Annotated in this window: 52 protein-coding genes (2 of these 52 cut by a window edge); 38 read left to right on the top strand and 14 right to left on the bottom strand. The window is 71.6% G+C overall.

Annotated elements, in window-relative coordinates:
* On the top strand, positions 1–80 hold the final stretch of the coding sequence (locus ACMXN5_RS14590) for a DUF3180 domain-containing protein (RefSeq protein ID WP_078976563.1). 385 nt of this gene lie to the left of the window's left edge; 80 of the gene's 465 nt are visible here — the last part of the coding sequence; its start codon lies beyond the left edge, outside the window; the stop codon is at positions 78–80.
* Between the two features lie 51 nt (positions 81–131).
* Here ACMXN5_RS14590 and ACMXN5_RS14585 read toward each other — a convergent pair whose 3' ends face one another.
* Positions 132–1,280, bottom strand: a complete 1,149-nt coding sequence (locus ACMXN5_RS14585; protein ID WP_439675618.1) for an ABC transporter ATP-binding protein — start codon at positions 1,278–1,280, stop codon at positions 132–134.
* 168 nt (positions 1,281–1,448) lie between these two features.
* Here ACMXN5_RS14585 and ACMXN5_RS14580 point away from each other — a divergent pair, with 168 nt between their 5' ends.
* The 4 genes from ACMXN5_RS14580 (at position 1,449) to ACMXN5_RS14565 (ending at position 5,766) form a co-directional block, all read left to right on the top strand.
* Positions 1,449–2,189, top strand: coding sequence for an ABC transporter permease (locus ACMXN5_RS14580; protein ID WP_439678009.1), 741 nt, complete (start codon positions 1,449–1,451; stop codon positions 2,187–2,189).
* A complete protein-coding gene (locus tag ACMXN5_RS14575; RefSeq protein WP_379999013.1) occupies positions 2,186–2,860 on the top strand; it encodes an ABC transporter permease in 675 nt (224 codons plus the stop codon). Before ACMXN5_RS14580 ends, ACMXN5_RS14575 begins: the two co-directional genes overlap by 4 nt.
* Before the next feature lie 50 nt (positions 2,861–2,910).
* The gene (locus ACMXN5_RS14570; RefSeq protein WP_439675617.1) at positions 2,911–3,807 is read left to right on the top strand and encodes an ABC transporter substrate-binding protein; all 897 of its coding nucleotides are present in this window, start codon (positions 2,911–2,913) and stop codon (positions 3,805–3,807) included.
* A 177-nt stretch (positions 3,808–3,984) separates the two neighbouring features.
* Positions 3,985–5,766, top strand: a complete 1,782-nt coding sequence (locus ACMXN5_RS14565) for a hypothetical protein (protein WP_439675616.1) — start codon at positions 3,985–3,987, stop codon at positions 5,764–5,766.
* Positions 5,767–5,796: 30 nt separating this feature from the next.
* On the opposite strand, the gene ACMXN5_RS14560 is transcribed toward ACMXN5_RS14565, so the two are convergent.
* Entirely contained in the window at positions 5,797–6,948 is a 1,152-nt protein-coding gene (locus ACMXN5_RS14560; protein WP_379999021.1) for an NADH-quinone oxidoreductase subunit D, read from the bottom strand.
* 70 nt (positions 6,949–7,018) lie between these two features.
* Between ACMXN5_RS14560 and ACMXN5_RS14555 the strand changes: the two genes are divergently transcribed.
* Genes ACMXN5_RS14555 through ACMXN5_RS14545 form a run of 3 tightly spaced genes read left to right on the top strand, consistent with a single transcriptional unit; the run spans position 7,019 to position 10,218 of the window.
* Positions 7,019–7,516 carry a PH domain-containing protein gene (locus ACMXN5_RS14555; protein ID WP_439675615.1) on the top strand — a complete coding sequence of 166 codons (498 nt, stop codon included), beginning with the start codon at positions 7,019–7,021 and terminating at the stop codon, positions 7,514–7,516.
* On the top strand, positions 7,513–8,928 hold the full coding sequence (locus ACMXN5_RS14550; RefSeq protein ID WP_439675614.1) for a PH domain-containing protein: 1,416 nt from the start codon (positions 7,513–7,515) through the stop codon (positions 8,926–8,928). The genes ACMXN5_RS14555 and ACMXN5_RS14550 overlap by 4 nt, the downstream gene beginning before the upstream one ends.
* A 36-nt stretch (positions 8,929–8,964) precedes the next feature.
* Positions 8,965–10,218 (top strand): CaiB/BaiF CoA transferase family protein, encoded by a 1,254-nt coding sequence (locus ACMXN5_RS14545; protein ID WP_395793801.1) that lies wholly within the window; start codon positions 8,965–8,967, stop codon positions 10,216–10,218.
* A gap of 698 nt (positions 10,219–10,916) precedes the next feature.
* Here the strand turns inward: ACMXN5_RS14545 and ACMXN5_RS14540 are convergent.
* A complete protein-coding gene (locus ACMXN5_RS14540; RefSeq protein WP_439675613.1) occupies positions 10,917–11,870 on the bottom strand; it encodes an SAM-dependent methyltransferase in 954 nt (317 codons plus the stop codon).
* A gap of 107 nt (positions 11,871–11,977) precedes the next feature.
* Here ACMXN5_RS14540 and ACMXN5_RS14535 point away from each other — a divergent pair, with 107 nt between their 5' ends.
* From ACMXN5_RS14535 to ACMXN5_RS14525, 3 genes are all read left to right on the top strand, one after another.
* On the top strand, positions 11,978–13,156 hold the full coding sequence (locus ACMXN5_RS14535) for a sensor histidine kinase (protein WP_439675612.1): 1,179 nt from the start codon (positions 11,978–11,980) through the stop codon (positions 13,154–13,156).
* 118 nt (positions 13,157–13,274) lie between these two features.
* Entirely contained in the window at positions 13,275–14,507 is a 1,233-nt protein-coding gene (locus ACMXN5_RS14530) for a sensor histidine kinase (protein ID WP_439675611.1), read from the top strand.
* Positions 14,504–15,202, top strand: a complete 699-nt coding sequence (locus ACMXN5_RS14525; protein WP_078976573.1) for a response regulator — start codon at positions 14,504–14,506, stop codon at positions 15,200–15,202. Before ACMXN5_RS14530 ends, ACMXN5_RS14525 begins: the two co-directional genes overlap by 4 nt.
* A 65-nt stretch (positions 15,203–15,267) precedes the next feature.
* On the opposite strand, the gene ACMXN5_RS14520 is transcribed toward ACMXN5_RS14525, so the two are convergent.
* Positions 15,268–16,077, bottom strand: coding sequence for an SDR family NAD(P)-dependent oxidoreductase (locus ACMXN5_RS14520; RefSeq protein WP_160161536.1), 810 nt, complete (start codon positions 16,075–16,077; stop codon positions 15,268–15,270).
* 210 nt (positions 16,078–16,287) lie between these two features.
* Between ACMXN5_RS14520 and ACMXN5_RS14515 the strand changes: the two genes are divergently transcribed.
* The 13 genes from ACMXN5_RS14515 (at position 16,288) to ACMXN5_RS14455 (ending at position 29,974) form a co-directional block, all read left to right on the top strand.
* The gene (locus ACMXN5_RS14515; protein WP_395793811.1) at positions 16,288–16,746 is read left to right on the top strand and encodes a 2,4'-dihydroxyacetophenone dioxygenase family protein; all 459 of its coding nucleotides are present in this window, start codon (positions 16,288–16,290) and stop codon (positions 16,744–16,746) included.
* Positions 16,747–16,780: 34 nt separating this feature from the next.
* Positions 16,781–17,962, top strand: a complete 1,182-nt coding sequence (locus ACMXN5_RS14510; RefSeq protein WP_439675610.1) for a cytochrome P450 — start codon at positions 16,781–16,783, stop codon at positions 17,960–17,962.
* A 218-nt stretch (positions 17,963–18,180) separates the two neighbouring features.
* A complete protein-coding gene (locus ACMXN5_RS14505) occupies positions 18,181–18,618 on the top strand; it encodes a hypothetical protein (RefSeq protein ID WP_439675609.1) in 438 nt (145 codons plus the stop codon).
* Between the two features lie 64 nt (positions 18,619–18,682).
* On the top strand, positions 18,683–19,621 hold the full coding sequence (locus ACMXN5_RS14500) for a Rossmann-like and DUF2520 domain-containing protein (protein WP_379999043.1): 939 nt from the start codon (positions 18,683–18,685) through the stop codon (positions 19,619–19,621).
* A complete protein-coding gene (gene panC / locus ACMXN5_RS14495) occupies positions 19,618–20,478 on the top strand; it encodes a pantoate--beta-alanine ligase (RefSeq protein WP_395793819.1) in 861 nt (286 codons plus the stop codon). Before ACMXN5_RS14500 ends, panC begins: the two co-directional genes overlap by 4 nt.
* Positions 20,475–20,906, top strand: a complete 432-nt coding sequence (gene panD, locus ACMXN5_RS14490; protein ID WP_439675608.1) for an aspartate 1-decarboxylase — start codon at positions 20,475–20,477, stop codon at positions 20,904–20,906. The genes panC and panD overlap by 4 nt, the downstream gene beginning before the upstream one ends.
* On the top strand, positions 20,903–22,549 hold the full coding sequence (locus ACMXN5_RS14485) for an L-aspartate oxidase (RefSeq protein ID WP_439675607.1): 1,647 nt from the start codon (positions 20,903–20,905) through the stop codon (positions 22,547–22,549). The genes panD and ACMXN5_RS14485 overlap by 4 nt, the downstream gene beginning before the upstream one ends.
* Positions 22,546–23,436 (top strand): carboxylating nicotinate-nucleotide diphosphorylase, encoded by an 891-nt coding sequence (gene nadC, locus ACMXN5_RS14480; protein ID WP_439675606.1) that lies wholly within the window; start codon positions 22,546–22,548, stop codon positions 23,434–23,436. Before ACMXN5_RS14485 ends, nadC begins: the two co-directional genes overlap by 4 nt.
* 104 nt (positions 23,437–23,540) lie before the next feature.
* Positions 23,541–24,329: a type III pantothenate kinase gene (locus ACMXN5_RS14475; RefSeq protein ID WP_380033046.1), complete on the top strand. Its 789-nt coding sequence runs from the start codon at positions 23,541–23,543 to the stop codon at positions 24,327–24,329.
* 92 nt (positions 24,330–24,421) lie between these two features.
* Complete coding sequence (locus tag ACMXN5_RS14470; RefSeq protein WP_439675605.1) at positions 24,422–25,393, top strand: hypothetical protein; 972 nt, start codon at positions 24,422–24,424, stop codon at positions 25,391–25,393.
* A gap of 557 nt (positions 25,394–25,950) precedes the next feature.
* The gene (locus ACMXN5_RS14465; protein WP_439675604.1) at positions 25,951–27,612 is read left to right on the top strand and encodes an LAETG motif-containing sortase-dependent surface protein; all 1,662 of its coding nucleotides are present in this window, start codon (positions 25,951–25,953) and stop codon (positions 27,610–27,612) included.
* 118 nt (positions 27,613–27,730) lie between these two features.
* The gene (gene lysX, locus ACMXN5_RS14460) at positions 27,731–29,239 is read left to right on the top strand and encodes a bifunctional lysylphosphatidylglycerol synthetase/lysine--tRNA ligase LysX (protein ID WP_439675603.1); all 1,509 of its coding nucleotides are present in this window, start codon (positions 27,731–27,733) and stop codon (positions 29,237–29,239) included.
* A gap of 102 nt (positions 29,240–29,341) precedes the next feature.
* Positions 29,342–29,974 carry a GDSL-type esterase/lipase family protein gene (locus ACMXN5_RS14455; RefSeq protein WP_379999061.1) on the top strand — a complete coding sequence of 211 codons (633 nt, stop codon included), beginning with the start codon at positions 29,342–29,344 and terminating at the stop codon, positions 29,972–29,974.
* Between the two features lie 34 nt (positions 29,975–30,008).
* Here the strand turns inward: ACMXN5_RS14455 and ACMXN5_RS14450 are convergent, their stop codons facing one another.
* Positions 30,009–30,863 carry a M23 family metallopeptidase gene (locus tag ACMXN5_RS14450; protein ID WP_439675602.1) on the bottom strand — a complete coding sequence of 285 codons (855 nt, stop codon included), beginning with the start codon at positions 30,861–30,863 and terminating at the stop codon, positions 30,009–30,011.
* Positions 30,864–31,126: 263 nt separating this feature from the next.
* Here ACMXN5_RS14450 and ACMXN5_RS14445 point away from each other — a divergent pair, with 263 nt between their 5' ends.
* The 4 genes from ACMXN5_RS14445 (at position 31,127) to ACMXN5_RS14430 (ending at position 33,960) form a co-directional block, all read left to right on the top strand.
* On the top strand, positions 31,127–31,483 hold the full coding sequence (locus ACMXN5_RS14445) for a BlaI/MecI/CopY family transcriptional regulator (RefSeq protein WP_439675601.1): 357 nt from the start codon (positions 31,127–31,129) through the stop codon (positions 31,481–31,483).
* 177 nt (positions 31,484–31,660) lie between these two features.
* On the top strand, positions 31,661–32,644 hold the full coding sequence (locus tag ACMXN5_RS14440) for a DUF11 domain-containing protein (RefSeq protein WP_439675600.1): 984 nt from the start codon (positions 31,661–31,663) through the stop codon (positions 32,642–32,644).
* Between the two features lie 231 nt (positions 32,645–32,875).
* Positions 32,876–33,385, top strand: a complete 510-nt coding sequence (locus ACMXN5_RS14435) for an amino-acid N-acetyltransferase (protein WP_439675599.1) — start codon at positions 32,876–32,878, stop codon at positions 33,383–33,385.
* Between the two features lie 233 nt (positions 33,386–33,618).
* Positions 33,619–33,960 carry a histone-like nucleoid-structuring protein Lsr2 gene (locus ACMXN5_RS14430; RefSeq protein ID WP_379999071.1) on the top strand — a complete coding sequence of 114 codons (342 nt, stop codon included), beginning with the start codon at positions 33,619–33,621 and terminating at the stop codon, positions 33,958–33,960.
* 81 nt (positions 33,961–34,041) lie between these two features.
* Here the strand turns inward: ACMXN5_RS14430 and ACMXN5_RS14425 are convergent, their stop codons facing one another.
* Positions 34,042–34,755 (bottom strand): SCO3374 family protein, encoded by a 714-nt coding sequence (locus tag ACMXN5_RS14425; RefSeq protein ID WP_439675598.1) that lies wholly within the window; start codon positions 34,753–34,755, stop codon positions 34,042–34,044.
* 478 nt (positions 34,756–35,233) lie between these two features.
* On the opposite strand from ACMXN5_RS14425, the gene ACMXN5_RS14420 reads away from it, so the two are divergent.
* Positions 35,234–37,756 carry an ATP-dependent Clp protease ATP-binding subunit gene (locus ACMXN5_RS14420; protein WP_126639262.1) on the top strand — a complete coding sequence of 841 codons (2,523 nt, stop codon included), beginning with the start codon at positions 35,234–35,236 and terminating at the stop codon, positions 37,754–37,756.
* A 156-nt stretch (positions 37,757–37,912) separates the two neighbouring features.
* Here ACMXN5_RS14420 and ACMXN5_RS14415 read toward each other — a convergent pair whose 3' ends face one another.
* A complete protein-coding gene (locus tag ACMXN5_RS14415; protein WP_439678008.1) occupies positions 37,913–40,093 on the bottom strand; it encodes an MMPL family transporter in 2,181 nt (726 codons plus the stop codon).
* A 144-nt stretch (positions 40,094–40,237) separates the two neighbouring features.
* Between ACMXN5_RS14415 and ACMXN5_RS14410 the strand changes: the two genes are divergently transcribed.
* The 4 genes from ACMXN5_RS14410 to ACMXN5_RS14395 all read left to right on the top strand — a co-directional run bounded on the left by ACMXN5_RS14410 (position 40,238) and on the right by ACMXN5_RS14395 (position 43,373).
* A complete protein-coding gene (locus ACMXN5_RS14410) occupies positions 40,238–40,924 on the top strand; it encodes a TetR/AcrR family transcriptional regulator (RefSeq protein WP_439675597.1) in 687 nt (228 codons plus the stop codon).
* Positions 40,925–40,995: 71 nt separating this feature from the next.
* Positions 40,996–41,748, top strand: a complete 753-nt coding sequence (locus ACMXN5_RS14405) for an SDR family NAD(P)-dependent oxidoreductase (RefSeq protein ID WP_379999077.1) — start codon at positions 40,996–40,998, stop codon at positions 41,746–41,748.
* 143 nt (positions 41,749–41,891) lie between these two features.
* Positions 41,892–42,932 carry an NAD(P)-dependent alcohol dehydrogenase gene (locus tag ACMXN5_RS14400; RefSeq protein WP_439675596.1) on the top strand — a complete coding sequence of 347 codons (1,041 nt, stop codon included), beginning with the start codon at positions 41,892–41,894 and terminating at the stop codon, positions 42,930–42,932.
* A 51-nt stretch (positions 42,933–42,983) separates the two neighbouring features.
* Positions 42,984–43,373: a tetratricopeptide repeat protein gene (locus ACMXN5_RS14395; protein ID WP_439675595.1), complete on the top strand. Its 390-nt coding sequence runs from the start codon at positions 42,984–42,986 to the stop codon at positions 43,371–43,373.
* Between the two features lie 9 nt (positions 43,374–43,382).
* Here the strand turns inward: ACMXN5_RS14395 and ACMXN5_RS14390 are convergent, their stop codons facing one another.
* From ACMXN5_RS14390 to ACMXN5_RS14380, 3 genes are all read right to left on the bottom strand, one after another.
* Positions 43,383–44,063 (bottom strand): lysoplasmalogenase, encoded by a 681-nt coding sequence (locus tag ACMXN5_RS14390; protein WP_439675594.1) that lies wholly within the window; start codon positions 44,061–44,063, stop codon positions 43,383–43,385.
* Positions 44,060–44,926 carry a sterol desaturase family protein gene (locus ACMXN5_RS14385; protein ID WP_395793853.1) on the bottom strand — a complete coding sequence of 289 codons (867 nt, stop codon included), beginning with the start codon at positions 44,924–44,926 and terminating at the stop codon, positions 44,060–44,062. Before ACMXN5_RS14385 ends, ACMXN5_RS14390 begins: the two co-directional genes overlap by 4 nt.
* Before the next feature lie 155 nt (positions 44,927–45,081).
* Positions 45,082–46,173, bottom strand: coding sequence for a DUF2382 domain-containing protein (locus ACMXN5_RS14380; RefSeq protein WP_439675593.1), 1,092 nt, complete (start codon positions 46,171–46,173; stop codon positions 45,082–45,084).
* A gap of 296 nt (positions 46,174–46,469) precedes the next feature.
* On the opposite strand from ACMXN5_RS14380, the gene ACMXN5_RS14375 reads away from it, so the two are divergent.
* On the top strand, positions 46,470–47,204 hold the full coding sequence (locus ACMXN5_RS14375) for a GNAT family N-acetyltransferase (protein ID WP_439678007.1): 735 nt from the start codon (positions 46,470–46,472) through the stop codon (positions 47,202–47,204).
* Between the two features lie 82 nt (positions 47,205–47,286).
* Complete coding sequence (locus ACMXN5_RS14370; protein WP_439675592.1) at positions 47,287–47,754, top strand: GNAT family N-acetyltransferase; 468 nt, start codon at positions 47,287–47,289, stop codon at positions 47,752–47,754.
* A gap of 17 nt (positions 47,755–47,771) precedes the next feature.
* On the opposite strand, the gene ACMXN5_RS14365 is transcribed toward ACMXN5_RS14370, so the two are convergent.
* Positions 47,772–48,008, bottom strand: a complete 237-nt coding sequence (locus ACMXN5_RS14365; protein ID WP_439675591.1) for a hypothetical protein — start codon at positions 48,006–48,008, stop codon at positions 47,772–47,774.
* A gap of 418 nt (positions 48,009–48,426) precedes the next feature.
* Between ACMXN5_RS14365 and ACMXN5_RS14360 the strand changes: the two genes are divergently transcribed.
* Positions 48,427–50,265: a hypothetical protein gene (locus ACMXN5_RS14360; RefSeq protein ID WP_439675590.1), complete on the top strand. Its 1,839-nt coding sequence runs from the start codon at positions 48,427–48,429 to the stop codon at positions 50,263–50,265.
* Here the strand turns inward: ACMXN5_RS14360 and ACMXN5_RS14355 are convergent.
* Complete coding sequence (locus ACMXN5_RS14355) at positions 50,189–51,142, bottom strand: A/G-specific adenine glycosylase (RefSeq protein ID WP_439675589.1); 954 nt, start codon at positions 51,140–51,142, stop codon at positions 50,189–50,191. The genes ACMXN5_RS14360 and ACMXN5_RS14355 overlap by 77 nt on opposite strands.
* A 181-nt stretch (positions 51,143–51,323) precedes the next feature.
* Between ACMXN5_RS14355 and ACMXN5_RS14350 the strand changes: the two genes are divergently transcribed.
* On the top strand, positions 51,324–52,187 hold the full coding sequence (locus tag ACMXN5_RS14350) for a hypothetical protein (RefSeq protein ID WP_439675588.1): 864 nt from the start codon (positions 51,324–51,326) through the stop codon (positions 52,185–52,187).
* A gap of 98 nt (positions 52,188–52,285) precedes the next feature.
* Here ACMXN5_RS14350 and disA read toward each other — a convergent pair whose 3' ends face one another.
* Both disA and radA read right to left on the bottom strand, forming a co-directional pair.
* Positions 52,286–53,395 carry a DNA integrity scanning diadenylate cyclase DisA gene (gene disA / locus ACMXN5_RS14345; protein WP_395793863.1) on the bottom strand — a complete coding sequence of 370 codons (1,110 nt, stop codon included), beginning with the start codon at positions 53,393–53,395 and terminating at the stop codon, positions 52,286–52,288.
* Between the two features lie 350 nt (positions 53,396–53,745).
* Positions 53,746–55,137 (bottom strand): DNA repair protein RadA, encoded by a 1,392-nt coding sequence (gene radA / locus ACMXN5_RS14340; RefSeq protein ID WP_395793865.1) that lies wholly within the window; start codon positions 55,135–55,137, stop codon positions 53,746–53,748.
* A 133-nt stretch (positions 55,138–55,270) separates the two neighbouring features.
* Between radA and ACMXN5_RS14335 the strand changes: the two genes are divergently transcribed.
* Positions 55,271–56,478, top strand: the 5' portion of a protein-coding gene (locus ACMXN5_RS14335) for a BACON domain-containing protein (protein WP_439675587.1). 325 nt of this gene lie beyond the right edge of the window; 1,208 of the gene's 1,533 nt are visible here — the first part of the coding sequence; its start codon is at positions 55,271–55,273; its stop codon lies beyond the right edge, outside the window.

The following is a 56,478-nucleotide window of genomic DNA, read 5'->3' as shown; positions in this document are numbered from 1 at the left end:
GCGCGGGCGTGCTCCTGGTCGGCGGGTGCCTGTTCCTGGAGCGCATACTGCGCGTGCCCGAGGATCCCGAGGACAAGTGAACCGGGGGCCGGTCCCCACCATCCGGTAGGCGGTCCGGGCTGCCGGCCGGCTCATCCCTCGATGGTGTCCAGGACGACCTCGGCCGGCGGGATGTCCCGCTCCTCGGCGCCGATCGACCGCCGCAGCGCCTCGTGCAGCCGCGCCGGGGTCAGCACCCCCACGAACCGATCGCCGTCCACCACCGCGATCCAGCCGGCGTCGTGCTGCAACATCTCGCCGAACGCCTGCTTGAGCGAGGCGTGCACGGGCACCCACGCCTCCATCCGCCGGGCCCGGTCGCGCACCGTGCCGGTGGCCACCCGGTCGTCCACCCAGCCGTGCAGATCGCCCGCGTCGTCGAGCACCACCGCCCAGCGCGAGCCGGCCGCGCGCAGCTTCGCCAGCGCCTCCGGCATCGGGTCGTCCAGGCGCACGATCGGCGGCAGTTCGAGGTCGTCGGGGGTGATCTCGGTCACCGACAGCCGCTTGAGCCCGCGGTCGGCGCCGACGAAATCGGCGACGTAGTCGTTGGCGGGCGCGCCGAGCACGCTGGAGGGCGTGTCGAACTGCTCGATGCGACCGCCCATCGAGAACACCGCCATACGATCACCGAGCCGCACCGCCTCCTCGATGTCGTGGGTGACGAACAGGATCGTCTTGCGCAACTCCTGCTGCAGGCGCAGGAACTCGGTCTGCAGGTGCTCGCGCACCACCGGGTCCACCGCGCCGAACGGCTCGTCCATCAGCAGCACCGGCGGGTCGGCCGCGAGCGCGCGGGCCACGCCGACCCGCTGGCGCTGACCGCCGGAGAGCTGGTGCGGGTAGCGGTCGCCGAGTTTCGCCGGGTCCAGGCCGACCAGTTCCAGGAGTTCGACGCCGCGTGCCTTGGCCTTCCTCCGGTCCCAGCCCAGCAGGCTCGGCACGGTGACGGTGTTCTCCAGCACGGTGCGGTGCGGGAACAGGCCGCCGGACTGGATCACGTAGCCCATCCGTCGGCGCAGCTTGACCGGATCGGCCCGGGTGATGTCCTCGTCGTCCAGGAAGATCCGCCCGGACGTGGGCTCGATCAGCCGGTTGACCATCTTCATCGTGGTGGTCTTGCCGCAGCCGGACGGGCCGACCAGGGTGACCAGCTCGCCCGTGGCGACGTCCAGGGACAGGTCCGCCACCGCGTCGGTGCCGTCGGGGTACCGCTTGGTGACGCGGTCCAGCCGGATCATGGAGGCCCTCCGGGGCATGGCAGGCGGTCGTGGCAGGTGTCCGGAGACCCGAGTGCTTCCCGACCCCCAGGGGAGGCAACGTACCCGGGTGCCCCTGCCCGCACACCGGGTGTGTCCGCCGTCACGGGCATGCGTGTCCGAGCGCCGGGGTACTGTCCGCCCGTGATTGTGGCCTCCGGTGACTGCCTGAAGCGCAACTCGTGGATCTGCGGGAAGTACTTCGACGAGTACTCCGGGGAGATCACCACGGCGTTGCGCGAACACATCTATCTGACCGTCGTCTCGGTGGCGATCGGCGTGCTCGTCGCGTTCCCGATGGCCCTCGCGGCCCGGCGGTGGCGCCCGGCGGGCAGCGTGCTGCTCGGCTCCACCACGATCCTGTACACGATCCCCTCGCTGGCGATGTTCGCGATTTTGCAGCCGTTCACCGGGTTGACCGAGACCACTGTGATCATCGGTCTGGTGCTGTACTCGCTGACCATCCTGGTCCGGAACATGCTGGCCGGTCTGCGGGCGGTGCCGCCCGATGTGGTCGAGGCGGCGAAGGGGATGGGCTACGGGCCGGGGCGACTGCTCTTCCAGGTCGAACTGCCGCTCGCGCTGCCCGCGATCATGGCGGGCGTGCGGGTCGCCACGGTCTCCACCGTCGCGCTCACCACGGTCGGCGCGATCGTCGGCTCGGGCGGTCTCGGCAATCTCATCTACTCGGGCATCGACACGCTGTTCAGGGCGCAGGTGCTCACCGCGTCGGTGTTGTGTGTGGCGCTGGCGATCGTGGCGGATCTGCTGTTGCTGGGCGTACAGCGGTTGTTGACGCCGTGGGAGCGGGCGGGCGGCCGCACGCGGCGGTTGCCGCTCGTGTCCGCGCCGACCGCCGAGGTCGACACACGAGCGGGGGCGGCGGCGTGACCGTACTGGGAGACGCCTGGGACTGGTTGGCCGACGGCGCGAACTGGAGCGGCGAGAGCGGGGTGTGGAACCGGCTCACGGAGCATGTCCTGCTGACCGTGGTGTGCGTGCTGATCTCGGTCGCCATCGCGTTGCCGATCGCGCTGTGGCTGGGTCATCTGGGCCGGGGCGGCGCGCTCGCGATCAACATCTCCAACATCGGCCGGGCCATCCCCACGTTCGCGGTGCTGGTGCTGCTCGGGCTCAGTCCGATCGGCATGGGCGACACCGCGACGATCATCGCGCTGGTGCTGTTCGCGATCCCGCCGGTGCTCACCAACGCCTACGTCGGCATGCGCGGAGTGGACCGGGACGTGGTCGAGGCGTCGCGCGGCATGGGCATGACCGGCGGGCAGATGTTGCTGCGCGTCGAGCTCCCGCTCGCGCTTCCGTTGATCATGACGGGAATTCGTACGTGTGCCGTTCAGGTTGTTGCCACGGCAACACTCGCGGCACTGGTCGCGGGGGGCGGTCTCGGGCGCATCGTCACGGCCGGTTTCGACCTGCAGGACAACGGCCAAGTAGTCGCGGGGGCCTTCCTCGTGGCCGCGTTGGCTCTGGTGGTGGAGGGCCTGTTCGCGCTCGTGCAGCGGTTCACGGCCCGGACACCGCGTGGCGGTGTGACCTCGTGAGAACGGAAAGGGCGGTGCATCGCATGCCGAAGCGGCGCGGTGGAACGGGTATGACGGTCGGTGTGGCGGCGGGACTCTCGCTGGTCTTCCTGGTGGGCGCGACGGGGTGTTCGTCCTCGGACGACGACAAGACGACGGTCGGTTCGGCCGGCTTCACCGAGTCCGAGATCCTGGCGCAGATGTACAAACAGCTGCTCGACAAGGGCGGGGTGAAGGCGAGCATCAAGACGGTGAAGAACCGTGAGCTCTACGAACCCGAGCTGGAGAAGGGCAAGATCGCGGTCGTGCCGGAATACGCGGCGACCATGGCGGAATTCCTGAACCGCAAGAAGAACGGCCCCGACGCGGCTCCGGTCGCCTCGCCCGATGTGACGGCCACCGTCGCCGCGTTGAACACGCTCGCGGGTCCGGCCGGGCTCAAGAGCGGCGAACCTTCGCAGGCGGTGGACCAGAACGCGTTCGCGGTGACCAAGGACTTCGCCGCGAAGTACAACCTCAAGACGCTGTCGGACCTCGGCAGGGCCGGCGTCGACGTGAAGATCGCGGCGGGCGAGGAGTGCAAGACGCGGCCGTTCTGCGCACCGGGCCTGGAGAAGACGTACGGCATCAAGGTCTCCGGCGTGGACCCGCTCGGCGTCGGTACCACCGCCGCCAAGCAGGCGGTCAAGAACGGCAGCGACCAGCTGGTCCTGACCACCTCCACCGACGCCACCCTGGACCAGTTCGGCCTCGTCGTGCTCACCGACGACAAGAAGCTGCAGAATGCCGACAACGTGCTTCCGGTGGTCAACTCGGGCAAGGCGGACAAGATCCTGCCGCTGGTGAACAAGCTTGCCCCGGTGCTCACCACCGAGGACCTGACCGCGCTGAACAAGCAGGTCGACGAGGACCGCAAGAAGCCGGCCGATGTGGCGAAGGCATACCTGAAGTCGAAGAACCTGATCTGATTTTTCGGTAAAACCTCGCCACCGGCAAATACCCCGACGCCGACCGGAGTTGCATATGGCCGGTCGGCGTTCGGGGCCGTCCCGAGCGGAGTTGCGGGTGGCGAGGGCGGAAAACGACACGCGCGGACGACAGCCCCCGCACCGAGCCGAACACCGTGTGCGCGCTAACGTCTCCATATGCCCCGTGGACGCCATCGCTCGGTCTCGACCGCCACACGCATATCCCTGCTTGCCGCCATATGCGCACCGGCGCTGGTCGCCGTCGTGCTGGCGGTCGTCGCGGGGGGTGCGAACACCCTTCGAATCGCCGTGCTGCTCGGTGTGTCGTCCGCCGTCGGCGCGGTCGCGTGGGTGGTTCGCGGGAGCACCGCGCACCAGCGGCGCCTGGCCGAGGAGAGCATCGCGCGGCGTCGCGAGCGCGAGCGCATGGCCGGGGAACTGCGGCTGGCCGTCGAGCGGGCCGAGGAACACGGGCTCGTTCTGGACGTGGCCGCCGAGCATCTGACCTCGCGTCCGCAGCAGTTGACCCCCGATCTGTTCGCGCGGGCCTCGGCCGTGCTCGATCTGCTGGACCGCCGCGGTGGTGGGGCCCGGCCCACGGCGCCGTCCATCGTGCCGGCCGTGCGGCGGCCTCCGGTGTCCTCGCCGGACCTGGTTCGGGCCTACGCCGCCTCGGTGTTCGGCCCGGGTGCGCGGTCGGGCGCACGGCCTCCGGTCGCGCCGGCGGCCGCGGTCGCGGCGGCTGCGAACGAGGCGGTGCGGGGCGACGAGCGGCGCGTCGCGCCCGCGGCGGGCGTGCGGGCGATGCCGGAGGCGGGTGCCGCGCCTCGGGCGGCCGGTACGCCCCGGGCGGGCTCAGCGTCCGAATCCGCGGCTGCGACCGCGCCCGGGTCGACGGCCGCGTCGACGCCGGCGTCCGGGACCGCCCGTGCGACTGCGTCCGAGTCTGTGCCTGCGACTGCGTCGACGCCAGGGTTCGGGAGCGCACGCGCGGCCGGGCCCGCGACCGAGCCCGAAGCCGTGCCTGTGACCGCGTCGACGCCCGCGTTCGGGGCCGCGCGCGTGGCTGAGAGCGCGCCCGAGTCCGATGCCGTGCCGGCGTCGACGCCCGGGTTCGGGAAGGCGGGTGTGCCTGTGGCGGCGGTTGATGCCGAGTCCGGGCCCGAGGCTGCGGCAATGCCTGTGGCCGGGACCGTACGTGGGTCCGAGGTTGCGTCCGAGCCCGTGCCGGCCGTTGTGGCCGCGCATCCTGCGGCGCCGATCGCGCCGCCCACCGAACTCACCCGGTACACCGAGGCCGTTCGCGTCGCCGAACAGCAGCCCGCCGGCGCCGGGACCACGCCAGAGGCGGCTGCGCCCGTCGCGGAACCGCGTGCCGCCGAGGCGCCGGCCGATGTCCCGGTCACCGAGGATCCCGCGGATGTACCCGCCGCGACCGAAGCCGCAGCGCACGCGCCTGGCGTCGGGAGCCCCGCGAGCGTGCCTGTCGCCGCCGAGACCGCCGAGGTGACCCGGATGGTGCGGGACAAGGTGCTCGAGGTGACCCGTCGGGTGGCCGGCGCCGGTGCGTCCGGTCGGTTCGACTTCTTCGCTCCGCGTGCGCCCCTGGCCGAGCCGGAGGCCACCGGCTTCCTCACCGACGAACTGTTCGGCTCCGACGCGCGCTACGACGCGCTCATCGCCGGCCGCCCGCACGTGGACCCGGTCGAGCTGGCCGACGTCCCGTCCGAGACCGACGACATCGAGGCCGACCGGATCGCCGACCCGGTGCACGCCGAGGCCGAGGCCCCGGCCGCACAGCCCGCGCCGGTACACCGCGGCCAGGGTGTGCGCTTCGCCCCCACCGAGCCCGGCGGGACCCCCACCGGAGCCACGCAGCGCAAGCCGCTCCCGGTGGACCTCACCGCGCACGACGACACCGAGGAAATCCCCCGCATCGACATCCGCAAGCACGCCTGAGGCCCCGTAGGCGGACCCCGACGGGTCCGCCTACTTGTCGATGTCGCCGACGACGAAGAACAGCGAGCCCAGGATCGCCACCATGTCCGCGATCAGGCAGCCCGGCAGCACCTCGCCGAGCACCTGCACGTTGTTGTACGACGCCGAGCGCAGCTTGAGCCGCCACGGGGTCTTCTCGCCCCGGGACACCAGGTAGTAGCCGTTCAGGCCGAGCGGGTTCTCGGTCCACGCGTACGTATGACCCTCGGGCGCCTTGAGCACCTTCGGCAGCCGCAGGTTCACCGGCCCCTGCGGGAGGCCGTCGAGCCGGTCGCAACACGCGTCGGCGAGGTCCAGGCTCACGTGCACCTGCTCCAGCAGGCATTCGAAGCGGGCCAGGCAGTCGCCCTCTTCGCGGGTGACCACGCGTAGTACGTCGGTCAGCTCGCCGTAGGCCAGGTACGGCTCGTCCCGGCGCAGGTCGAAGTCGACCCCCGAGGCGCGCGCGATCGGCCCGCTGACCCCGTACGCCGCCACGACGGCCGGCGTCAGGACGCCCACCCCCCGGGTGCGGGCGCGGAAGATCTCGTTGTCGGAGACCAGGTCGTCGAGCCGGGCCAGCCGGGTGCGCACCGTCGCCACCGCGTGCCGCACCCGCCCGGTCCAGCCCGCCGGCAGGTCCTCCTTGAGGCCGCCGACCCGGTTGAACATGAAGTGCATACGGCCGCCGGAGATCTCCTCCATCACCGCCTGGATCTCCTCGCGCTCGCGGAACGCGTGGAAGATCGGAGTGATCGCGCCCAGCTCCAGCGGATACGAGCCGAGGAACATCAGGTGGTTGAGCACCCGGTTCAGCTCGGCGAGCAGGGTTCGCGCCCACACCGCGCGCTGCGGCACCTCCATGCCCAGCATGCGTTCCACCGCGAGCACCACGCCCAGCTCGTTCGCGAACGCGCTCAACCAGTCGTGCCGGTTGGCGAGCATCACGATCTGCCGGTAGTCGCGGACCTCGAACAACTTCTCCGCGCCCCGGTGCATGTAGCCGACGATCGGCTCGGCGGAGACGATCCGCTCGCCGTCGAGCACGAGTCGCAACCTCAACACGCCGTGCGTGGAGGGGTGCTGGGGCCCGATGTTGAGCACCATGTCGGTCGTGTCGAGCTGGTCGGCGCCGATACCCACGCCCACGGTCCTGGCGGTCATGGACCCTGAGTCTGCCAGTAGTCACGGCCTCCTTCGCACCCTTGTGTGCCCACCTGGGAAGGTTGCCCCTATGAAACCGGCCGACGACGCCCTGGCACCCCCCGACCTCGACTGGCGTTCCGTTTCGGAACAGCTGTACCGGATGCGTCGGGCGCTGCTGTTCGGCGTGTGCATCCTGTTCGCGATACTCGGCGGCGGCCTGCTCGGGTGGCTGGTCGTGTGGTGGGCGGGCGCGGTGTTCGTGGTGGGCGTGGCCGGCTTCGGGGCCTGGGCGCTTCCGCTGGTCCGGCGCAACCAGCGCTCGTGGCGCTACGCGGAGCGGGCCGACGACCTCCTGATCGAACACGGCGTGCTGCTGCGCAGGCTCGTGGTGGTGCCGTACGGGCGGATGCAGTTCGTGGACGTCGCGGCGGGTCCGCTGGAGCGGCACTTCGGGATCGCCACGGTGACCCTGCACACCGCGTCGGCCTCCTCCGACGCACGGGTGCGCGGCCTGCCGCCCGCCGAGGCCGCGCGGTTGCGCGACCGGCTCGCGGCGCTGGGCGAAGCCCGATCGGCGGGGCTGTGACCGGCGACGAGCGACCGGTGGAGCCGTCGGTCGAGCAGCCGGGCGAGCGGTCGGGCGATCGCTCGGGTGTGCCGACGGTCGAGCCGCGTCGGCTGCACCCGCTGACCCCGCCCGCGCGCGGCTGGGTGGTCATCGCGGCCTGCCTCGGCGTGGTCGTGCACAACGTCAACTCCGGCTGGGCGACCCCGAGTCGGCTGATCATCGGGCTCGGCGTGCTGGTGCCGCTCGCGCTCGCCTACGGCTATCTGTCGTGGTGGTTCACCACGTTCCGGATCGAGGGCGACGACCTGCGGATCGATTCCGGGATGGTGTTCCGCCGGACCCGGCACGTGCGTCTGTCCCGGCTCCAGGCGGTCGACGTGGTGCGTCCGCTGGCGGCCCGGCTGTTCGGGCTGGCGGAGTTGCAGTTGCAGGTGGCGGGCGGGGACAAGGCCGAGGCGAGTCTGTCCTATCTGGGCGAGGCCGACGCGCAGCGATTGCGGGCCGAACTGCTCGCGCGCGCCGCCGGGGTGCGGCCGGACGCGGGGGAGGCGCCCGAGCAGCCGCTGGTGGCGGTGCCGCTGTCGGCGGTGGTCGGCTCGGTACTGCTGTCGGTGGGTACGTGGGCTGCGTTGGCGCCGAGTGTGGCGATCCTGATCTTGGCCTTCGTGCTGCACGAACTCGCCTTCGTGTTCGGCACGTTGCCGTTGTTCCTGGCCGCGTGGCAGTTCACCGCGGGCCGGGTGATCCGCAACTTCGACTTCACCGTGGCGCGCTCGCCGGACGGGTTGCGGCTGCGGCACGGGCTGCTGGAACAGCGGCATCAGACGGTGCCGCCCGGTCGGGTCCAGGCGGTGCGGATCGTGCAGCCGTGGTTGTGGCGGTTGCCCGGCTGGGTCCGGGTCGAGATCAACGTGGCCGGCTACGGCGGCAAGGATACGGACGCCAAGGAGACGATCCTGCTGCCGGTGGCGCCGCGCGCGGTCGCCCACGGGCTGCTCGGCCAGATCCTGCCGGGTGTGGACATCGACGCGATCGAGCTGATCCCGGCTCCGCGCCGGGCCCGTTGGCACGACCCGGTGGGCTGGTCGGCCTACGCGTACGGTGCGGACGGCGAGGTGTTCGTCGCGCGCAGCGGGCGCTTCCACCGGATCCTCGACGTGATCCCGCACGCGAAGGTGCAGAGCGTACGACGCACCCAGGGGCCGTGGGAGCGCCGATTGGGCCTGGCCACGGTGCACCTCGACTCGACCCCGGGCCCGGTACACGTGCGGGCGGCCCGACGGGACGCGGTGGAGGCGGACACGATCGTCGCGGAACAGGCCGAACGCTCGCGTACCGGGCGTCGTGGAGCGGGCACGGAACGCTGGATCCAGGGGGCATCTGACAGCTCGTCAGGTTCCGCCTCTTCCCTCGGCGAGGGCGCCGGTTAATATCTGACGCATCGTCATATTCGCAGGGAGGCAGCGATGAGTCAGGTCGAGTCGAAGGGTGGGGCCCCGCTCGCGGGGGTTCGCATCATCGAATGTTCGATGCTGGGACCGGCCGCGATCACCTCGTCGCTGGTGGATCTCGGCGCCGAGGTGATCAAGATCGAGCCGCCGCAGGGGGACTACATCCGCGACATGACGTGGCCGATCGTGGAGGGCACCTCGCTGATGCACCTCCACGTCAACCGCGGCAAGAAGTCGCTGGTGCTGGACCTGCGCAAGCCGGAGGCGATCGAGACCTTCAAGGCCCTGGTCAAGGACGCCGACGCGGTGATCGAGGCGATGCGGCCGGGCGGGTTGGCGCGCCGCGGGATCGGCTTCGAGGACCTGCGGAAGATCAACCCGAGGATCGTCTTCTGCACGATCTCCGGCTACGGCGCCACCGGACCGTACCGGGACATGCCCAGCCACGGTGTGGCCTACGACACCTGGGCCGGGGTGGTGAAGCCCGCGATCGACGAGGACGGCTTCCCGTATCTGCCGGAGCACGCCTCGATCGGCATCCACGCCGGTCCGATGTTCGGCGCGCTCGGCGTGCTCGCGGGCATCATCCGGGCCCGGGCCACCGGCGAGGGAAGTGTGATCGACATCGCCCAGTCGGACGCCGCCGCGTCGATGGACTGGCTGCGCAGCGAGACCTGGAAGGCGTATGAGCGGCCCGAGTCCGAGGTGACGGGGAACAAGTCGGACGGCTACGCCCGGCGGGCGCCCGGCACCGGTGGCATGGAGAAGGGTGTCCGGTACCAGATCTACGCGACGAAGGACGACCGGCACGTGCTGTTCATGGCGTCCGAGCAGTCGTTGTGGAAGAACTTCTGCGAGGCGGTGGACCGGGCCGACCTGTTCGAGCGCTGGCCCGGCTCGAAGTACGCGGACCACGCGGTCGGCAACGTCGAACTGCGGGGCATTTTGCGGGACATCTTCGCCACGCGGACGGCGCGCGAGTGGATCGAGTTCGGCAACGAGGCGAACACGCCGATCGCGCCGGTGAACACGCCGCAGACGATCGCCGAGGACCCGCAGTTCCGGCACCGGTTCCCGTGGATCGGCCGGGATCGGCTCGGCTGCGAGCAGTTGCCGTCGCCGATCAAGTTCGTCGGCGAGACGCTTCCCGTGCCGGAGCGGGCGCCGACGGTGGGCGAACACAGCGCGGCCGTCCTCGCGGACCTGCTCGGGTACGACGAGGCCAAGATCGCCGAACTCCGCGCAGCGGGCGCACTCGGCACGAGCTGACCCCCACGGCGCGGGGCCGCGCCCACGCGCGGCGCGCGCGTTGGGCGTGCGTTGGGCGCGGGCCGGGCCGGGGTGGGCCGGGGTGGGCCGGGGTGGGCTTGTGTGGCCGGGCTCGGCTCATGCGTTGGTTGGGCTGGGGTGGCCTCAAACGCCGGCCGGGCTGGATGGGGCGCGCGTCGTGTGCGGGCCTTGAACGTGGGCCGGGCTGGGGTGGGCTTGTGTGGCCGGGCCCGGCCCATGCGTTGGTTGGGCTGGGGTGGCCTCAAACGCCGGCCGGGCTGGATTGTGTCGGTTGGGTTGGGGTGTCGCCGGTGCCGGTTGGGGTGGGTGGGGCGCGCTTCGTGGTGCGGGCTTTGAACGTGGGCCGGGTCGGGCTTGTGTGGCTGGGTCCGGCTCATGCGTTGGTTGGGCTGGGGTGGCCTCAAACGCCGGCCGGGCTGGATTGTGTCGGTTGGGTTGGGGTGCCGCCCGTGCCGGCCGGGCTGGATTGTGTCGGTTGGGTTGGGGTGTCGCCCGTGTTGCCCGTGCCGGTCGGGTTGGATTGTGTTGGGTGGTGAGGTTGGGCTTGTGGGGCGATGCGGTCTTACGTGCCGTTGCGTTCGGCTCGGCTATACGCGCTGCCCGTTCCGGCCCGGCCTTGCGTGCCGTCCTGGCGCGGACGCTGCTCGTTGCCGCTGTTTGTCCGGTTCGGCGCGGGGTTACCGGGTGGGGGCTGTTTGGGTCAGCCAGTGGAAGTCGCCGAGGCCGCCCCTGGCGGTGAGTTCGCCTGCCTCGCCCGCGTCGCGGAGGGCGGACAGGTATGCGGTGGGGTCGGTGCGGGCGAGTGCGTAGGGGGGGCGTTGGCCGGTTACGCCCAGTGCGCGTAGCGCGTGTCGCTGGGTGGTCAGGACCGTGCCGCCCGCCCCTGCGGCCTCGCCCGCCGCCGCCACCGCGTCCATCGCCACATGGCACGTCACGTCGCACGTGCCGTCCGGCACCGGCGGCACCTGGCGGCCCTGCCGATACCCCGCGAGCGACCCGTACGGCGGCCGCCCCCCGCCCACGTGCCCGTAGTCGATCGCGACCGCGACCCCCCGCTCCAGCCGCCCGACCGCCCGCGCCCACGCCGCGTCCCGGGGCGCGCCGATCTCCGCCCGCTGCCCCGGCCGCGCGTCCCCCAGCGGCCACCACCGCTCCAGCCAGCGCGCGTCCTCGCCGCCGACCGGCGCGCCGAGCCGCTCGTGACCGGTGCGCACGTCCACCTCGACCACCCGCACCACCCCGCGCGCGTCCACCTCGACCACGTCGACGGGGATGTTGTCCAACCACTCGTTGGCGACCAGCAGCACATTCCGGCCGGCCGGGATCTCCGGCCCCCACCCGATCGACGGCGGCAACACGTCGGGGCGGTCCGCGACGTCGACGCCGACCGACTCCAGATGCGGCGCGATCCGGCACAGCGCGATCAACAACTCGCCGCGCCCCGCGCCCACGTCCACCACGGTGTCCAGGCCCGAGGCCGCCGCGAGGTCCGCCAGCGCCCGGGCGAACAGCGGGGAGGCGTGTACCGAGGTGCGGAAATGCCCGGCCGGCCCCTCGGCCCGGCGGTAGAAGCCCTCTGCTCCGTACAGCGCCCGACGGGTGGCTTCCTGCCAGGTCAGCCATCGTTCCATCGCACCCGACGGTACCGGCCCGCCGATGCCGCCGTGCGATCGAGGTCGGGTCCGTGGCGATCCGTCCGGAGTGTGGGCGAACGTGTGTGCCCGTCTACCCTGCCTGTGTGCATCACCTGTACGCCTGGCTCCGTGGGCGCCCCCTGCTCGTCGACGGGGCGTGGGCGCTGCTGCTGCTCATGTTCGGCGGGTTCGAGGTGATCATCGATCAACCCGGCCCGCCCGACGTGCCGCACCTGGTCGCCCTCGGCGCGATGTCGCTGGTGCTGCTGATCCGCCGGCGCAATCCCACCCTCGCGCTGGTGGCCACCCTCGTGATCGGGATCTTCCAGCTCTTCGACGACGTGGCGCCGGGCCTGGAGGCATTGGCGATGCCCGCGATCGCCTACAGCGCCGCCGCGTACAGCCCTCGCTGGGTCTCGCGCACGGCGCTGGTCGCCGGCGTGCTCGCGCCGATCGCGGCGGTGCTGCGCTGGTGGGACAACCCGGACGTCGGCGCCACCGGGGTGATCTTCTTTACGCTGCTGCTGATGGGCCCGTTCGTGATCGGCTGGGTGCTGGGCGACTCGATGCGCACCCGGCGGGCCTACTACGTCGAGCTGGAGGACCGGGCCGACCGGCTGGAGCGCGAGCGGGACCAGCAGGCGCAGATCGCGGCGGCCGGCGAACGGGCCCGGATCGCGCGCGAGCTGCACGACGTGGTGGCGCACAACGTGTCGGTGATGGTCGTCCAGGCCGACGGCGCCGCCTACGCGCTCGACAACGCGCCCGAGCTGACCCGCGAGGCGCTGGGCACGATCTCCTCGACCGGACGCGAGGCGCTGGCCGAAATGCGTCGCCTGCTCGGCGTGCTGCGCTCGCAGACCGAGACCGAAACCTACGTCCCGCAACCGGGCGTCGAACAGCTGGAGGACCTCCTCGACCGGGTCCGCAGCGCCGGCCTCCCGGTCGACCTGACCGTGCAGGGCGTGCCGGTCGAGCTGTCCCAGGGCGTGGCGCTGACCGTGTACCGGATCGTCCAGGAGGCCCTGACCAACACCCGCAAACACGGCGGCCCGAACGTCAAGGCGCTGGTGCGGCTGCGCTACCTGGGCGACGACGTCGAGCTGGACGTCGGCGACGACGGGCGCGGCGCGGCGGCGCCGGGCGACGGGATGGGGCACGGCCTGGTCGGCATGGGCGAGCGGGTCGCGATGTTCGGCGGCCGACTGGAGACCGGGCCCGCGCCCGGCGGCGGTTGGCAGGTGCGCGCGCTGCTGCCGGTACGACCCGCGGACGGTGCCTGAGCCGATCCGGCCGGCCTCCGGAGCGAGACGCACCGGGCGCGGGGTGCGACTTGTGGCGGAGGGATGATTCGGTAAGTCGGTGGACGCGCGCCGGACGGGGCCCACGTAGCGTCGAAGTGTGCAACGAATCTACGCGTGGCTGCGAGCACACCCCCTGTGGGTCGACTCGGTATGCACGATTCCGGTCTTCGGCCTCGGTGTGCTTCAGGTCCTCTCCGACGGGTCGAGCTCGAACGCCCCCACCTGGTGGTGGCTGCTCCTGACCACGCTGCTCAGCCTGGGCATGATGCTGCACCGGGTGCGCCCGTTCACCGCCACCGCGCTGGTCGTGGTCGGCGGGCTGATGCAGCTGGTCTGGGACAACACGATCACCGCCGCCAACTACGCGATGCTCGTGTCGTTGTACACCGCCGCCAAATCGGGCCCGCGCTGGCTCTCCCGGGCCGGCCTGGCGATGACCCTGATCGGTCCCGCCGTACTGCTCGCCCGGTTCCCCTCCTCGGCCGAATCCTCGTTCAAGGCCAACCTCTTCGGCCTGACGTTCACCGTGGTCCTGCTCGCCATCGCGTGGGTGCTGGGCGATTCGATGCGCACCCGGCGGGCGTTCTACGCCGAGCTGGAGGAGCGGGCCACCCGGCTCGAGTTCGAGCGCGACCAGCAGGCGCAGATCGCCGCCGCGGCCGAGCGGGCCCGGATCGCCCGCGAGTTGCACGACGTGGTGGCGCACAACGTGTCGGTGATGGTGGTGCAGGCCGACGGCGCGGCGTACGCGATCGACGCGGCGCCGGATCGGGCCCGCGAGGCGCTGGGCACGATCGCGGCGACCGGGCGCGAGGCGCTGGCCGAGATGCGCCGCCTCCTGGGCGTGCTGCGCTCGCAGAGCGAGGCCGAGGCGTACGTGCCGCAGCCCGGCGTCGAGCAACTCGACGAACTGGTCGAGCAGGTGCGCACCACCGGCCTGAACGTGGAGCTCACGGTCGCGGGCGTGCCGGTCGAATTGCCGCAGAGCGTGGCGCTGACCGCGTACCGGATCGTCCAGGAGGCGCTGACCAACACCCGCAAGCACGGCGGCCCCGACGTCACCGCGAAGGTCGGTGTCGGCTACGGGGAGGCCGGCCTGGAGATGGAGATCAGCGACGACGGGCGGGGCGCGGCGGCGCCGGGCGACGGGATGGGGCACGGCCTGGTCGGCATGCGCGAGCGGGTCGCGATGCTGGGCGGCCGGTTGCGGACCGGCCCCACCGTCGGCGGCGGGTGGTCGGTCAGTGCGATGCTGCCCTACGCCGGCCGGTCCGATTCCGCGTCCGTCGCCGCAGGCCCGTCCCGAACGACTCTTCAAGGAGCCCAGTGAGCATCAAGGTGATGCTGGTAGACGACCAGGAATTGTTGCGGACCGGCTTCACCATGGTGTTGCAGGCGCAGCCGGACATGAGCGTGGTGGCCGAGGCCGGCGACGGCGTCGAGGCGCTCGACAAGCTGCGGCACGTGGACGTCGACGTGGTCCTGATGGACGTGCGGATGCCGCGCATGGACGGCGTCGAGGCGTGCCGACGGATCTGCGCGGACGGCGGGGAGAACGCCCTGGTACTGCCCGAGGGCCGGGTGCGGCCCAAGGTGCTCATGCTGACCACCTTCGACCTCGACGAGTACGCGTTCGCCGCGCTCAAGGCCGGGGCGAGCGGCTTCCTGCTCAAGGACGTGCCGCCGCCGGAGCTGCTGTCCGGGATCCGGGCGGTGGCCTCGGGCGACGCGGTGGTGGCGCCGAGCACGACCAAGCGCCTGCTCGACCGGTTCGCGCCGATCCTGCCCAGCGACCACGAGCCCCGCCCGGACGTGGTGGACGCGCTGACCGAGCGCGAGTTGGAGGTGATGATGCTGGTCGCCCAGGGCCTGTCCAACGCGGAGATCGCACAGCGGCTGTTCCTGTCCGAGGCCACCATCAAGACGCACGTCGGTCGGATCCTGATGAAGCTCGGGCTGCGCGACCGGGTCCAGGTCGTGGTGCTGGCGTACGAGACCGGCCTGGTCAAGGCCCGCGGCAGGTAGCGTCCCGGGCACGCGGGCCGACCGCCCGGCCCGCGCGCCCGGTCGGCCCGGTCGGGTCGTCTCGGTCAGTCGGTGTAGAAGCCGCCGTCCGGGTGCAACATCTCGCCGGTGAAGTAGGACGACTGGTCGCTCGCCAGGAACAGCGCCGCGTTGGCCACCTCGCGCGCGGTGCCCATCCGGCCCAGCGGCACGCTGCCGAGCAGCCGCTGCTCCAGCTCCGGCACGCCGCGCAGGACCGCGGTCATGTTGGTCTCGATGAAACCCGGGCCGATCGCGTTGACCCGGATCCCGGCCGGGCCGAGTGCGAGGGCGGCCTGCTTGGTCAGCATCCACACGCCCGCCTTGGACACCGCGTAGCCCGGCCCGCCGGTCTCGGGATGGCGCGCGGCGATCGAGGCGACGGTGATGATCGAGCCGCGCCGGCCCTGGGCGACCATCCAGCGGGCGGCGGCCTGGACCGCGAGGAGCGTGCCGGTCAGGTTCACGTCCAACACCCGCTGCCACTCGGCGAGCGGGCTGTCGGTGAACCGCCTGATCGGGTCCGACTCGACCGGGGCGGCCCGCCGGCGCCGGCCCCCGACGTGGTCGGCCGTGGTGATGCCCGCCGCGGTGACCAGCACGTCGATCGCGCCGAACGTGTCGATCGCGTGCTGCATCACCGTCCCGGTGTCGGTCGGACTGCTCGGGTCGGTGTGCATGTAGGTGGCCCGTCGGCCGCGCTTCTCGACCGCCTCGATGGTGTCCATCGCGGCCTCGTCGCGCACGTCCGCGACCACGATGTCGGCGCCCTCCTCGGCGAAGCGCTCACAACACGCTCGGCCGATCCCGTCGGCGCCGCCGGTGACCACGGCGACCCGTCCGTCGAGCTGTCCCATCTGCGCTCCCCATCCCTGTACCCGTCCCCTGTGCCCGTCGCCGCACGTGTCCCCGCGCGTACGCGTGCGATCGATGGTGTTGCCCATCCTGCGCGGCCCTCGAAACTCGGCGCCGTTCGAGGCATGCTGTTACACCGTTACAGACATGCTGTCGCGCCGCCGCGGACGCGGCGCCCGTCCCGGGGGACCCGCCATGACCAAGGAGATCGCATGACCACCAGCGCACCCGGCCGCCCCGCAGTCCACCTCGGCGCCGACGACCTGCCGTTCGTCGACATCGGTGGCGGCAACAAGCTCAAGGTGTTGTGCGTCAAGGAGGAGGAGGGCCTGTGGATCGTGGAGAACGTCTTCCAGCCCGGCTTCGCGGTGGAGACGCACCGGCACACCGGACCCGTGTACGGCTACACCACCTCGGGCGCGTGGAAGTACGCCGAGTACGACTACGTCAACCGGGCCGGCTCGTTCCTGTACGAGCCCGCCGGTTCGGTGCACACGCTCACCTGCGTGGAGCCGGACACCCGGGTCTGGTTCCAGATGTACGGCGCCAACCTCAACCTGGACGCGGACGGGAACATCACCTCGGTGACCGACGGTCCCGGCACGCTGCGGGCCTACCGCGCGCTGTGCGAGGCGCAGGGTTTCGGTCGGCCGAACGTGCTGGTGGGTTGAGGATGTCCGCGAGCCGAGGTTGCGAGGGGGCACGATGACCGCCACCGCCGAGCGGGCCGAACCGGACCTGTACCGCCCCGAGCGGTACGTGGACGGCCCGCCGCACGCGCTGTTCGCCGAGTTGCGCCGGACCCGGCCGGTGTACTGGCAGGACATCCCGGGACAGCCGGGCTACTGGGCGGTGCTGCGGCACGCCGACGTCGAGTACGTCTCGCAGCACCCCGAGATCTTCTCCGCCGAGGCCGGTGGGATCCTCGTCGAGGACCTCGAACCGGACCGCCTGGAGGCGCTGCGCGGCACGCTGCTCTCGATGGACCCGCCGCGGCACCGGGCCTACCGCAAGCCGCTGGTCAAGTCCTTTACCGCGCGGGTCGTCGGCGGCATGGAGGACCGGATCCGGGCCATCTGCCGGGAGATCCTGACCCGGGTGGGCGGCGGCGAGGTCGAGTTCGTGCACGACGTCACCTCCGGGCTGCCCACCCAGGTGATCGGCGAGCTGATGGGCCTGCCGGCCGCGGACTGGGACCACATCCACGCGCTCGCCGAACGCAACACGGCGGGCGAGGGCGGCACGGCGGCGATCGAGATGGCCCGCTACGCGATGGGCTTCGCGGCGCGGCGCCGGATCGAGGAACCGCGTGCGGACATCACGTCGCTGATCCTTGAGTCCGAGTTCGACGGCCGGATGATGACCGACCTCGACTTCGGCCGGTTCTTCGTGCAGTTGGTGACCGCGGGCAACGACACCACCAAGACGATGCTCTCCGCCGGGCTGGACGCGCTGCTCGCCCACCCCGACCAGCTCGCCGCGCTGCGCGCGGATCGGGCGCTGGTGCCGGGCGCGGTGGAGGAGATCCTGCGCTGGGCCAACCCGCTGCACTACTTCCGCCGCACCGCCACCCGGGACACCGAACTGCGCGGTGTGCGGATCCGGGCGGGCGAGAAGGTGGCGATGTACTACACCTCGGCCAACCGCGACGAGGACGTCTTCGCCGACCCGCAACGCTTCGACATCACCCGCAGGCCCAACCCGCACCTGTCCTTCGGTTTCGCCGAGCACTTCTGCCTGGGCGTGCACATCGCCCGACTGGAGGGCCGGGTGTTCTTCGAGGAGCTGCTCGCGGCGCATCCCGTGATCGAGCGGACCGGCGAGCCCGAGCGGTTGTGCTCCAACCTCAACAACGCGCTCACCCGGCTTCCGGTGCGGCTGGGGTAGCGAACGACGACCGAGGGTGACCCCGGGCGGGCCATGCCCGTCCGGGGTCTCGGCATGCGCTTTTTCCGGTTTCCCGAAGCGTGACAGGCATGCGACACCGGTCGAAAGGGGACACATAGACGATCGACTCGGGGAAGGCGAAGAGGGCCGAATCCTCGTACCTGGTCCGCACTGGCTCGTACTCGGTTTCATCGGCACTGGTCTCCGGGAGGCTTCCCATGGGCAGCCGTCAACTGGTCATACGCGCGGGACGCCGCTGTGCGCTCGCGGTCGCCGCGGTCGGGATCGTCGCGGCGGCCGGGGCCCTGGACGCCGGCCCGGCTCCCGCTCCGTCACCCGAGCGCAGTAGCGCCGTCGCGTCGGTGGAATCCGCGCCCCGAGGCGACGGAGCGAGCCCGTCCGCCTACTCGCTGCAGACCCAGGGCGGTCCGCGCAGCGTGCGGGTCGCTCGGGTGGTTACCGGCACGATGCTGCTGACCGGCCTCGTGCTCACCGCGCTCGGCGCGATCGGCATGCGCGGACCGGAGCTGATCCGCCGCAAGGTCGCCCTGCGGGCCTCCTACGTGGCCGGCGCCTCCCGCTACCGGTGGCCGGCGCCGAGTCGGCGGCCGGCCCACCCGCCGACCATCCCGGGGACCGGTCCGCCCGGCGCGTGAGTACCCTGATCGGGCCAGTACTCGTCCGGTACCCGCCGCGGACTGGAACGGAAGGCTCGCTCGCGTGAACAACGACATCACCGCACGCCCGTACCCGCACGGCCGCTCGCCCGACCCCGCCGACCGCCCCGCGCGGCTGCGCGTGGGCGTGGTGGGCACCGGCCGCGTCGGCCCGACCCTCGCCGCCGCCCTCGCCCTCGCCGGGCACTCGGTGGTGGCCGCCTCCGGCGTCTCCGAGGCATCCCGGCGCCGCGCCGAGGAACTGCTCCCGGGTGTCCCGCTGGTCACCCCGCAGGAGGTCATCGCGGCCTCCGACCTGACCCTGCTGACCGTGCCCGACGACGCGCTGGAAGCCCTGGTGCACGGCCTGGCCGAGACCGGGGCGATCAAGGCCGGCCAACTCCTGGTGCACGCCTCCGGGCGCTACGGCGTCGCCATCCTGGAGCCGGCCACTCGCGCCGGCGCGCTGCCGCTCGCGCTGCACCCGGTGATGACCTTCACCGGCAGCACCGTCGACCTGGAACGGCTGGCCGGCTGCTCCTTCGGCGTCACCTCGCCCGAGGTGCTGCGACCGGTCGCCGAGGCGCTGGTGGTGGAGATGGGTGGCGAGCCCGAGTGGATCGAGGAGCAGGACCGCGCGCTCTACCACGTGGCCCTGGCCAACGGCGCGAACCACCTGGTCACCCTGGTCGCGCAGTCGATCGAACTGCTCGGCGCGGCCGGCGTGCGGGCCCCGGGCCGGATGCTCGGGCCGCTGCTCGGCGCCGCCCTGGACAACGCGCTGCGCGCCGGCGACCACGCGCTCACCGGTCCGGTCGCGCGCGGCGACGCGGGCACGGTGGCCGCGCACGTGGCCGAGCTGCGTCGGGTCTCGCCCGAGGCGCTGGCCGCCTACGTGGCGATGGCCCGACTGACCGCGGACCGCGCGCTCAACGCCGGGCTGCTCAAGGCCGAGGCGGCCGAGGCGCTGCTCGGTGTACTGGCCGAGGGAGGCCGACCGTGACCGATGTGCGACTGGCCCGGACCGCGGCCGAACTCGCCGAGGACACCCGCCCGCACGGGCTGCGCGCGGTGGTGATGACGATGGGCGCGCTGCACGAGGGGCACGCCGCGCTGATCCACGCCGCGCGCGCGTTCGTCGGCCCGGCCGGACACGTGGTGGTCACCGTGTTCGTCAACCCGCTCCAGTTCGGCGCGGGGGAGGACCTGGACCGCTACCCGCGCACCCTGGACGCCGACCTGGCGGTGAGCGCGCGGGCGGGCGCCGACGTGGTGTTCGCGCCCTCGGTGGACGAGGTGTACCCGGGCGGCGAGCCGCAGGTGCGGATCACCGCCGGACCCACCGGCTCGGTCCTCGAAGGCGCCTCCCGCCCCGGCCACTTCGACGGCATGCTCACGGTGGTGGCCAAGCTGCTGCACCTGACCGACCCGAAGGTCGCCTTCTTCGGCGAGAAGGACGCCCAGCAACTGGCGCTGATCCGGCGGATGGTGCGCGATCTGAACTTCCCCGTCGAGATCGTGGGCGTGCCCACCGTCCGCGAACCCGACGGGTTGGCCCGGTCCAGCCGCAACCGCTATCTCTCCGCGTCCGAGCGGGAGATCGCGCTCTCCCTCGGGCGCGCGCTCGACGCGGGCGCCGGGCGCGCCGCCGACGGCGCGGCGGCGGTGCGGGCCGCGGCCGAGGGGGTGCTGCGGGCCGTACTCGAGCCCGACTACGTGGAGTTGGTCGATCCCGACGACTTCACCCCGGTGGCCGCGGACCACGCGGGCCCGGCGATCCTGGCGCTGGCGGCCCGCGTCGGCACCACCCGCCTCATCGACAACGCCCGCCTGACGATCACGGGAGTCCCCCGGTCATGATGCGCACGATGTTCAAGTCCAAGATCCACCGCGCGACGATCACGCAGGCGGACCTCCACTACGTCGGATCCATCACCATCGACGAGGATCTGCTCGAAGCCGCCGACATCCTGCCCGGCGAACTGGTGCACGTGGTCGACATCGACAACGGCGCCCGCCTGGAGACGTACACGATCGCGGGCCCGCGCGGCACCGGCGTGATCGGCATCAACGGCGCCGCGGCACGGCTGGTGCACACCGGCGACCTGGTGATCATCATCGCGTACGCGCAGGTCACCGACGCCGAGGCGCGGGCGATGAAGCCGCGCGTGGTGTTCGTCGACGCGGCCAACACGATCACCGGCACCGGGCACGACCCGGCCGAGGCGCTGCCCGGCGGGGAGACCGTGCGCGGCGACCGCGTGGCCCCCGTCCGGACCGCGTCATGAACGCGCCCGCACAACCCATGCGCCTGGCCGCGCCCGATCCCGGCTGGACCGTACGGGCCGACGTCATCGTGGTCGGCTCCGGCGTGGCCGGCCTGACCGTCGCGCTGCGGGCCCGGCGGGCCGGGCGGGTGTTGTTGGTGACCAAGGGCCGGCTCGACGAGGGCTCCACCCGCTGGGCGCAGGGCGGGATCGCGGCCGCGCTCGACGAGGGCGACAGCCCCGAACAGCACCTGCGCGACACGCTCGTGGCCGGCGCCGGGCTGTGCCTGGAGGAAGCGGTCCGGGTGCTGGTCACCGAGGGCCCCGACGCGGTGCGCCGTCTGATCGACACCGGCGCCGAGTTCGACCGGGGCCCCGACGGCGACGTGCTGCTCACCCGCGAGGGCGGCCACCTGCGCAACCGCATCGTGCACGCGGGCGGCGACGCGACGGGGGCGGAGATATCGCGCGCGCTGGTCGCCGCGGTGCACGCCCTGCCCGACATCGAGGTGATCGAGAACGCGCTCGTGCTCGACCTGTTGAAGGACGAGAGCGGGCGGGCCGCCGGGGTCACGCTGCACGTGATGAACGAGGGCGCGCGCGACGGGGTCGGCGCCGCGGTGGGTCGGGCCGTCGTGCTCGCCACCGGCGGCATGGGCCAGGTGTTCTCGTCCACCACCAACCCCTCGGTGTCCACCGGTGACGGGGTCGCGCTCGCGCTGCGCGCCGGGGCCGAGGTCACCGACCTGGAGTTCGTGCAATTCCACCCGACGGTGTTGTGGTTGGGTCCGGACGCCGAGGGACAGCAGCCGCTGGTCTCCGAGGCGGTCCGCGGCGAGGGCGCACACCTCGTGGACGCGGCGGGGGTGCGGTTCATGACCGATCGACACCCGCTCGGCGAACTCGCCCCGCGCGACATCGTGGCCAAGGGCATCATGCGTCGGATGGCCGAGACCGGTGCCGAGCACATGTACCTGGACGGCCGGCACTTCGGCGCGCAGATGTGGAAGCACCGCTTCCCGACCATCCTGGCCGCGTGCCTGGCGCACGGGATCGACCCGGTGACCGAGCCGATCCCGGTCGCTCCCGCCGCGCACCACGCGAGTGGCGGGGTCCGGACCGACCTGCACGGCCGTACGAGCGTGCCGGGGTTGTACGCCTGCGGGGAGGTGGCCTGCACCGGCGTGCACGGCGCCAACCGGCTCGCCTCCAACTCGCTCCTGGAGGGCCTGGTCTTCGCCGAGCGCATCGCCGCCGACCTGGCCCGCGAGCTGCCGCCGTTCGCCGAGCCGGTCGCCCCGAGCGCACCCGCCGGGCTGCTGGGCGAGGTGCGCCTGCCGCTGCAACGCGCGATGACCTCGGGCGCCGGGGTGTTGCGCAACGCGGCCGGGCTGGCCGCGACCGAGGCCGCGCTGACCGGCCTCGCGGCGCGTGCCGGCGACGATCCGTGCACGTCGACGTGGGAGACCACCAACCTGCACCTGGTCGCGAGCGCGCTCACTCGTGCCGCGCGGCTGCGCGAGGAGACGCGCGGCTGCCACTGGCGCGAGGACCACCCCGACCCCGACGACACGGCATGGCGCGGCAATCTGGTCACGACGCTGCGCGATGGCGAGCTGCGGGTCGCCTATCAGGCCCACGAACCGAAGGAGTCCACCGCGTGAGCACCGACCAGCTGTCCGCCGATCTCACCGCTCGCCTGGCCCAGGCCGGGCTCGACCCGCTCGCCGTCACCGCGCTCGTGGCCGCCGCCGTCGCGGAGGACCTGGCCGGCGGCGTGGACGTCACCTCGGTGGCCACCATCCCGGAAACCGCGCGCGGGCACGCCGACTTCACCGCCCGCGCCGCGGGCGTGGTCGCGGGCCTGCCGGTCGCCGAGGCGGTCCTCCAACTCGTCTGCGGCGCCGACCTGGTGGTCACCCGGCACGTCCGGGACGGCGACGTGGTGGCGCCCGGCACGGTGCTGTTCGGTGCCGAGACGGGCACCCGCGCGCTGCTCACCGCGGAGCGGGTGGCGCTGAACCTGCTCTCCCGGCTGTCCGGGGTGGCCACCGCCACCCGCGCGTGGGTGGACGCGGTCGACGGCACCGGCGCCGCGGTCCGGGACACCCGCAAGACCACGCCGGGTCTGCGTGCGCTGGAGAAGTACGCGGTGCGTTGCGGCGGCGGGGTCAACCACCGCATGTCGCTGTCCGACGCGGCGATGGTCAAGGACAACCACGTCGTCGCCGCGGGTGGGGTCGCGGAGGCGTTCAAGGCCGTGCGCGCGGCGTTCCCGGACCTTCCCGTCGAGGTCGAGGTGGACCACCTCGACCAGATCCCGCCGGTTCTGGACGCGGGTGCCGACCTGATCCTCCTGGACAACATGAGCACCCGACAGATGCGCGAGGCGGTGGCCCTGGTCGCGGGCCGGGCCCGGCTCGAGGCCAGTGGCGGGCTCACCCTGGAGACCGCCCGCGAGGTCGCCGAGACCGGTGTGGACTACCTCTCGGTCGGCGCGCTGACCCACTCCGCCCCGATCCTGGACATCGGTGTGGACCTGCGCGCCTGAGCGACCGGTACCGTTCACCGGATCAACCGTCCCCGCTCATCCCGCCCTTCCGAAGCCGCGCTCCGTCCCCCACGGCCCGAGCCAGAACACCAAGGACGCCCACGATGTTGCTCACCATCGACGTCGGTAACTCGCATACCGTGCTCGGCCTGTTCGACGGTGACGAGATCGTCGAGCACTGGCGCATCTCGACCGAGGCCCGGCGGACCGCCGACGAACTCGCGGTCGTCCTCGCGGGCCTGCTCGGCCAGCATCCGCTGATCGGTGCCGAGGGCATCGACGGCATCGCGATCTGCTCCACCGTGCCGTCCGTGCTGCACGAGATGCGGGACATGGTGCGGCGCTACTACGGCGACATCCCCACGGTCGTGGTCGAACCCGGGGTCAAGACCGGCGTGCCGGTCCTGATGGACAACCCCAAGGAGGTCGGCACCGACCGGATCATCAACGCGCTCGCGGCGGTCAAGCTGTACGGCGGCCCGTGCGTGGTGGTCGACTTCGGCACCGCGACCACGTTCGACGCGGTCAGCACCAAGGGCGAGTACGTCGGCGGCGCGATCGCCCCCGGCATCGAGATCTCGGTGGACGCGCTGGGCGCCCGCGGCGCGCAGTTGCGCAAGATCGAGCTGATGCGCCCGCGCAGCGTGATCGGCAAGAGCACGGTCGAGGCGATGCAGGCCGGCATCCTGTACGGCTTCGCCGGCCAGGTGGACGGTGTGGTCAAGCGCATGGCGGCCGAGCTGTCCCCGGACGATCCGGACGCGGTCACGGTGGTGGCCACCGGCGGGCTGGCCACGCTGGTCCTGGGCGAGGCGTCGGTGATCGACGTGCACGAGCCGTGGTTGACCCTGATCGGGCTGCGGATGGTGTACGAGCGCAACGCGGCGGTCTGAGCGCGGCCCGGGCCCGGATTCGCCGTCCGAGCCGGGAAAACACAAGCACGAAATAAGCAGGATTGTCCGGCTCGCCGCATACAGTGCGTGGTATGCCGACGCCACATGGTGACCAGGGGATGGCCTTCAGCGCGCACGAGGTGCGGGTGCTGCGTCGGGCGCTGACCGTCGCGCTGCGCGGCGGGCGCGACTCGGTCGACTTCTGGTTGCTGGGCCGGGCGATCGGCGAAGCGCACGACGAGCGGGAGCGGCTGCGCGCCTTCATGACGGCCGAACTGCGCCGCTATCGCGCCGCGTTGCCGGGGAGCGCGGCCACGTTCCTGTCCTGCCTGCGCAACGCGGTGGACGAGATCGCGCACGTGCCGTCCGCCGAGGACCTGGCCGCGCTGCGCACGGTCGTCGACCTCCCCTGCGGCCCCCACGAACGGGCAAGCCGCGCGGCCCTGTTGCGCCGCTGCACGCACCTGGCCGAGGCCGCCCTCGAACAACGCCTCACCGCCCGCGCCCACCGCCGAGCCGCCGCCGAAGCCGACCGCGCCACCAGGCCCGACCCCTTGGAAATCCTCATCCCCACCCGCCCCCACCCGACCCTGGCCGATCATCCGCGGCAGTCGGCGACGATCAAACAGGCGGAAGCCGCCCATCGCGAGACCCCGCCTCGACTTCTCCCCGAGCCCGAGCCCGCCGGTACGACCACGACAAAGCCCGAGCCCGGCATCCCCGAGCCCGTCGAGCCCGTCGAGCCCGTCGAGCCCGAGGTGGTCGAGCCCGAGGGCGTCGGGTCCGCAGTCGTCGACTCCGAGAGCTCCGAGCCCGAAGCGGCCCCCGAAGCCGCACCTCCCCGGTCGACGCCCGCCATCCCTGAACCTTCGACCGCGGAGGCGCCGGCTCCCGAATCCTCGACCGAGCCCGCTACTACCGGCGAAGAGCCCGCGCCCACCCCGGCCCTCGACGCGGAGGCCGCACCCCGGGAAACCCTCTCCCCGGTGATCCCCTACCGCCGCCAAGGCCGCATCCTCGGCCAACTGCCCGCCCCGGAAGTTCTTCAGACCGGCACTGGTTGAGCGTCTCGACCGGTGGGCCGAGGCTCCTCGAAAACCTGTGGGCACCAAAGGATTTCGAGGGATCCGACCTTTCCCGAGAGTGTTCTTGTCGACTTATTACAGCAGATTATCGACCCAAACCTCACGATGCCGTTTTGTGATTGATATCGCCTGGCAGGGAGCGCAACCAACCATTACGCTATGAAAGGTTTTTGGAGATCCTTGGGGGGTTCTTGAAGTCGTACGTTCTTTCGCTCGCTCCCGGGTTCCCACCGTGAGTATCGCGATGGCGGATGAGGCGTGCGACGGTGTGTCCCGACGCATGCCGCTCGACCTCCCAGGCGTCTCGACTCCTCTGTGTCCGAAGCGGCGCCGACCAAGCGTCGAAGCCGCCGCTGTGACCGATGGTCGTACGACCCCGTGTGTCCAAAACCGGCTTCGACGCGGGTCATTCCCGGTCGTCCCCGACGCGCTTTTCGTCGTCTGCCCCGGCGACGCTCCGCACGCGATGCGATTTCTCGATTGCCGGTGATCTTCACCGGCGGCCTTTCGTGTTCCTCCCGCCCCGGAAAGAACCCATGCCCTTCATACGACTGACCCCTGTGCGCGCCTCGGCTCTCGCCGCCGGTACGGCCGCCGCTCTGCTCATCGGTCCCGCCGCGACGTCGGCCGTGGCCGATACACCCGCCGAGACATACCTCTGGCTCGATTCACGGGACACGTACACGGCTGTCCCCGGAAAGGACCGGACGTACTCGATCGACATCGAGAACTACGGTCCGGCCACGGTGAAGGATCTCGTCGTCACCGTGGACACGGCGGACCTCAAAGGTGTGACCTCGGTGGTGTTCCCCTCGCAGTGCACCGTCAAGTCCACCGTGGCGACGTGCCGTGTCGGTGAGGTCAAGCCCCACAACCCCGAGTCGAACGCGGTCAAGCCCACCCTCGATCTCAAACTCCGCACGGACGCCGCGACGAAGCCGGGAACCAAGGGCAAGCTGAAGTACAGCGGAACCGCTTCGAATGCCACGGTGCGGGTCGATCTCCCCAGCTATGGCGCCGAGATCGTGGTCAACAGCGGCTACGACCTGGTGGCCAAGCCGTTGGCCGACAGCCGTCGCGAGGTCGCTCCCGGGGCCGCGCTGGACATGCCGGGATCCTTCTCCAACGTCGGGGACCGGCCCGCCAAGGGTGTCCTCGTCGCCCTGGACGCGCGACCGGGGATCGGTTTCGCGCAGCGGTACCAGAACTGCCGATACTTCCGCGCCCTGGCAGCGTTCGGCGAGGAGGCCCTGTGCCGGTTCGACGACGTCGAGGTCAAGCCCGGTGACGCGTACGCCTTGGACAAGTCCGTTCCGCTGCGGGCGTCCTCGGACATGATGTGGGGCGGCGCGGGAATCGCGTTCTATGCGGCCGACGACGTTGCCGCCGACATGCTGGTGAGGGCCGCCGCGAAGGGCGCGCCGGGTACCGAGGGCACCCTCAAGCTCGTCAAGCAGCAGCCGAACTCCGCGTTGCGCTCGACGGCCGACCTCGACGACTGGAACAACTCCACGTCCTTGTCGGCGCACACCACGCTCAAGGCCGACTTCGCCGCCATCGGTGCCACCGCGCGCGGCACACAGGGGCAGACCGTGAAGATCCGCCCGGGCATCGAGAACCGCGGCCCGGGCCGGGTCGACGACTACGCGCTCGCGGATCTCCTGTGGTCCGTCAAGATGGCGGTGCCCGAGGGCGCGACGGTGACCAAGGTCCCCGAGTTCTGCCGTCTCTCCACGGAAGAGGAGCAGGATTTCGGGGGGCCGCTGTACCCCGGTTTCGATGCCAAGGGTCGTCCCGCCTACGTCTGCGCCTGGCACGGTGACGGCGGTACGTACAAGCCCGGCAGCAAGGGCTTCTTCGAGTTCGAGATGCGGATCGACAAGGTCGTTCCGGACGCTGCCGGCATGCTCCAGAGCAGCTCGGTGGACGACAACCGAGCCGACGATGTCGCCCAGGTCGTGCTCAACTCCACCAAGCCCGCACCGGGCGCCGCCTCTGGTGGCTCCGGCTCGGCGGGTGGCGGGACCACGACCGGTGGTGCGGGGGCGAGTGGTGGCGGTAACGGGACCGAGTTGGCGAATACCGGGGACTCTTCGTCGACGATGGTGATCGCCGGTGCGGCCGTGGCTCTGTTCGCGGTCGGCGGTGGGGCCTTCTTCGTGGTGCGGCGGCGGAAGGCCGCGGGGCTCGCGGTCTGATTCGCAGGTGTTTCGGAGGGCGGGGTCGCGGCGGCGGTCCCGCCCTTCGGCGTGTGGGCTTTGCGGCTCGGTCGGATATCGGTTCGGGGTGGGTGTGGCGGGTCGGTAGCCTTGTCCCGTGACCGAGCAGAGCGCAGCGCAGCCGCAGATCGACGACCTTCCCGAGCAGATGCGGGTTCGCCGCGACAAGCTCGACCGGCTTCGGGCCGAGGGGACCGACCCGTACCCGGTCGGCTTCCCCCGCACCACCACGGTGGGCGCGCTGCGTGCGGAGTTCGACGGTCTCGAAGCCGATGTGGAGACCGGGCGCCGGGTCGGCGTCACCGGCCGGGTCGTGCTGTACCGCACCGGCGGCAAGCTGTGCTTCGCCACGCTGCGCGACGGTGACGGCGACATCCAGGTGATGGTCTCGCTGGACGGCGTCGGCGCCGAGTCGCTGGCCGCCTGGAAGAGCGACGTCGACCTGGGCGACCACGTCGGCGTCGAGGGCCAGGTGATCACCTCCCGGCGCGGCGAGTTGTCGATCATGGTCGACTCCTGGGCGATCACGTCCAAGTGCCTGCGTCCGCTGCCGGACAAGCACAAGGGCCTGACCGACCCCGAGGCCCGGGTCCGCCAGCGCTACGTCGACCTGATCGTCAACGACGAGTCGCGGGCGATCCTGCGCACCCGCAGCCGGATCGTGCGCGCCATCCGCGAGTGGTTCGACGCCAGGGACTTCCTGGAGGTCGAGACGCCGATGCTGCAGCCGGTGCACGGCGGCGCCACCGCGCGCCCGTTCGTGACCCACATCAACGCGTACGACATGGACCTGTACCTGCGCATCGCGCCGGAGCTGTACCTCAAGCGCCTGGTCGTCGGCGGCGCCGAGAAGGTCTTCGAGATCAACCGCAACTTCCGCAACGAGGGCGCGGACTCGACGCACAACCCCGAGTTCACCATGTTGGAGGCGTACGAGGCGTACGGCGACTACAACACGGTGGCCACCCTCACCCGCGAGGTCTACCAGCACGTCGCGCAGGACGTGTTCGGCTCGCAGATCTTCCGCTACGGCGACCGCGAGGTGGACATCTCCGGGGACTGGCGCGAGATCACCGTCTACGGCTCGGTCTCCGAGGCGCTCGGCGAGGAGGTCACCCCCGAGACGCCGATCGAGGCCGTGCGCAAGCTCGCCGACGCCCGCGAGATCGAACACGACAAGTCCTGGGGCCAGGGCAAGCTCGTCCAGGAGATCTTCGAGGCGCTGGTCGAGCACACCCTGATCGAGCCGACCTTCGTCCGCGACTACCCGATCGAGACATCGCCGCTGACCCGCCAGCACCGCAGTGTCGCCGGCGTCGCGGAGAAGTGGGACCTGATCGGCTTCGGCATGGAACTGGGCACCGGCTACTCCGAGTTGGTCGACCCGGTCGAGCAGCGCCGGCGGCTCACCGAGCAGTCGCTGCTTGCCGCGGGCGGCGATGTCGAGGCCATGCGGATCGACGAGGACTTCCTGCGCGCGCTGGAGTTCGCGATGCCGCCGAGCGGCGGCGTGGGCATGGGCGTCGACCGGATGATCATGGCCTTCACCGGTCGCGGCATCCGCGAGACGATCCTGTTCCCGCTGGTGAAGCCGACCACCGACTGATCGACACGGCGGGAGCCCCCTCGGTGACGGTTCGTCGCCCCCGAGGGGGCTCCTGTCGCATTTCCGGGCGCGTCACCCGTTCGTACGCATAGGGTCGGCCGCATGGAAGCAGCAGCCCCCGATCTCCGGATCTGCGTCGCCGGCGACTCGTTCGTACAAGGTGTCGGCGACCTCTCCGGCGGCGGATGGGTCGGCCGCCTCGCGGCCGAGTCCCGTCGCCGGGGCCGGCAGGTGACCGCGTACAACCTGGGCGTGCGGTACGAGACCTCGGCCGACGTCGCCGAGCGCTGGTACGGCGAGGCCGTACCGAGGATGCGGCACGCCGACGGCACCGGCATGGTCTTCGCGTTCGGCGTCAACGACGTGCGGATCGAGAACGGTCGCCGCCGGGTCGCCCACGCCGACAGCGTCGCCAACCTCGACGCGATACTGGACACCGCGACCGGCGCCCGCTGGACCTGCCTGGTGGTCGGCGCGCCGCCCGTGCCCGGCGAGCGGGACCACGGCGAGGCCGCGCTCGCGCTGGAGGACGCCTACGCCAAGACCTGCGCCGCGCGGGGCATCCCCTTCGTGCCGATACAGCGCGCGCTGCGCGAGGATCCGCAGTGGTGGGCCGGCATCGAGGCGTACGGCGACGGCGCGCACTGCGACGCCGTGGGCTACGCCAAACTCGCCGCGCTGATCGCCGACGGCGGCTGGTGGGACTGGTTGGACTCGCTGGCCCCGGGGCACTGAGCGCGGCGGCCGACCCGCCGCGCCCGTCGCCCGGTCAGGGCTTGACGCCCCGGCCGGTCAGCCACGTGTTCGGGTCCACGGCCGCGCCGCCGTCGGGGTGCACCTCGAAGTGCAGGTGCGGGCCGGTCGAGTTGCCGGTCGTGCCCACGTAGCCGATCACCTCGCCCGCGGCCACCGAGCCGGAGGTCTTGGCGAAGCGCGACTGGTGGCAGTACCAGGTGCGGGTGCCGTCGGGGTGGGTGAGCACGATGCGGTTGCCGAACGCGCCGGCCGGGCCGGCGGAGGTTATGGTCCCGGCCGCGGCGGCGCGGATCGGGGTGCCCGAGGGGGCGGCGAAGTCCAGGCCGGTGTGCGTGTGCGCCCAGCGTGCGCCGCTGTTGCCGAAGCGGCCGGTCAGCGTGTAGTCCGAGGTCGGCAGGACCCACCCCGAGGCGGCCCGCTCCGCGTCCGCCCGCGCCGCCGCGGCCTCCTGCTCGGCCTTTTCGGCCTGCTCGGCCTGCGCCGCCTGTGCCGCGCGCTCGGCCTCCCGGGCCTGCTCGGCCTCGGCGGCCGCCTGCTCCGCCTCGCGCGTTTCGCGGGCCTGGCGCGCCGCCTCCACCGCCCCCGCCGCGTCGAGCGTCGAACGCTCCTCGGAGCGGGCCGCGACGTCCGCGCCACGATCGGCGAGCCGCCGCGCCGTCTCCGGATCCGCGCTCGCGGCACCGGCCGCCCGCTTCCCGGTCGAGTCCGTCCCCGTGCCCTGGACGCCGGCGGTGACCGCCACGGCCAGCAGCGCGAGGCCGGAGACCACGACGACCGCCCGACCCGGACGCGCCCCGCGCAACCGGGCGCGGCGGTCGTCGGGCGTGGCGGGGGTTTCGGTGGGCGGGGTGGCGGGGGAGTGCGGCACGAATACCTCGGGGTGTCGACAACAGGGCCGACACCAGTGGTAACAATCCGCCGCATATCCACCAAGTCGTAACGGAGCGGACACTACGCCTCTGCGTAGTAGCAAAACCCGCACCCACGCCCGGCCCTGAACCCGTCGGACCAAGGCTCTCGGTTTGAAATCGGGCGAATTCGGACGAAGCTCCCGCTACGACGCCGCATAGGAGACATCGCGGCAGGCGTGACGCAGTTCACGGCACGACAAGGTTTCCCGAAGGGCCGGACATGAATCGACTAGGCGAACTCGAAGCCCAGGTGATGCTCCGGATCTGGCGGCGCAACAGCCCCGCGTCGGTAAGCGAGGTGCAGGAGGCACTGCTTCCCGATCGTGAGCCCGCGTATACGACGGTAATGACCGTGCTCGACAAACTCTTCCGCAAGGGACTGCTGCGCCGTCGGTTGGTCGGTCGGGCCTATCTCTACGAAGCGGTGCACTCGCGCGACGCCCATACCGCCGAGTTGATGCGCGACGACTGGATCTCCGGCGGTGGTCGAGCCGGGGCCCTGGTGCACTTCGTCGAGGGCATGACGCCCGAACAGATCGAGGTGTTGCGCGACGCGCTGCGGGTTGCGCTGCCGTGAGCCGATTCGCGCGATCTTCGGTACTTCCCTGGGCTGATCGGGGGCCTTGTTAATTCGTTCGGCGCAATCCGCAGCGTCTTCGGGGCGCAACTCTGCGTAATCGTATTAATGATCTAGGTAAGAAAAGCGGACTTCCGCGCGGTGGAACGCAAGCAGCGGAACGGAAGGTGGGCCGACATGATGCGAGCGAAAACCCGAGCGGGACGCGCCTTCGCGGCGGTCGCGGTCGGGGCGACCGTCGCGGTGGGCGCGAACCTGACCGCGGGCGGTACGGCGGCCGCGACCCCCGCGCCGCAATACCGGCCGCAACCCGCCGCGGCGGCCCATGCCGGCAACTCCTCCACCGGTTCCTCCTGGACCTGGTACACGAGTTCGACGAGTTCGACCGAGACCCGGTCGGGAGGTTCCTACACGGGCCCGTACGGCTGGACGTGGTGGTCCTCCACGCGCGATTCCACCCCCTCCGGCCGAACCGCCCTCGACGACGCCATGGCCGACCTGCGGACCCGCCTCGACGGCCTGCGGGCGACGCTCGGCCGGCAACTCCAGGGCTCGCTCACCGACCTGACGAGCCGGTTGACCGGTGCGCTGCCGCAGGGTGTCAAGCTGCCCGACCTGCCCGACCGCGGCCTCGACACCTCCTCGGTCACGCCCCAGAGCAGACCCTCGGTGCCGCCGGAGACCACCGAACCGCCGGTGCCGACCGTCCCGACCAAGCCGCCCGTACCGCCGTCGCCGCCCGTCGACGTCGCCGCGCTGCCGAAGCTGGAACTGCGCCGCGTGGCCGACCCGGCGCAGGCCAAGCCCGGCGACCGGATCACCCACACGGTGACGGTGCGAAACGACGGCGGTACCGAGGCGAAGTCGGCCATCGTGCGCAACACGTTGCCGGCGGGCGTGAAACCGGTCGAATCCAAGCCCTCGCAGGGTGAATTCGACAGTGCCACCGGAGTGTGGAAGACCGGTCGGATCAAGCCCGGCACCGAGGTCTCGCTGATTCTCGTGCTCACCGTGCCGGAAGGCGCGGCCGGATCCGAGATGATCGCGAGGTCGAGTTTCGTCAGCGCGCCCGGTGCCAAGCCGGTGATCCGCAACGCGTGTACCGACGACGCCGAGGCGGCCTGTGCGAGCACGCGTGTGGCCGATTCCCGGACACGGTAATGGCCGGGGAAATCCGTCCATATCCTGCCTGATCACTCCACAAGGGCACGGTTCGGATCTCGGTACCGGATCTCGGCACCGCGCATGTATGAAGAACGTATGGCCCGGGCGGTGGGAAACCTCGCCCGGGCCTTCGCGTGTCCGTCCGGGTGTTTCCACCGGCACCGGGGCGGATCGGTGGTAAACCGGGCGGAGCGGCGACGCCTATCGTGATCGCGATAGCGTCAGCCCATGGAAGTGACGATCCGACGTGCCAGAACGTCCGATGTGCGGGCCATTCGGCGCCTTGTGGATGGGTACGTGGGGCTACGCATCCTTCTCGACAAACCCACGGTCACCCTCTTCGAAGACGTGCAGGAGTTTTGGGTCGCCGAGCGGGACGACGACAGCGAGGTGGTCGCCTGCGGGGCCCTGCACGTGATGTGGGAAGACCTCGCCGAGGTGCGCACTCTCGCGGTGGATCCGGCGTGTACCGGACACGGGGTGGGCCACCTCTTGCTCAGCAAACTTCTGGAGACCGCGCGTTGGCTGGGTGTTCGACGGATATTCTGCTTGACCTTCGAGGTCGACTTCTTCGCGAAGCACGGCTTCGTCGAGATCGCGGAGACACCGATCGACGGCGATGTCTACAGTGAACTGATGCGTTCGTACGACGAGGGCGTGGCCGAGTTTCTGGATCTGGAACGCGTCAAACCCAACACCCTTGGCAACACGCGGATGCTGCTCCATCTCTGGCAGTGATCTCGATCCGCGTAGACCGGACGAGTGTGGCGGAGATCGCGCGACCGGTGCCGGCGAAGCCCTTGACGCTTGTTGCCCGCAGCGGTGTGGTGTGCGGTGAAGTCGTGACCACAAACCCGGTAACGTATTGCCGACTCGACCGGGTTCCGCGCCCGTGGGTTTGTATTTTCCCGCAGAAAGCGGTTTCCTTTTCTTGAGCTCGTTGTGAACCCTCCCGATGAAAGGGAATCCTGGTGGCACAGAAGGTCCAGATTCTTCTCGTTGACGACCTCGACGGCGGCAAGGCCGATGAGACGGTGACGTTCGCGCTCGACGGTGTCTCCTACGAGATCGACCTGAGCGCCACGCACGCAGAGCAGCTTCGCGCGGCGCTGACGACCTACGTCGACGCCGGCCGCAAGACCGGTGGCCGGGTCGCGGCCCGTCGCGGCGTTCGCCAGGTGGTCAAGGGTGGTGCCGCCTCGGGCGACACCGCCAAGATCCGCGCCTGGGCCAAGGAGAACGGCTACGACGTGAGTGAGCGCGGTCGTGTGCCGGGCAACATCCGCGACGCCTACGAGAAGGCCCACGCCTGATCGCCGACGCCGTCGACGAGCGGTGCCCTCCCCCGGTACGTACCGGGGGGGGCACCGCTCGTGTCGTTTTGTGCCCGGCTCTCAGGCGGCGCCGGGACGGTGGTGGGTCAGCAGCCTCGGCTCGCGCACCCGTGGCCTCGGGAACAGCCGTACGTGCTGGCACGCGTGCGCCAGCGTGCCGATCAGCCGGGTGACGTCCGGGAAGCGCACGTCCACGTGTGGCAGCGCGGTACGCGCCGCGAGGTCGTCCACCGGGGGCATCCGGCCGGGGTCGGCCGGGGGCCGCACCCAGCGCGCGTGTTCCCACGACCGGGGCCAGGGCGAGCGCCAGGTGGCCGGCCACGGGGACGGCGCGGCCACCGTGTCGCCCTCGCCGTACGCGCGCAGGTCCAGGTCCAGGTCGGCCCAGTCCAGCCAGTCCAGAAGCGCGGGCAGGTCGCCCGCCACGCCGGGGGCGACGAAGAACTGCATGCGCCCGGTGCCTGCCGCCGCCACCGGCCCGACCGGCAGCCCCTGGCGCTCGACCCGGTCCAGCGCCCGCGCCCCGGCCGCGCCCGGCACGTCCAGGACGTCGAACCGCACCCCTGCGGCCAGCCGCACGGCGGCCCACGGCGTGTTTGCCCAATACGCCGAGAGCAGCCGCGGATCGGTGGTCGCGGCCGGGATCGGATCGGCCGGCTCGCCCGTCCCCGGAGCCGCGGGCCAGCCCAGGGCCCGCGCGTACCACAGGGCCTCGTCCAACGGACCGGGCACGACGGGCGCCGAACGGGACGCGAAAACAAGCGTGGCTGCCATACCGTGTTCAACTCCGGGACGACGGCGAGGTTACGAAAGGTGATATGCCAACCGCGATGAGTGACATGGTTCGAGGGCTCGCCGCGCGGCGCCGCCCCCGGTGCCGGCACGGTCGCGTACGCACCGGTCGTGACCTGCCGGTATACAGCGGGTGTCGTCCGGGGTATGACCCGAACATGGAGGGGAGACGGGGAAGCGAAGTCGTCGACGGCGGCCGGATTCGGTGCGATCGACGGCGAAACCGGCGACCGAAAATGCCGCGTTCGCTTCTGGCGTACTCGGAATCGGCCTCAGTACGTGGCCGGCGGGAACATCGTCTCGCACCATCGGGTTTGACTAGTTGTCCAAGGCGGTCCGCAACACGTGGGTCGCCCGTCTTCACGGACGAATCGAGCGGTCCTGCGTGCAGGACTAGCATGCGGAAGGACAGGGAGGGGACCGTCCCCGATCTGCACGACCGCTCTGAGGAGCGATAACGATGTTCGAGAGGTTCACCGACCGCGCGCGGCGGGTTGTCGTCCTGGCTCAGGAGGAGGCCCGGATGCTCAACCACAACTACATCGGTACTGAGCACATCCTCCTTGGCCTCATCCACGAGGGTGAGGGCGTCGCTGCGAAGGCCCTGGAGAGCCTCGGCATCTCGCTTGAGGCAGTGCGTCAGCAGGTCGAGGAGATCATCGGCCAGGGTCAGCAGGCCCCGTCCGGTCATATCCCCTTCACGCCCCGTGCGAAGAAGGTCCTCGAGCTGTCGCTGCGCGAGGCGCTTCAGCTGGGCCACAACTACATCGGCACGGAGCACATCCTCCTGGGTCTGATCCGCGAGGGCGAGGGCGTCGCCGCCCAGGTCCTCGTGAAGCTCGGCGCCGACCTCAACCGGGTCCGCCAGCAGGTCATCCAGTTGCTCTCCGGCTACTCGAGCGGCAAGGAGTCCGCGACCCCGGGCGGCAGCGGGCAGGAGGGCACGCCTTCGACGTCCCTCGTGCTCGACCAGTTCGGGCGCAACCTGACCCAGGCGGCCCGCGAGGGCAAGCTCGACCCCGTCATCGGGCGAGAGAAGGAAATCGAGCGGGTCATGCAGGTGCTGTCCCGCCGCACCAAGAACAACCCGGTCCTGATCGGCGAGCCCGGCGTCGGCAAGACCGCCGTCGTCGAGGGCCTGGCCCAGGCGATCGTCAAGGGCGAGGTGCCCGAGACGCTCAAGGACAAGCAGCTCTACACGCTCGACCTCGGCGCGCTCGTGGCGGGCTCCCGCTACCGCGGCGACTTCGAGGAGCGCCTGAAGAAGGTGCTCAAGGAGATCCGCACCCGCGGCGACATCATCCTGTTCATCGACGAGCTGCACACGCTCGTCGGCGCGGGTGCCGCCGAGGGCGCGATCGACGCGGCGAGCATCCTCAAGCCGATGCTGGCCCGGGGCGAGCTCCAGACCATCGGTGCGACCACGCTGGACGAGTACCGCAAGCACCTGGAGAAGGACGCGGCGCTGGAGCGCCGGTTCCAGCCGATCCAGGTCGCGGAACCGTCCCTGCCGCACACGATCGAGATCCTGAAGGGTCTGCGCGACCGCTACGAGGCGCACCACCGCGTGTCGATCACCGACCAGGCCCTGGTGGCCGCGGCGACGCTCGCGGACCGGTACATCTCCGACCGGTTCCTGCCCGACAAGGCGATCGACCTCATCGACGAGGCCGGTTCGCGGATGCGCATCCGCCGGATGACCGCGCCGCCGGACCTGCGCGAGTTCGACGAGAAGATCGCGAACGTGCGTCGGGACAAGGAGTCCGCGATCGACGCGCAGGACTTCGAGAAGGCCGCGTCCCTACGCGACAGCGAGAAGAAGCTGCTCGCCGACAAGGCGAAGCGGGAGAAGGAGTGGAAGGCCGGCGACATGGACGTCGTGGCCGAGGTCGACGAGGAACTGATCGCAGAGGTTCTCTCGACCGCCACCGGCATCCCGGTCTTCAAGCTGACCGAGGAGGAGTCCGCGCGACTGCTCCGCATGGAGGACGAGCTGCACAAGCGGGTCATCGGCCAGAAGGACGCCATCAAGGCGCTTTCCCAGGCCATCCGGCGCACCCGCGCCGGACTCAAGGACCCGAAGCGTCCCGGTGGTTCGTTCATCTTCGCCGGCCCGTCCGGTGTCGGTAAGACCGAGCTGTCGAAGACGCTGGCCGAGTTCCTGTTCGGCGACGAGGACGCGCTCATCCAGCTGGACATGAGCGAGTTCTCCGAGAAGCACACGGTCTCGCGCCTGTTCGGTTCGCCGCCCGGATATGTGGGTTACGAAGAGGGTGGCCAGCTCACCGAGAAGGTCCGTCGCAAGCCTTTCTCGGTGGTCCTGTTCGACGAGGTCGAGAAGGCCCACCCGGACATCTTCAACTCGCTGCTGCAGATTCTGGAAGACGGTCGGCTGACCGATTCCCAGGGTCGGGTGGTGGACTTCAAGAACACCGTCATCATCATGACGACCAACCTCGGCACGCGGGACATCTCGAAGGGCTTCGGCCTCGGTTTCTCCGGATCGTCCGACGTCAAGACCGGTTACGACCGGATGAAGGCGAAGGTCAACGAAGAGCTGAAGCAGCACTTCCGTCCCGAGTTCCTCAACCGTGTCGACGACACGATCGTCTTCCACCAGCTTTCCGAGGAAGACATCATCCAGATCGTCGACCTGATGATCGCCAAGGTGGACGAGCGGCTGCGCGACCGGGACATGGGCATCGAGCTCCGTCCGGCCGCCAAGACGCTGCTCGCCAAGCGGGGCTACGACCCGCTGCTGGGTGCCCGGCCGCTGCGCCGCACGATCCAGCGCCAGATCGAGGACAACCTCTCCGAGAAGATCCTCTACGGCGAGCTGCGTTCGGGGTCGATCATCGTGGTCGACACCGAGGGCGAGGGCAAGGACGAGAAGTTCACCTTCGAGGGCATGGAGAAGGCACCGCTGCCGGACGCGCCGCCCGTCGAGGCGACCGGTTCGGGCCCGAACCTGACCAAGGAGTAGTCGCCGGCGCGAGCCGACGCGAGGTGTGACGAAGGGGCCGCCCCCGGGATGCGAATCCCGGGGGCGGCCCCTTTTCGTGTGCCGCACCCTCCCCCGCGTGACAGGGTGCGGCGGTACGTGAGCGAGCCTGCCGGCCGCCGCAGTGTCCGGCACAGGTCAGCGCACGGCGCCCGGCACGTCCGTGTCGCGCTCGGCGCCGGCCCGGGCGGGCAGCGCGGGGCCGGACTCCGGGGCCGACTCGCGCAGGCCGACCCGCGCGTGCAGCCTGCGCAGCACCGGCGGGGCGTACCACGCGTGCCGGCCGAGCAGGCGCATCGCCGCGGGCACCAGCACGCCCCGGACCAGCGTGGCGTCCAGCAGGATCGCCAGCGCCGCGCCGAAGCCGAACAGTTGCAGGAAGCTCACGGTGCTGGTCAGGAACGCCACGAAGGTCACCGCGAGCAGCGCAGCGGCCGTGGTGACGATGCGACCGGTGCGACCCAGACCCTGGCGGACCGCGTCCGCGTCGGACGCGCCCGCGTCGTGCAGTTCCTTGATCCGGCTGGTCACGAAGACCTCGTAGTCCATGGACAGCGCGAACGCGATGCAGAACAGCAGCACCGTCATCGAGGTGTCCATCGGCAGCGGGGTGAAGCCGAGCAGGCCGGACAGGTGCCCGTCCTGGAAGACCCACACGGTGATGCCGACCGCGGCCGTGATGCTGAGCCCGTTCAGGAGCAGCGCCCGCAGCGGTTGCAGGATGCTCCCGGTGAACAGGAACAGCAGGACGAAGGTGCTGAGCACGATCAGCCCGAAGGCGAGCGGCAGGCGGTCGCCGATCGAGGCCTTGGTGTCGACCAGGCGGGCGTCGGTGCCGCCGACCAGGGCCTCGGTGGCGTTCGGGGCGGGCACCGCGCGTACGTCGTGGACCAGCTCCTGCGCGGCGTCCGACTTGGCGGGCAGCGTGGTGATCACCGAGATCAGCCGCGCGTTCGGGCGGATCCGGTCGGGGCCGGCGGTGTCCACCCGGGTCACCCCGGGCAGCGCGGCGAGCCGACCCGCGTAGGCGTCCACCGGGGCCTGGGCGCCGGTGCCGAGCAGGACCACGTCGAGCGAGCGGGTGTCGTCGAGGCTGTAGTCCGCGCGCAGCGTGTCGCCGACCTGGCGGGCCTGGGTGCTGGTCGGCAGGACCCGCTCGTCGGGCGTGCCGAAGGTGACCCCGAGCAGCGGCGAGGCGGCGAGCAGCAGCACCGCGACCACGGGCAGCGCGGTCAGCATGGGCCGCCGGGTGACGAAGCCGGCGAGTCGGGACCAGATCGGCGCCTCGCCGCCTTGGACGCCCTTGATGCCGCGGATGCGCATCGACTCCACGCGTGGGCCGAGCACGGTCAGCAGGGCCGGGGCGATGATCAGCGCGGCGAGCGCGGAGATGATCACCACGCCGATGCCCGCGTAGGCGAACGAGCGCAGGAAGTACTGCGGGAAGACCAGCAGCACGGCGAGCGCGGCGGCCACCGTCGCTGCGGAGAAGACGATCGTGCGCCCGGCGGTGCGCACCGTGCCCACCACCGCGTCGTGCAGGTCGTGTCCGGCGTGCAGCAGTTCGCGGTGTCGGGCCACGATCAGCAGCGCGTAGTCGATGGCCAGCCCCAGGCCCAGGGCCGTGGTGAGGTTGATCGAGAAGATCGACACGTCGGTGAGGCTGCCGAGGACGAACAGTTCGGCGAACGTGCCCATGATCGCGACGAAGCCGATCACCAGCGGTACCAGGGCCGCGACCAGGCTGCCGAACGCGAGCACGAGCAGCAGCAGGGTCAGCGGCACGGCGATCGACTCGGCGATCGCGAGACTGGTGCCGACCTGGCCGCTGACCGCCGGGCCGATCGCGGTGTCGCCGCCGATCCGGACCCGGAGCGGGCTGTCGGCGGGCAGTCGCGCGCTCTCGGGCAGTTCGGCGATCTCGTCCTTGGCCGAGTGGGCGACGAGCAGCGCGCCGCGTCCGCCGTCGGCCTTGAGGCCGGGTGCGTTGGTGGTCCAGTAGGAGGCCACCTGGTCGAAGCCCGGCGCGGCGGCGAGGGCGGCGGTGAGTCGCCGTCCGGCGTCCGCGACTGCGGGGGTGTCCACGCCGGAGCCGTCCTTGGCCCGGACCTCGATCACCAGATTCGGGCGACCGCCGAAGGTCTCCTGGATCTCGTCCTTGGCCCGGGTGGAGGCCGAATTCGGCGCGTCGAACCCGCCCGACTTCAGCTTGCCGAAGGCTCCGAAGCCCACCCCGGCCGAGACGAGCAACACCAGTGTGCCGATCACGAGCACGGCGCGCGCTCGGCGGAAGACCAGGTCCCCTAGTCGTTCGAGCATGATCATCGACCTTCCATGCGATCCGTGGGGAACGGAGGGTGCGGAGTCCGGCGAGTCATGTTGACGCCGATAACAATGTTGGCGTTGATAACTTTGCATTGAATGTGCGCGGTGTCAACATGGGGCTGGATCGAATGGAGAACCATGCCAAGCGAGCAAGCCGCCGGTACGCCGAGCCGACGCGGGTATCACCACGGCGACCTGCGGAACGCGCTGACCGAGGCCGCGGTGGAGCGGGCCCGGGCGGCCGGTCCGCAGGCGATCGTGCTGCGCGAGGCGGCGCGGGCGACGGGGGTGTCCTCGACCGCCGCCTACCGGCACTTCGCCAACCACCACGAGTTGGTCGTGGCGGTCAAGGACCACGGCCTGGCGCTGCTCGCGGCGACGATGCGGGCCGAGTTGGCCAAGGGCGAGCCGTGCCCGGACCCCGGTGACGAGGCGATGCGCCGATTGCGCGCGGCGGGTCTGGGCTACGTGCGCTTCGCGTTCGCCGAACCCGGCCTGTTCCGCACCATCTTCTTCGGCGGGGCCGAGGAGGAGCCGATGGTCGGCCGGCGGCAGACGGCCGAGGTCGAGGGCGACGACGGGGAGGCGTACGGCACGCCCGACGTGTCGGACGAGTCGTACGCGCTGATGTCCGAGGCGCTGGACGAACTGGTCGCGCTGGGCCTACTCCCGCAGGAGCGGCGCAAGTACTCGGACGTGGTGATGTGGTCCGCGGTGCACGGCCTGAGCGTGCTGCTCCTCGACACGGAACTGGCCCGGCTCCCGGACGACGTCAAGGCCGACATCGTCAGCCGCGGCCTCGATGTGGCGCTGAACGGCCTGTAGCTCCGGCCGGCGTCCCCCGATAGGCCCTCTCCGGCGGGCGGGTGTGGTGGGGGGATCCCAGGATCGAAGGCATGAGTGCCGACTTCGCCGCCAGGACCGCCATCGTCACCGGGGCCGCCTCCGGCATCGGCGCGGCCGTCGCCCGGCGGCTCGCGGCCGACGGTGCCCGGGTCGTGGTCGCCGACCTCGACGACGTCGGCGCGGCCCGCGTCGCCGCCGAGATCACCGAGGCCGGCGGCACCGCCCGAGGCATGCGGGTGGACGTGGCCGACCCGGACTCCGGGGCGGAGCTGGTGCGGGCGACCGTGGCGGCGTTCGGCGGCCTGCACCTCGCGGTCAACAACGCCGGCGTCACCGGCCCGCACGCGCTCACCGGCGAATATCCGGCGGACGGCTGGCGCACGGTGATCGACGTCGATCTCGGCGGTGTCTTCCACGGGATGCGCCACCAGATCCCGGCGATGCTGGAGTGCGGCGGCGGGGCGATCGTCAACGTGGCGTCGATCCTCGCCGTGGTCGGCTTCCCGAACGCGGCCGGCTACGTGGCCGCCAAACACGGCGTGCTCGGCCTGACCCGGACCGCCGCGATCGAGTACGCGCAGCGCGGGATCCGGATCAACGCGGTCGGTCCCGGCTTCGTCGAGACCCCGCTGCTCGCCGACGCCGACCCGAAGGCGCGCGCCGCGCTGACCCGGCTGCATCCGATGGGCCGGCTTGGCACCCCCGAGGAGGTCGCCGAACCGGTGGCCTTCCTGCTCTCCGACCGCGCCTCGTTCATCACCGGGAGCTACCACCCGGTCGACGGCGGCTACACCGCGCCGTAGCACGCGCGTCGGGATACCCCGCCCCGGTAATCCATCCGGTTGGCGGGTCCTAGTCTGGAAACGACGTCGCCGGCCCACCGTGCCACCCGAGCACCAGCCATGTCGCCCGCATGGGGGTCGGTACGCCGGAAAGGGAGAAACCCATGAAGGCCGTCCAATACGTCGAGTTCGGCAAGCCGGTCGAGGTGCGGGAGATCCCCGCACCCGAACCGGGCCCCGGGCAGGTACTGCTCCGGGTCACCGCCGCGGGCGTGTGCCACTCCGACATCTTCGTGATGAGCAGCCCGCCCGCCGACTTCGGCTTCGCCGCCCCGCTCACCCTGGGCCACGAGGGCGCCGGCGTGGTCGCCGCGCTCGGCGAGGGGGTCACCGGTCTGGAGATCGGCGACGCCGTCGTCGTGTACGGGCCGTGGGGCTGCGGCACCTGCCACGCGTGCGCGCAGGGCCGGGAGAACTACTGCTCGCGCGCCGCGGAACTCGGCATCCGCCCGCCCGGCCTGGGCGCCCCCGGTGCGCTCGCCGACTACCTGCTGATCGACGACCCGCGCCACCTGGTCCCGATCGGCGACCTGGACCCGGTGCGGACCGTCCCGCTGACCGACGCCGGGCTGACCCCGTACCACGCGATCAAACGTTCGCTGGACAAGCTGTACGCGGGCAGCACGGCCGTGGTGATCGGCGTCGGCGGCCTCGGCCACATCGGCGTGCAGTTGCTTCGTGCGCTCTCCGCCGCGCAGGTGATCGCGCTGGACGTGAGCGAGGACAAGCTGGAGTTGGCCCGGACCTCCGGCGCGCACATGGCGATCACCTCCGACGCCAAGGCCGCCGACATCGTCCGCGAGGCCACCGACGGACGCGGCGCGCAACTCGTGCTCGACTTCGCCGGCGTACAACCCACCGTCGACCTCGCCGCGAAGTGCGCCGCCGTGGAGAGCGACCTGACCATCGTCGGCATCGGCGGCGGCACCCTCCCGGTCGGCTTCGGCCTGATCCCGTACGAGTGCTCGGTCAGCACCCCGTACTGGGGCTCGCGCGCCGAACTGATCGAACTGATCGACCTGGCCCGCCGCGGCGCGGTGAAGGCGCACGTGGAGACCTTCACGCTGGACGACGCCCCCGAGGTGTACGACCGGCTGCACCACGGCCGGATCAACGGTCGCGCGGTGCTCGTCCCGGGCGCCTGAGCGGGCCCGCGCACCCATGGAATACCCGGCCGGGGTATTCGGTTCTGCCGGGTGTCCGACGACGTCACGAGCATCGCGAAGGGAGCCGACGTGACGCTGACCCTGGAGACCTACCGCATGGCCGAGGGACTGGTCGAGCAGCGCGAGCCGCTGCGTGCGCTGCGCCTGTTGGAGCCGGCCCTCGACGAGGAGCGCGACAACGTCGCCGTGCAGCAACTGGCCGGGCGGGCGTACTACCTCTCGCTCCAGCTCCGCCGCGCCGAGGCCACGCTGCGCCGGGTGATCGAGCTGGACCCGTGTGACGCGTGGGCCACCCACGCGCTCGGCCGCACCCTGGAGCGGGCCGGCCGAGGGGCCGAGGCGGCGCCGTACCTGCGGCTCGCGGCGGCGATGAACCCGGAGCCGGAGTACACCGCGGCTGCGGCCAGGTACGCCGACTGACCGACCCGCTCAACCCGACGAGGCGGTGGACCGAGGGTCCGCCGCCTCGTCGGCGTGCCGGTCGGGAAACGGCCGGCTCGTCCAGGTGAGCGCCAGCAGCAGCTGCCCGGCCACATAGGTGGGCATCACCAGCGCCGCCTGTCCCGGAAACAGGTCGACATCGGCCAGGCCGAGGGCGATCACCGCGTCGGAGCCCAGGAACAGCGCGCCGCCGAGTCCGGTGCGCCGACCCACCCCGGCCGCGCACACGGCCATCGCGGTGAGCAGGAGGCTGTAGCCGAGCACCGGCACCAGTAGATCGTCCAGTCCGCCGCGGATGGTGGCCATCATGGCGCCCCAGGCGAGCAGGTACACCGCGGGCAGCCACGGCGGCAGCGTGATCCCCACCCGCCGGAACGCGAGCAGGTAGCAGACGTGCCCGACGGCGAAGCCGGCCATCCCGACCAGGAACGTGGCCTCCCGATCCACCAGCAACCCCACGTCGCCGACGAACCCGCCCACGAGCGCGCCGATCGGCAGCCGCAGGTCGTGCTCGGTGCCGGGCCGCGCGGCAACCCACACGAAGGCGATCAGCACCGGCATCAACAACGTCTTGGTGACCCAGCGAGGCCCGTCCACATCCGCCGCCGCGAGCACCGAGTCGGCGACGCCCAGCGTCAGGTAGGCGACGAGCAGCGCACGAGCCCTCACGCCGCGGCCTCGGCGGCGGCGCCCGCCGGGGCCGTCGACGCGGCCGGCGCGGGCTGCCAGCCGGGACCGCGCAGCACCCGCCCGAACCGCACCCGCCAGGTGCGCGCGGCCCGCACGTCGCGCGCGATCGCCGCGTATTCGTGGAAGGCCACCCGCAGCGGGTTGTACGTCTCGATGTTCTTGGTCAGCCCGTAGTTCACCGGCTCGCCCTCGGGCTCGAAGCTGCGGAAGAGCCGGTCCCACACGATCAGGATGCCGCCGTAGTTGCGGTCCAGATATCGCGGGTTCGAACCGTGGTGCACCCGGTGGTGCGACGGGGTGTTGAAGACGTACTCGATCGGCTTCCAGAGCCTGCCGATGCGCTCGGTGTGGATCCAGAACTGGTACAGCAGATTGATCGAGAAGGACGTGACCACCATCGCGAAGGGGAAGCCGAGCAGCAACATCGGCCCGATGAACACGATGTGGTGCGCGCCGGTCCAGGTCTGTCGCAGCGCGGTGGAGAGGTTGTAGTGCCGGCTGGAGTGGTGCACGACATGGCTCGCCCACAGCAGCCGCACCTCGTGACCGGCGCGGTGCTCCCAGTAGTAGAAGAAGTCGACGCCGACGATCACCAGGACCCACGTCCACCACGTGTGCGGGAGCCGCAACGGAGTCAGCTCGTGCAGCCCGTCCCAGGCCAGGACGGTCAACAGACCCCAGCCGAGGCCGGCGGCGATGCTGCCCAGGCCCATGGTCAGGCTCGTCGCGGTGTCCTTCACCGCATACCCGCGCTCGTCGTCGTCGGGGGCGAAGCGATACGACACCCACTCGACGACCAGGAGGAGGGTGAAGGCCGGAATGGCGAACACCGTGAGGTCCATGTTCGGACCCTACTGGCGAGTAACGCCGGGTGGAAGGGGTGATTTCCCGCGATTTTCCCGGGCCGTGCGGGTCGCGCGGGCCCGCGCGCGAAAGCCCCCGATCGCCGCCGGAGGGATGTACCGGGGATGATCGGGGGCTTCGTGTGCTGCCGGCGTTACCGGTTCTTGTCGAGCCGTTCGCCCTTGCCGTCGAGGACCTGCACCTTGTCCCCGTCGTGCAGTTCGATCCGCTCGCGGCGGACCTCCTCGGTCACCCGCTGCTCGCCCTGCACCCGCTTGGAGACGAGCCGGATGCGCTCGACCGGGACGACCTCCTTGTGCACGACGACCCGCTCGGCGTGCAGCACGATCTCCAGCGCGCTCTCCCGCATGTCGGGGCCCTTGAGCGCGGCGCCGCGGTTGGAGTCGTCGATCGGCTCGCGGACGATCTCCCACTCCTCGTGCATCACCGGGACGACCTTGTCGACGCGCTCGGTCTCGACCACCTTGCGCAGTGCGGCGCGGCCGGCCTCGATCGTCTCCACGTGCACGTCGAGGCGTTCCTCGGACCGGGTCATCCACTCCATGCCGGCCTTGCCGGAGGTCGCCTCGGTCCGGGCGGCGCCCGAGGCGGCGGAGGCGGGCCGGGTCGCGGCGCCGGCGGCCCCGGCGTCGGTCCGCGCGGTCGGGCGGGCGGTCCGGCCGCTCACGGCGCCGGCGGTGCCCGCGGCCGTGGTGTCCAGGGCGCCCGCGGCCCGGGCCGGCGGATCGTTCGTCCGCACCGACGGGTCGTGTTTGCCGGTCAGCTCCTCGTAGCCGTCGTCCGAACCGGCGAGCTGGGACTTGGACATGTCGGACCGCTGCCGGGAGCCCGCGGCGGCGGCCGTACCGGCGGCTCCGGCGGCGGCGGTGCCGGCGGTGCCTTCGGTGGTGCCGGTGCGGGTCATGCCGCCCGACGGTGTGACGCTGTAGTGGCGGTAGAGACGGGCCTCCTCCTCCGGCGACAGGTGCTCGTCGGTACCCAGACTGGGCGCCTCCTTGACCAGCTCCTTGTCGAACGGCACACGCAGGTCGTCACCCTGCATGTCGGCCGGGCCCAGCGGTACGAAGCTCTCGCGTCCGCCGAACATGCCGGTCTTGACGGTGACCCACTCCGGCTCGCCGGTGCGGTCGTCCAGGTACACCTGGCCGATGGTCCCGATCTTGCTGCCTTCGGAATCGACGACCTTGCGGCCGATCAGTTCCTGGGGGGTGACATTCGTCTTCACGAGCCAACGCTCCTGTTCCCGGAGTCGCGGCGGGGGTGCCGCCGGCCGGAGGTAGTCGTGTGGGAGCTTCGTTCTCCAGCAGACGGCGAATCGGGCGAAGCGACAACCGGAAGGGGTCGGGACGGGGTCGGGCGGTACCCCGGTGCGGCGCCGTCAACTGGGGGAATGCGATCTATGCCGGCTCGTGCGCGGGCGGGTGGGATTTCACCCGAGTGGGTGAGTGGGCGGTGGTCGGCGCGGGGCCCCCGGCGGGGGTGGGGCGGGCACGCTCCGGCAGGATTCGTGCGGTGTGGGAGATGGTCGAGCACGACGAACTGGTGCGCCGCTGCGGCGGTGACGCGATGTGTGTCTGGGTCGCGCAGGGGCTGACCGGCGGGCGGCGGGCGTGGGCGAGCGCGGACGGGCGGGCCGTGGTGGTGGCCGGGGCGGGGTTGTGCCGGCACGACCGGTTGGCGGTGTACGGGCCCGTGGACGCGCTGGTGCCGCTGGTGCGCGAGGTGTCGGCCGAGGTGGGGCCGAGTTATCGGCCCTTCGGCGATCCGGAGCGGATCGATGCGCTGGTGGCGGGGGTGCCCGGCCTGGTCGAGGCGGGGTCGTTCGGGTGGATGGACCTGGCCGAGGGGGCGCCGGCGTCGGTTGCCGGGGCCGGGCGGGCGCGGTGGTTGGGGGAGGACGCGACGGACGAGGTCGCCGCCCTGATCGAGGCCGGGTTCCCCGGCTCCTATGCCAAGCCGGGGATGCCCGGGGTGGAGCGCTGGGCGGGGGTGCGCGACGCCGACGGGCGGTTGCTCGCGGTGGCGGCGCTCGCCTGGTCCGCGCCCGGGATCGGGCTCCTGGCCGGGGTCGGGGTGGATCCGGCGGCGCGTGGGCGCGGGCTGGGTCGGATGGTGTGCGCGTTCGTACTGGCCGAGGCCCGGGGCCGACACGGGCGTGCGGCGCTGATGGTCGACGAGTGGAACCACGCCGCCGTCCGGATGTACCAGGGGCTGGGCATGGTCTATCGACCGGTCAAGGCGGCGGCCTGGCGGTAGGAGGCTTTGCCCGATCCGCCGGGATCTCCCCGGAGCGGCCGGGCGTCGTGCCCCGGGCGGTCCCGATTTGTAGGCTCTCGGCATGACCATGACCATCCGCCCGGCGACCGCCCGGGATCTGTCGGGGTTGCTCGCGCTCTACGCCGAATTCCATCCCGGGGACGTGCCGTTGCCGATCGAGCAGGCGCATCCGATCTGGGCGGACATCGCCACCCAGCGCGGGCGCATGGTGCTGGTCGCCGACCTGGACGGGACGGTCGTCGGCACCGTCGACAGCGTGGTGTTGCCCAACCTGACCCGGGGCGGGCACTCGATCATGTTCGTGGAGAACGTCGTGGTCGCCGCGTCGCATCGCCGGCGGGGCATCGGCGGGCGGCTGATGGCCGCCGCGCTCACCGCCGCCGGCGACGCCGGGTGCTACAAGGTGCAACTTCTCGCCGCCGACGGCGCCGAGGTGCACGCCTTCTATCGGGCCTGTGGGTTCGACGCCCTCGCCCAGGGGTTCCGGCGTTATCTGCGACCCGTCGCGGGTGGTGCGGCGCGCGGTTGAGGGTGGGTCCGCCCGAGTCAGGTGCCGGTGCGCCAGGGGCCGCCCGTGGAGCCCTCGGGGGGATCGGTCGGGCCGTTGCGCAGCCAACCGGTGCCCCGGCAGTGCGGACAGCGGGTGCCCGCCCAGATCGTCGACACCTCGCGGTGCCGGCTGCGGTACACCCGACCCGAGGTGTCCAGGCCGGTGCCCTGGCAGCCCATGCACTGGATCGCGTCGCCCGATCCGCGCTCGTCGTGGCCGGCGTGCTCCATCACCGCGTCCCCCTTCGCTGTCGGTGTACCGCCGCGCTGCGCGGCCGGATCGCGTTGCGTAGCCGCCGCGTGCACAACCAGTATTCGCCCGTCGGGGGGCCGCGCGCCGGTATTCCGGGCAGAACGCCGCGCCGCGTCGCGGGCGGCCGGGGGAGCGGGGCGCGCGGCGAGGGGGCGGTCCGGGACCGGTGGTCCTCGGACCGTCGGTCGCTCGGGCCGGGGTGGGCGGGTAATGCGTTCGCTCGGTTATTTCGTTACGTTGGAAAAGAATAGGCCCGCAAAGACGATGTCGGGCGTGGTGGTCGATACAGTTTTCGATCGCATTGCCGAGCTTCGGGCGGGGGTAATTCGAACACGTATTTCACCGATGTTATTATCGCGCGGATCGAAGTGTGAACCACAACAGCTCGGGGGCAGGACGATGGGCGTAGAAGGCGCCTTGGTCGAGGACCACGCGGTCGAGGGCGCGAAGAATTCCGGTCCGGAAATATCGCCACAAAGACCGTGGTATCGGCCGGACGCGCGGACCGGATGGGCCCTCGCCGTCGTCCTGGTCCCGGCCCTGCTGCTCGGCGTGGCCGCCTTTCGGCGGCGCTGGATCGGCGACGACGGACTGATCTTCGTCCGCGTCTCCCAGCAGATCCTGGACGGCAACGGACCCAATTTCAACGTGGGCGAGCGGGCCGAGGCGGCGACCTCGACGTTGTGGCCGTGGCTGCTCGCGCTGGTCGGCGGGGTGACCGGGATCGACCTGGTGGCCGTCGCGGTCTACGGCTCGCTCGGCTGCGCTGTCGTCGGCCTGGCGCTGGCCTCGGCGGGCACTCGCCGGCTCTACCGCGACCTGCCCGGCGGCGGCTGGCCGCTGCCCGCCGGCGCGCTCGTGATCGCCGCGCTCCCGCCGTTCTGGGACTTCGCCACCTCGGGCCTGGAGATGGGCCTGATCTTCGTCTGGCTGGGCACGAGCTGGCGTCTGCTGGTCCGGCTGGACCGCGACACCTCGTTCCGCCGCCAGGCGTGGACCTCGTTCGCGCTCGGCATGGGTGTCCTGGTGCGGCCCGACCTCGCGCTCGGCACCATCGTGTTCGCGGTGGCCGCCTGGCTGTTGCTGCGGCCGACGCGGAAGCGGCTGGCCGTGCTCGCGGCGTGCGGCGGGCTGCTGCCGGTGCTGTACCAGCTCTTTCGGATGGGCTACTACGGCGTGCTGCTGCCCAACACGGCGATCGCCAAGGAGGGCACCAAGACCGATGTCGGGCGCGGGTGGACGTACTTCGAGGACTACGCGAGCCCGTACAACATCTGGGCGCCGCTGCTGCTGACCGTGGTCGCGGTCGGTCTGTTGGCGACCGTCGGCCGCTCGGTGGGCGACTTCGAGCGCTACCGGATCCGGGTGCTGACCGGGACCGCGCTGGTCGCGGGCACGGTGCTGCTCGGCTACGTGATCGTGGTCGGCGGCGACTTCATGCACGCCCGGCTGCTGCTGCCGGGCACCTTCGCCTTCCTGCTGCCGGTCCTGGTGCTGCCGCTGCAACGGCTGTACGCGGGTACCGCGGCCGCGCTCGCCGTGTGGTCGCTGGTCTGCGCGGCCGCGATGCGGGTGCCGTACCAGGGGTTCGGGCCGAAGAACATCGAGGACACGCGCACCTGGTACACGGCCTGGACGGGCGAGTCGAACCCGGTCACCGCGGCGTCCTATCGGGCGGCGTTCGTGAAGCGGCTCGAAGGGGTCGGCAGGGAATGGCAGGCGGATCGGGCGACGCCCGGCGCGCAGTTCGTCTATCTGACCTACTACCACGAGCCCGACAAGTTCTGGATGTTGAACTTCGACTTCCGGTCCGCGCCGCTCAAATACCATGTCCCGGTCACCGATTCGGTCGTCTACGGCGCCCTCGGCCAGCCCGCCGTCCTGGTGCCGACATCGGGTCTGGCGATCGACATCTTCGGCCTGGCGAATCCGCTCGGCGCACACCTCGACCTCGACTACCGCACCCGGTCGGGGCACGACAAGCTGACCTACATCGAATGGATTCTGGCCGACTTCACTCGGCCGGGCACCCCGCTCGACCTGCGCAACGTCGACCCGGCAAAGGTCGAGGCGGCCCGTCGGGCGCTGAATTGCGGCGGAATTCGCGAACTTCAGGAAGCGACCCGCGAGCCGATGTCGTTGTCCCGATTCTGGAAGAATTTCACCGGTTCGGTGAAACGGAATTCGATGCGGATTCCGACGAATCCGATCGACGCGGAGAAGAAGTACTGTCACTGAGCGGACCGGCCGGCAGGCGGTACACACCCGCCGCCAACGGCTCCACCAGCCCGTCGGCGACCAGCCCGTCCAGCGCTCGCGCGCGTTGGACGGGTTCGTCCCACACCGCGTCCAACGCGGCCTGGTCCACCGGTTCGGCGCTGTCCCGCAACACCGCGAGCAGTCGGCCCCGGACCTGGCGGTCGGTGCCCGCGTACGTCTGCCCGCGTCGCGGCGGACCCGTGTAGGCGGGCTTGCCGGCCAGCCGCCACGCGCACAGCGCCGCGATCGGACACCCCACGCACCTGGGCGACTTGGCCGTGCACACCAGCGCGCCGAGCTCCATGATCGCGACCGCCCAGGTCGACGCCGTCTCGGCGGTGGCGGGCAACAGCGTGGTCGCGGTGCGCCGTTCGGCCGGCGTGGTGGCCTGCGGCGGATACTCGACGCCGTCGATCGCCCGGCCGATCACCCGGCGCACGTTGGTGTCCAGCACGATGTGCCGCTGTCCGAACGCGAACGAGGCGATGGCGGCGGCGGTGTACTCGCCGACCCCGGGCAGTGCGAGCAGGTCCGCGTGTGCGCGCGGGACCTCGCCGTCGTGCCGGTCGACCATCGCGGTCGCCGCACCGTGCAGGCGCAGGGCGCGGCGCGGGTAGCCGAGCCGGCCCCACATCCGCACCGCCTCGCCCGGCTCGTCGGCGGCCAGTGCGGCGGGGGTGGGCCAGCGCTCCAGCCAGGCCGTGTAGACCGGCAACACCCGCGCCACCGGGGTCTGTTGCAGCATGAACTCGCTGACCACCACCGCCCACGCGGACGCGTCGCGGGTGCGCCAGGGCAGATCGCGGTTGTTGGCCGAATACCAGTCGAGGATCGGCTCGTGCAGTGCGTGTGACATCTCCCCCCGATCCTCGCACGTTACGGGCGGTCACTCGGGCGGGTGACGGTGGCTTCTGCCCGCAAATGCCGGAATAGGCCCGCGACCAGGGCTTCTTCGGTCGCGACACGGCCGGAAAATCCAACGCTTCGGACGGTGTGGCTACACCGGACGGCGTAACGATCTCCCCTAGAGTTTGCGCGTGGACTCGATGCGCCGTCCCGTGGGTCACCTGCCGTCAACCGTCTATTGGCGTCGGCGGGTCGTCGTGCTGCTCGCCCTCGCGCTGTTGATCGCGCTGGTGGCCTGGGCATGCACTGCCGGTGGGGACTCCGACGACAAGAAGAACGCCTCGGACAAGAAGCCGATCCCGTCGGGTTCGGTCTCGCCCGATCCGAGCGCCATCACGCCCGGGGCCAACCCGACCAACGGTGCCAACCCGCCGATCCCGGGCGGGAGTACGGGCACGCCGGGCGGCACCTCGGGCACCTCCGCCGGTACGTCGGCCGGCGCCTCCGGTCAGCCCGGTGGGCAGAGCGGGCAGAGCGGCCAGACCGGCCAGTCGGCGGGTGGCGCGGGCAACCCCGGCGGCGGCACGGTCCCGGGTGGCGGCAAGCCCGCACCGGGCGGGGGCACCTGGTGCACGCCGGCCATGATCCGGGTGCAGATCCAGCCGGTGGAGGCGGGCAAGAGCGCCTACAACGCCTCGCAGAACGTGGCCCTGAAGGTGATCGTCACCAACGAGTCCGGCCCCACCTGCTACGTCGACCTCGCGCCGAGCCACGCCTACATCGAGGTGTTGTCCGGCAGCGACCGGCTGTGGAGTTCGGCCGACTGCGCGACCGGCCCGGGCACCGACCTGCGCCAGATCCAGCAGGGCGCCTCGCAGGCCGTGTCGATCACCCGGGACTGGGGCTGGACCCGCTCCGACGCGCGGCAGTGCGCCACCAACGGCGGACAGACCAAGGCCGCCCCGGCGGACAAGGCCGCCTACCGGGCCAAGGGCGTGCTGGCGGGCCTGGAGCCCTCCGGCGAGTTCATCTTCACCGCCACCGTCGGCAAGTAACCGGACCGGCACGGCGGGATCCGAACGCGGGACGAGAACACCACGGGAAGGGCCCCGGCGCCGAGCGCCGGGGCCCTTCCCGTGTCACCGCCGAGCGGTCAGACGTAGCGCTCCAGGATCGAGGACTCGGCGAGGCGGGACAGGCCCTCGCGGACGCTGCGGGCCCGGGCCTCGCCCACGCCGTCCACCGCCTGGAGGTCGTCCACGCTGGCCGCGAGCAGCTTCTGCAGGCCGCCGAAGTGCTCCACGAGCCGCTCGATCACCACCGGTGGGAGCCGAGGGACCTTGGCGAGCAGTCGGAAGCCGCGGGGGCTGACCGCCGAGTCGAGGACCTCGTGGCCCGAGGTGAAGCCGAGCGCGCGGGCCACCGTCTGCAGGTCGAGCAGATCGGCGTGGGCCAGGCCGTCGAGTTCGTCGAGCACGTCGGCCTCGGTCCGGCCGCGCTTGATCGCGCGCTCCGGCACGTAGTCGCGGGCGACCAGCTTGCGGTCGTCCTCGACACCCGCGATCAACTCTTCGAGTTGCAGCGAGAGCAACCGGCCGTCGACCCCCAACTCGGTGACGTAGCCGTCGATCTCGCGGGCGATCAGGCGCACCATCTCCAGCCGCTGGGACACCGCGCACACGTCGCGAACGGTGACCAGGTCCTCGATCTCCAGGGCGGACAGCGTGCCCGACACCTCGTCGAGGCGCAGCTTGTAGCGCTCCAGCGTGGCGAGCGCCTGGTTGGCCCGGGACAGGATTGCCGCCGAGTCCTCCAGGACGTGCCGCCGACCGTTGACGTAGAGCGCGATCAGGCGCATGGACTGGCTCACCGAGACCACCGGGTAGCCGGTCTGCTTGTTGACCCGCTCGGCGGTGCGGTGCCGGGTGCCGGTCTCCTCCGTCGGGATCGAGGGATCCGGGACGAGTTGCACGCCCGCCCGGACGATCTTCGTGCACTCGCGGTCGACCACCACCCCGCCGTCGAGCTTGCACAGCTCGCGCAGCCGGGTCGCGGAGAACTCGACGTCGAGCACGAAGCCGCCGGTGGACAGCGCCTCCACCGTCTTGTCGAAACCCAGCACGATCAGGCCGCCCGTGTTGCCCCGGAGGATGCGCTCCAGGCCGTCGCGCAGGGCGGTGCCCGGGGCCACGGACTGCAGCGCGGCCCTCACGAGAGCCGCGTCGGCACTCGTGCCCTTGTCGGTCCGGTCATTCGTAGCCACAGAACTCCCCGTGGTCGTTGCCATCCTCGGCCGGCCATCGGCCGTCACCCGGGCATTTGCTCCGGTATGCACGGCCGGGAGCGCCTCAGGACCTGCGGACGACACAGGTCGGCCGCTACGTCGGAAGATCGGTGGAAAAGTCTAGTGCCTCCCGGCCGCCGACCGGTCGCCGCAACCGACTCGAAGCCGTGTTTCGGCACGGGTCGCGCGCGCCGCTCCGCGTGTCGAGTATGTCCGAGGCGACACATGGTCACTCCTCGGGGCACCCGGAAAGTTGCCGGACGGTGCCCGGGAGCGGGGCCGGGCGCGCGGGGGAGGGTGTCGCGGGCCCGGTCGGCGGGCCCCGCCGATCATGTGCGGTCGTCCCGGCGCTCGCGTGCGGAGACCAGGTTGAACGCGCGCAGCGCCTCGCGGATGTCGGCCACCTCGATCACCTTCATGCCCTTGGGGATCTTGCCGGGATCGGGCGGCACCAGGGCGTGTGTGAAGCCGAGCCGGAACGCCTCGGCGAGCCGCCGCTGTACGCCGGTGGTGCGGCGGATCTCGCCCGCGAGGCCGACCTCGCCGACCGCGACCAGTTTGGCCGGCAGCGGGTGGTCGGCGGCGGCGCCCGCGAGGGCCAGCGCCGCGGCCAGGTCGGCGGCCGGTTCGGTGAGCTTGACGCCGCCGACGGTGGCGGTGTGGATCTCGGTCTTCTCCAGGCGCACTCCGCCGCGCCGCTCCAGGACCGCGAGCACCATGCCGATCCGGGCCGAGTCCAGGCCCGAGGTGGCCCGTCGCGGAGTGGGGATCTGGGACGGGGCCACCAGCGCCTGGACCTCGACTACCAGGGGCCGTTTGCCCTCCAGGGTCACCGTGACGCAGGTGCCGGAGACCGGCTCGGCGCGCTGGGTCAGGAACAGGCCGCTGGGGTCGGTCAGGCCGGTGATGCCCTCGTCGTGCAGTTCGAAGCAGCCGACCTCGTCGGCGGTGCCGTAGCGGTTCTTGATCGCGCGGACCAGGCGCAGTCGGGCGTGTCGGTCGCCCTCGAAGTGCAGCACCACGTCGACCAGGTGCTCCAGCAGGCGCGGGCCGGCGATCGAGCCGTCCTTGGTGACGTGGCCGACCAGCACGGTGGCGATGTTGCGTTCCTTGGCGATGCGGATCAGCGCGCCGGTCACCTCGCGGATCTGCGACACGCCGCCGGGCGCGCCGTCGATCGCGGGCGAGGCGATGGTCTGTACCGAGTCGACCACGAGCAGGGCGGGCTTGACCGCGTCGACGTGGCTGATCAGCGCGGCGAGGTCGGTCTCGGCGGCGAGGTAGAGCTCCTCGTTGAGCGCGCCGATCCGACCCGCGCGCAGACGGACCTGGGCGGCCGACTCCTCGCCGGTGATGTAGAGGGTGCGGGCGGCCGGCGACGCGGACTTGCTGGCCACGTCGAGCAGCAGGGTGGACTTGCCGACGCCGGGCTCGCCCGCGAGCAGTACGACCGCGCCCGGGACCAGGCCGCCGCCGAGCACGCGGTCCAACTCGTCGACGCCGGTCGGGCGGAACCGGGCCTGCTGCACGTCGATCCGGCCGATCGGCAGCGCCGCGGTGGTGACCGGCCCGGCGGCGATCGAACGGGCCTTGGGGGCGCCGAACTCCTCGACCGTGCCCCACGCGTGACACTCGTTGCAGCGGCCCAGCCATTTCGGCCCGGTCCAGCCGCACTCGGTGCAGCGATACGACGGGCGATCCTTCGTGGTGGTCCTGGCCATGCCAGGAACCGTAACGGCCCGCGCCGACAATGGAGGCGGGGCCGGGATCGAGCACGGGCGGAATGTCTTGATCCTGTCACCGGGTGGGCAAAGCGATGGTGGCGGTCGGGCGTTGTGCCTACCGTGTGGCGGCATGGTGGGGGACGGTGCGGTGCGGGAATCCGGGACGACGGACGAAACGGGCGCGATGCCCGACGCGGTGGCGTTGTACGACGCCCACGGTGACGCGTTGTTCGGCTTCTGCGTGGCGCTCGGGTACCCGCCCCGGGTCGCCGAGCGGGTGGTGCGCGAGGCGCTGGCGCTCGCGCCGGAGCGGATCCGCGCGTTGCGCGACCCGCGCCGGAGCCGGGCGCTGTTGTACGCGCTGGTGCGGGTCGTGGCCGAGCGGGCGGCGGTGGAGCGGCCCGGTCCCGGGGTGGTCGAGCAGGTCCTGGCCGCGGGGGGCGCGGGGTGGTCGGTGCCCGATCGACGCCGGTTGGCGCCGCTGGTGCCGTACGCGTTGTGGGCGGTCGACGAGGACGAGCGGATCGCCTTGGACCTGTCGGCGCGGCACCGTCTGAGCGACGCCGAAGTGGCCGACGTGCTGGGCGTGTCCGAGCGGCGGGCGGCGCGGCTGCTGGCGCGCGGACCGGCGCAGTTCGAGCAGGCGCTCGCGGTGTACGCGGTGGCCACGCACGCGCGGCGGGACTGTCCCGAACTCGCGCTGCTGCTGCCGGACGCGGGGGCCGCGGTCGAGGCGGGGCTGCGGCAACCGCTGCACCTGCACGTCGACTCCTGCCCGGACTGCGTGGCGCTGCGCCCGGGGCCGGTGGAGGCGCGGGCGCTGCTCGCGGGCGGCGGGGCGGCCAACGCGCCGTACGCGATCCGGATGGCGCTGCGCGCGGACGGCGCGGCCGAACCGGTGGATCCGGTGGATCCGGTGGATCCGGTGGAGCGGAGCGGCTTTCCGAGGGGCACGGGTCGGCCGAGGTCGCGGGTGCCGGTGGTGGCCGCGTGTGCGACGGCCGTCGCGCTGGTGCTTGGCACGGCGGTGCTGGTGCGGCCCGGGGCCGAGCACGACGTGCCGATCGCGCTGAGTACGGCGCCGCTCCCGGAACGACCGCCGGCGCTGCATCCGGCCGAGCCGCCGGCCGCCGCGGCGAGTGTGGTCCCGAGTACCGCGTCCGCGCCGTCGACGACGCGGGCGGTGCCGACCTCGGCGCCGAGCACCCGGGCCGCCGCCGCGAAGCCGACCGCGCGGACGAGCCGAAGTGCCAAACCCTCGACGAACGCCGGCGCCCCGCTCGCGGGCGGGTCGGCGACCCTTCCCCGATCGGGCGGCACCGACGAGGGCAATCCGGC

This window comes from Embleya australiensis (assembly GCF_051903075.1).
Lineage (GTDB): Bacteria > Actinomycetota > Actinomycetes > Streptomycetales > Streptomycetaceae > Embleya.
The sequence above is the reverse complement of the archived record's forward strand: the minus strand, read 5'-3'. Positions and strand labels throughout refer to the sequence as shown.

Bases quoted from the DNA above. Each gene is read 5' to 3' on its own strand.
- ACMXN5_RS14445 (WP_439675601.1), top strand. From the start codon at position 31,127: ATGAATCGACTAGGCGAACTCGAAGCCCAGGTGATGCTCCGGATCTGG.
- ACMXN5_RS14375 (WP_439678007.1), top strand. From the start codon at position 46,470: ATGGTCGAGCACGACGAACTGGTGCGCCGCTGCGGCGGTGACGCGATG.
- panD (WP_439675608.1), top strand. From the start codon at position 20,475: ATGATGCGCACGATGTTCAAGTCCAAGATCCACCGCGCGACGATCACG.
- ACMXN5_RS14570 (WP_439675617.1), top strand. From the start codon at position 2,911: ATGACGGTCGGTGTGGCGGCGGGACTCTCGCTGGTCTTCCTGGTGGGC.
- ACMXN5_RS14440 (WP_439675600.1), top strand. From the start codon at position 31,661: ATGATGCGAGCGAAAACCCGAGCGGGACGCGCCTTCGCGGCGGTCGCG.
- ACMXN5_RS14405 (WP_379999077.1), top strand. From the start codon at position 40,996: ATGAGTGCCGACTTCGCCGCCAGGACCGCCATCGTCACCGGGGCCGCC.
- ACMXN5_RS14515 (WP_395793811.1), top strand. From the start codon at position 16,288: ATGACCACCAGCGCACCCGGCCGCCCCGCAGTCCACCTCGGCGCCGAC.
- ACMXN5_RS14510 (WP_439675610.1), top strand. From the start codon at position 16,781: ATGACCGCCACCGCCGAGCGGGCCGAACCGGACCTGTACCGCCCCGAG.
- ACMXN5_RS14360 (WP_439675590.1), top strand. From the start codon at position 48,427: ATGGGCGTAGAAGGCGCCTTGGTCGAGGACCACGCGGTCGAGGGCGCG.
- ACMXN5_RS14520 (WP_160161536.1), bottom strand. From the start codon at position 16,077: ATGGGACAGCTCGACGGACGGGTCGCCGTGGTCACCGGCGGCGCCGAC.
- ACMXN5_RS14475 (WP_380033046.1), top strand. From the start codon at position 23,541: ATGTTGCTCACCATCGACGTCGGTAACTCGCATACCGTGCTCGGCCTG.
- ACMXN5_RS14555 (WP_439675615.1), top strand. From the start codon at position 7,019: ATGAAACCGGCCGACGACGCCCTGGCACCCCCCGACCTCGACTGGCGT.
- ACMXN5_RS14470 (WP_439675605.1), top strand. From the start codon at position 24,422: ATGCCGACGCCACATGGTGACCAGGGGATGGCCTTCAGCGCGCACGAG.
- ACMXN5_RS14505 (WP_439675609.1), top strand. From the start codon at position 18,181: ATGGGCAGCCGTCAACTGGTCATACGCGCGGGACGCCGCTGTGCGCTC.
- ACMXN5_RS14410 (WP_439675597.1), top strand. From the start codon at position 40,238: ATGCCAAGCGAGCAAGCCGCCGGTACGCCGAGCCGACGCGGGTATCAC.
- ACMXN5_RS14560 (WP_379999021.1), bottom strand. From the start codon at position 6,948: ATGACCGCCAGGACCGTGGGCGTGGGTATCGGCGCCGACCAGCTCGAC.
- ACMXN5_RS14540 (WP_439675613.1), bottom strand. From the start codon at position 11,870: ATGGAACGATGGCTGACCTGGCAGGAAGCCACCCGTCGGGCGCTGTAC.
- ACMXN5_RS14545 (WP_395793801.1), top strand. From the start codon at position 8,965: ATGAGTCAGGTCGAGTCGAAGGGTGGGGCCCCGCTCGCGGGGGTTCGC.
- ACMXN5_RS14355 (WP_439675589.1), bottom strand. From the start codon at position 51,142: ATGTCACACGCACTGCACGAGCCGATCCTCGACTGGTATTCGGCCAAC.
- ACMXN5_RS14585 (WP_439675618.1), bottom strand. From the start codon at position 1,280: ATGATCCGGCTGGACCGCGTCACCAAGCGGTACCCCGACGGCACCGAC.
- ACMXN5_RS14435 (WP_439675599.1), top strand. From the start codon at position 32,876: ATGGAAGTGACGATCCGACGTGCCAGAACGTCCGATGTGCGGGCCATT.
- ACMXN5_RS14565 (WP_439675616.1), top strand. From the start codon at position 3,985: ATGCCCCGTGGACGCCATCGCTCGGTCTCGACCGCCACACGCATATCC.
- ACMXN5_RS14465 (WP_439675604.1), top strand. From the start codon at position 25,951: ATGCCCTTCATACGACTGACCCCTGTGCGCGCCTCGGCTCTCGCCGCC.
- ACMXN5_RS14415 (WP_439678008.1), bottom strand. From the start codon at position 40,093: ATGCTCGAACGACTAGGGGACCTGGTCTTCCGCCGAGCGCGCGCCGTG.
- ACMXN5_RS14370 (WP_439675592.1), top strand. From the start codon at position 47,287: ATGACCATGACCATCCGCCCGGCGACCGCCCGGGATCTGTCGGGGTTG.
- ACMXN5_RS14400 (WP_439675596.1), top strand. From the start codon at position 41,892: ATGAAGGCCGTCCAATACGTCGAGTTCGGCAAGCCGGTCGAGGTGCGG.
- ACMXN5_RS14385 (WP_395793853.1), bottom strand. From the start codon at position 44,926: ATGGACCTCACGGTGTTCGCCATTCCGGCCTTCACCCTCCTCCTGGTC.
- ACMXN5_RS14420 (WP_126639262.1), top strand. From the start codon at position 35,234: ATGTTCGAGAGGTTCACCGACCGCGCGCGGCGGGTTGTCGTCCTGGCT.
- ACMXN5_RS14485 (WP_439675607.1), top strand. From the start codon at position 20,903: ATGAACGCGCCCGCACAACCCATGCGCCTGGCCGCGCCCGATCCCGGC.
- ACMXN5_RS14425 (WP_439675598.1), bottom strand. From the start codon at position 34,755: ATGGCAGCCACGCTTGTTTTCGCGTCCCGTTCGGCGCCCGTCGTGCCC.
- ACMXN5_RS14455 (WP_379999061.1), top strand. From the start codon at position 29,342: ATGGAAGCAGCAGCCCCCGATCTCCGGATCTGCGTCGCCGGCGACTCG.
- radA (WP_395793865.1), bottom strand. From the start codon at position 55,137: ATGGCCAGGACCACCACGAAGGATCGCCCGTCGTATCGCTGCACCGAG.